54 protein-coding genes, 2 tRNA genes and 1 riboswitch (2 of these 57 only partly in view) are annotated in these 55,457 nt (G+C 70.0%); of the genes, 25 read left to right on the forward strand and 31 right to left on the reverse strand.

What is annotated here, in order from left to right; translation table 11 throughout:
• From GT755_RS25560 to GT755_RS25575, 4 genes are all read left to right on the forward strand, one after another.
• On the forward strand, positions 1–851 hold the 3' portion of the coding sequence (locus GT755_RS25560; protein WP_161482143.1) for a tetratricopeptide repeat protein. Its footprint begins 733 nt before the window's first position; only the last 851 of its 1,584 coding nucleotides appear in the window; its start codon lies off the left edge, out of view; its stop codon occupies positions 849–851.
• Positions 848–1,354, forward strand: a complete 507-nt coding sequence (locus tag GT755_RS25565; RefSeq protein ID WP_285588730.1) for a GNAT family N-acetyltransferase — start codon at positions 848–850, stop codon at positions 1,352–1,354. The genes GT755_RS25560 and GT755_RS25565 overlap by 4 nt, the downstream gene beginning before the upstream one ends.
• 217 nt (positions 1,355–1,571) lie before the next feature.
• Positions 1,572–3,443 carry a tetratricopeptide repeat protein gene (locus GT755_RS25570; protein WP_161482144.1) on the forward strand — a complete coding sequence of 624 codons (1,872 nt, stop codon included), beginning with the start codon at positions 1,572–1,574 and terminating at the stop codon, positions 3,441–3,443.
• A complete protein-coding gene (locus GT755_RS25575) occupies positions 3,440–4,606 on the forward strand; it encodes an MFS transporter (RefSeq protein ID WP_161482145.1) in 1,167 nt (388 codons plus the stop codon). Before GT755_RS25570 ends, GT755_RS25575 begins: the two co-directional genes overlap by 4 nt.
• Here the strand turns inward: GT755_RS25575 and GT755_RS25580 are convergent.
• Complete coding sequence (locus tag GT755_RS25580; RefSeq protein ID WP_161482146.1) at positions 4,587–5,024, reverse strand: NUDIX hydrolase; 438 nt, start codon at positions 5,022–5,024, stop codon at positions 4,587–4,589. The genes GT755_RS25575 and GT755_RS25580 overlap by 20 nt on opposite strands.
• A gap of 81 nt (positions 5,025–5,105) precedes the next feature.
• Here GT755_RS25580 and purU point away from each other — a divergent pair, with 81 nt between their 5' ends.
• Complete coding sequence (gene purU, locus GT755_RS25585; protein WP_161482147.1) at positions 5,106–5,954, forward strand: formyltetrahydrofolate deformylase; 849 nt, start codon at positions 5,106–5,108, stop codon at positions 5,952–5,954.
• Between the two features lie 201 nt (positions 5,955–6,155).
• Here purU and GT755_RS25590 read toward each other — a convergent pair whose 3' ends face one another.
• Positions 6,156–8,222: a prolyl oligopeptidase family serine peptidase gene (locus GT755_RS25590; RefSeq protein WP_161482148.1), complete on the reverse strand. Its 2,067-nt coding sequence runs from the start codon at positions 8,220–8,222 to the stop codon at positions 6,156–6,158.
• Between the two features lie 287 nt (positions 8,223–8,509).
• Here GT755_RS25590 and GT755_RS25595 point away from each other — a divergent pair, with 287 nt between their 5' ends.
• The 3 genes from GT755_RS25595 to GT755_RS25605 all read left to right on the forward strand — a co-directional run bounded on the left by GT755_RS25595 (position 8,510) and on the right by GT755_RS25605 (position 10,508).
• Positions 8,510–9,019: an HNH endonuclease gene (locus GT755_RS25595; protein ID WP_062342319.1), complete on the forward strand. Its 510-nt coding sequence runs from the start codon at positions 8,510–8,512 to the stop codon at positions 9,017–9,019.
• 10 nt (positions 9,020–9,029) lie between these two features.
• Positions 9,030–9,845, forward strand: coding sequence for a GNAT family N-acetyltransferase (locus GT755_RS25600; RefSeq protein WP_161482149.1), 816 nt, complete (start codon positions 9,030–9,032; stop codon positions 9,843–9,845).
• A gap of 447 nt (positions 9,846–10,292) precedes the next feature.
• Positions 10,293–10,508, forward strand: a complete 216-nt coding sequence (locus tag GT755_RS25605; RefSeq protein WP_161482150.1) for an FmdB family zinc ribbon protein — start codon at positions 10,293–10,295, stop codon at positions 10,506–10,508.
• Between the two features lie 211 nt (positions 10,509–10,719).
• Here GT755_RS25605 and GT755_RS25610 read toward each other — a convergent pair whose 3' ends face one another.
• The 4 genes from GT755_RS25610 to GT755_RS25625 form a co-directional block, all read right to left on the reverse strand.
• Entirely contained in the window at positions 10,720–11,466 is a 747-nt protein-coding gene (locus GT755_RS25610) for a serine hydrolase (protein ID WP_161482151.1), read from the reverse strand.
• A 95-nt stretch (positions 11,467–11,561) separates the two neighbouring features.
• Entirely contained in the window at positions 11,562–12,059 is a 498-nt protein-coding gene (locus tag GT755_RS25615) for a helix-turn-helix transcriptional regulator (RefSeq protein ID WP_161482152.1), read from the reverse strand.
• Between the two features lie 38 nt (positions 12,060–12,097).
• Complete coding sequence (gene ilvD / locus GT755_RS25620) at positions 12,098–13,933, reverse strand: dihydroxy-acid dehydratase (RefSeq protein WP_161482153.1); 1,836 nt, start codon at positions 13,931–13,933, stop codon at positions 12,098–12,100.
• A gap of 145 nt (positions 13,934–14,078) precedes the next feature.
• Positions 14,079–14,756, reverse strand: coding sequence for a nuclease-related domain-containing protein (locus tag GT755_RS25625; protein WP_235967246.1), 678 nt, complete (start codon positions 14,754–14,756; stop codon positions 14,079–14,081).
• A 264-nt stretch (positions 14,757–15,020) separates the two neighbouring features.
• On the opposite strand from GT755_RS25625, the gene GT755_RS25630 reads away from it, so the two are divergent.
• Positions 15,021–16,418: an amidase gene (locus GT755_RS25630; RefSeq protein ID WP_161482155.1), complete on the forward strand. Its 1,398-nt coding sequence runs from the start codon at positions 15,021–15,023 to the stop codon at positions 16,416–16,418.
• A 6-nt stretch (positions 16,419–16,424) separates the two neighbouring features.
• Here the strand turns inward: GT755_RS25630 and GT755_RS25635 are convergent, their stop codons facing one another.
• Together GT755_RS25635 and pepN are read right to left on the reverse strand one after the other, a co-directional pair.
• Positions 16,425–17,393: a hypothetical protein gene (locus GT755_RS25635; RefSeq protein ID WP_161482156.1), complete on the reverse strand. Its 969-nt coding sequence runs from the start codon at positions 17,391–17,393 to the stop codon at positions 16,425–16,427.
• A gap of 71 nt (positions 17,394–17,464) precedes the next feature.
• Positions 17,465–20,032 carry an aminopeptidase N gene (gene pepN / locus GT755_RS25640; protein ID WP_161482157.1) on the reverse strand — a complete coding sequence of 856 codons (2,568 nt, stop codon included), beginning with the start codon at positions 20,030–20,032 and terminating at the stop codon, positions 17,465–17,467.
• Between the two features lie 167 nt (positions 20,033–20,199).
• Here pepN and GT755_RS25645 point away from each other — a divergent pair, with 167 nt between their 5' ends.
• From GT755_RS25645 to GT755_RS25655, 3 genes are read left to right on the forward strand one after another with little or no spacing between them, the layout of a single operon-like run.
• Positions 20,200–20,820: a mycothiol-dependent nitroreductase Rv2466c family protein gene (locus tag GT755_RS25645; RefSeq protein WP_161482158.1), complete on the forward strand. Its 621-nt coding sequence runs from the start codon at positions 20,200–20,202 to the stop codon at positions 20,818–20,820.
• A gap of 37 nt (positions 20,821–20,857) precedes the next feature.
• Positions 20,858–22,261 (forward strand): aldehyde dehydrogenase family protein, encoded by a 1,404-nt coding sequence (locus GT755_RS25650; RefSeq protein WP_161482159.1) that lies wholly within the window; start codon positions 20,858–20,860, stop codon positions 22,259–22,261.
• 37 nt (positions 22,262–22,298) lie between these two features.
• Positions 22,299–23,504, forward strand: a complete 1,206-nt coding sequence (locus tag GT755_RS25655) for a nucleotide sugar dehydrogenase (RefSeq protein WP_161482160.1) — start codon at positions 22,299–22,301, stop codon at positions 23,502–23,504.
• Here GT755_RS25655 and def read toward each other — a convergent pair.
• Positions 23,501–23,989, reverse strand: a complete 489-nt coding sequence (gene def / locus GT755_RS25660) for a peptide deformylase (RefSeq protein ID WP_161482161.1) — start codon at positions 23,987–23,989, stop codon at positions 23,501–23,503. The genes GT755_RS25655 and def overlap by 4 nt on opposite strands.
• Before the next feature lie 70 nt (positions 23,990–24,059).
• Here def and GT755_RS25665 point away from each other — a divergent pair, with 70 nt between their 5' ends.
• Complete coding sequence (locus tag GT755_RS25665; RefSeq protein WP_161482162.1) at positions 24,060–24,527, forward strand: ribose-5-phosphate isomerase; 468 nt, start codon at positions 24,060–24,062, stop codon at positions 24,525–24,527.
• Here GT755_RS25665 and GT755_RS25670 read toward each other — a convergent pair.
• The gene (locus GT755_RS25670) at positions 24,524–24,670 is read right to left on the reverse strand and encodes a hypothetical protein (protein WP_161482163.1); all 147 of its coding nucleotides are present in this window, start codon (positions 24,668–24,670) and stop codon (positions 24,524–24,526) included. The genes GT755_RS25665 and GT755_RS25670 overlap by 4 nt on opposite strands.
• Positions 24,671–24,680: 10 nt before the next feature.
• Positions 24,681–25,904 carry a GNAT family N-acetyltransferase gene (locus GT755_RS25675; RefSeq protein WP_161482164.1) on the reverse strand — a complete coding sequence of 408 codons (1,224 nt, stop codon included), beginning with the start codon at positions 25,902–25,904 and terminating at the stop codon, positions 24,681–24,683.
• 116 nt (positions 25,905–26,020) lie between these two features.
• On the opposite strand from GT755_RS25675, the gene GT755_RS25680 reads away from it, so the two are divergent.
• Positions 26,021–27,133, forward strand: coding sequence for a PP2C family protein-serine/threonine phosphatase (locus GT755_RS25680; protein WP_161482165.1), 1,113 nt, complete (start codon positions 26,021–26,023; stop codon positions 27,131–27,133).
• A 151-nt stretch (positions 27,134–27,284) separates the two neighbouring features.
• Here GT755_RS25680 and GT755_RS25685 read toward each other — a convergent pair whose 3' ends face one another.
• Positions 27,285–27,890 carry a response regulator transcription factor gene (locus GT755_RS25685; RefSeq protein WP_161482166.1) on the reverse strand — a complete coding sequence of 202 codons (606 nt, stop codon included), beginning with the start codon at positions 27,888–27,890 and terminating at the stop codon, positions 27,285–27,287.
• Between the two features lie 226 nt (positions 27,891–28,116).
• On the opposite strand from GT755_RS25685, the gene GT755_RS25690 reads away from it, so the two are divergent.
• Entirely contained in the window at positions 28,117–29,391 is a 1,275-nt protein-coding gene (locus tag GT755_RS25690) for a M50 family metallopeptidase (RefSeq protein WP_328794494.1), read from the forward strand.
• On the opposite strand, the gene GT755_RS25695 is transcribed toward GT755_RS25690, so the two are convergent.
• Positions 29,392–29,892 (reverse strand): DinB family protein, encoded by a 501-nt coding sequence (locus GT755_RS25695; protein ID WP_235967248.1) that lies wholly within the window; start codon positions 29,890–29,892, stop codon positions 29,392–29,394.
• A gap of 58 nt (positions 29,893–29,950) precedes the next feature.
• On the opposite strand from GT755_RS25695, the gene GT755_RS25700 reads away from it, so the two are divergent.
• The gene (locus GT755_RS25700; protein ID WP_161482169.1) at positions 29,951–30,745 is read left to right on the forward strand and encodes an SDR family NAD(P)-dependent oxidoreductase; all 795 of its coding nucleotides are present in this window, start codon (positions 29,951–29,953) and stop codon (positions 30,743–30,745) included.
• Here the strand turns inward: GT755_RS25700 and GT755_RS25705 are convergent.
• The 10 genes from GT755_RS25705 to GT755_RS25750 form a co-directional block, all read right to left on the reverse strand.
• Complete coding sequence (locus GT755_RS25705; protein WP_161482170.1) at positions 30,720–31,139, reverse strand: MarR family winged helix-turn-helix transcriptional regulator; 420 nt, start codon at positions 31,137–31,139, stop codon at positions 30,720–30,722. The genes GT755_RS25700 and GT755_RS25705 overlap by 26 nt on opposite strands.
• Entirely contained in the window at positions 31,136–32,830 is a 1,695-nt protein-coding gene (locus GT755_RS25710) for an MFS transporter (RefSeq protein WP_161482171.1), read from the reverse strand. Before GT755_RS25710 ends, GT755_RS25705 begins: the two co-directional genes overlap by 4 nt.
• 169 nt (positions 32,831–32,999) lie before the next feature.
• Positions 33,000–34,331, reverse strand: coding sequence for a UDP-glucose dehydrogenase family protein (locus GT755_RS25715; protein ID WP_161482172.1), 1,332 nt, complete (start codon positions 34,329–34,331; stop codon positions 33,000–33,002).
• A gap of 21 nt (positions 34,332–34,352) precedes the next feature.
• The gene (locus tag GT755_RS25720; RefSeq protein ID WP_161482173.1) at positions 34,353–35,558 is read right to left on the reverse strand and encodes a right-handed parallel beta-helix repeat-containing protein; all 1,206 of its coding nucleotides are present in this window, start codon (positions 35,556–35,558) and stop codon (positions 34,353–34,355) included.
• Positions 35,559–35,560: 2 nt separating this feature from the next.
• Positions 35,561–37,426 carry a right-handed parallel beta-helix repeat-containing protein gene (locus GT755_RS25725; protein WP_161482174.1) on the reverse strand — a complete coding sequence of 622 codons (1,866 nt, stop codon included), beginning with the start codon at positions 37,424–37,426 and terminating at the stop codon, positions 35,561–35,563.
• Complete coding sequence (locus tag GT755_RS25730) at positions 37,423–39,561, reverse strand: right-handed parallel beta-helix repeat-containing protein (RefSeq protein ID WP_161482175.1); 2,139 nt, start codon at positions 39,559–39,561, stop codon at positions 37,423–37,425. The genes GT755_RS25725 and GT755_RS25730 overlap by 4 nt, the downstream gene beginning before the upstream one ends.
• Complete coding sequence (locus GT755_RS25735; protein ID WP_202610472.1) at positions 39,561–40,778, reverse strand: glycosyltransferase family 2 protein; 1,218 nt, start codon at positions 40,776–40,778, stop codon at positions 39,561–39,563. Before GT755_RS25735 ends, GT755_RS25730 begins: the two co-directional genes overlap by 1 nt.
• Before the next feature lie 1,005 nt (positions 40,779–41,783).
• Positions 41,784–42,707, reverse strand: coding sequence for a coiled-coil domain-containing protein (locus GT755_RS25740; protein ID WP_161482177.1), 924 nt, complete (start codon positions 42,705–42,707; stop codon positions 41,784–41,786).
• 52 nt (positions 42,708–42,759) lie between these two features.
• Positions 42,760–42,897, reverse strand: a riboswitch (cyclic di-AMP (ydaO/yuaA leader).
• A 74-nt stretch (positions 42,898–42,971) separates the two neighbouring features.
• On the reverse strand, positions 42,972–43,988 hold the full coding sequence (locus GT755_RS25745) for a galactose-1-phosphate uridylyltransferase (RefSeq protein WP_161482178.1): 1,017 nt from the start codon (positions 43,986–43,988) through the stop codon (positions 42,972–42,974).
• Positions 43,985–44,761 (reverse strand): DeoR/GlpR family DNA-binding transcription regulator, encoded by a 777-nt coding sequence (locus GT755_RS25750; protein WP_161482179.1) that lies wholly within the window; start codon positions 44,759–44,761, stop codon positions 43,985–43,987. Before GT755_RS25750 ends, GT755_RS25745 begins: the two co-directional genes overlap by 4 nt.
• A 98-nt stretch (positions 44,762–44,859) precedes the next feature.
• Between GT755_RS25750 and GT755_RS41620 the strand changes: the two genes are divergently transcribed.
• Positions 44,860–44,937 carry a 50S ribosomal protein bL37 gene (locus tag GT755_RS41620; RefSeq protein WP_407929421.1) on the forward strand — a complete coding sequence of 26 codons (78 nt, stop codon included), beginning with the start codon at positions 44,860–44,862 and terminating at the stop codon, positions 44,935–44,937.
• A 12-nt stretch (positions 44,938–44,949) separates the two neighbouring features.
• On the opposite strand, the gene GT755_RS25755 is transcribed toward GT755_RS41620, so the two are convergent.
• Genes GT755_RS25755 through GT755_RS25760 form a run of 3 tightly spaced genes read right to left on the reverse strand, consistent with a single transcriptional unit; the run spans position 44,950 to position 46,795 of the window.
• A complete protein-coding gene (locus GT755_RS25755) occupies positions 44,950–45,522 on the reverse strand; it encodes a TIGR03086 family metal-binding protein (RefSeq protein ID WP_161482180.1) in 573 nt (190 codons plus the stop codon).
• A 59-nt stretch (positions 45,523–45,581) separates the two neighbouring features.
• Entirely contained in the window at positions 45,582–46,046 is a 465-nt protein-coding gene (locus GT755_RS38710; RefSeq protein ID WP_328794498.1) for a chloride channel protein, read from the reverse strand.
• Complete coding sequence (locus GT755_RS25760) at positions 45,971–46,795, reverse strand: chloride channel protein (RefSeq protein WP_202610474.1); 825 nt, start codon at positions 46,793–46,795, stop codon at positions 45,971–45,973. Before GT755_RS25760 ends, GT755_RS38710 begins: the two co-directional genes overlap by 76 nt.
• Before the next feature lie 153 nt (positions 46,796–46,948).
• On the opposite strand from GT755_RS25760, the gene GT755_RS25765 reads away from it, so the two are divergent.
• Positions 46,949–47,365, forward strand: a complete 417-nt coding sequence (locus GT755_RS25765; RefSeq protein WP_137251404.1) for a DUF7144 family membrane protein — start codon at positions 46,949–46,951, stop codon at positions 47,363–47,365.
• On the opposite strand, the gene GT755_RS25770 is transcribed toward GT755_RS25765, so the two are convergent.
• Both GT755_RS25770 and GT755_RS25775 read right to left on the reverse strand, forming a co-directional pair.
• Positions 47,362–49,098 (reverse strand): ATP-binding SpoIIE family protein phosphatase, encoded by a 1,737-nt coding sequence (locus GT755_RS25770; RefSeq protein ID WP_161482181.1) that lies wholly within the window; start codon positions 49,096–49,098, stop codon positions 47,362–47,364. The genes GT755_RS25765 and GT755_RS25770 overlap by 4 nt on opposite strands.
• Before the next feature lie 227 nt (positions 49,099–49,325).
• Positions 49,326–49,399: transfer RNA gene (locus GT755_RS25775), tRNA-Pro, on the reverse strand.
• Positions 49,400–49,489: 90 nt separating this feature from the next.
• On the opposite strand from GT755_RS25775, the gene GT755_RS25780 reads away from it, so the two are divergent.
• Positions 49,490–49,560: transfer RNA gene (locus GT755_RS25780), tRNA-Gly, on the forward strand.
• A gap of 56 nt (positions 49,561–49,616) precedes the next feature.
• On the opposite strand, the gene GT755_RS25785 is transcribed toward GT755_RS25780, so the two are convergent.
• Positions 49,617–50,123, reverse strand: a complete 507-nt coding sequence (locus tag GT755_RS25785; protein WP_161482182.1) for a hypothetical protein — start codon at positions 50,121–50,123, stop codon at positions 49,617–49,619.
• 107 nt (positions 50,124–50,230) lie between these two features.
• On the opposite strand from GT755_RS25785, the gene GT755_RS25790 reads away from it, so the two are divergent.
• Positions 50,231–50,752, forward strand: a complete 522-nt coding sequence (locus GT755_RS25790; protein WP_161482183.1) for a hypothetical protein — start codon at positions 50,231–50,233, stop codon at positions 50,750–50,752.
• Positions 50,753–50,759: 7 nt separating this feature from the next.
• Here GT755_RS25790 and cutA read toward each other — a convergent pair whose 3' ends face one another.
• The gene (cutA, locus tag GT755_RS25795) at positions 50,760–51,080 is read right to left on the reverse strand and encodes a divalent-cation tolerance protein CutA (RefSeq protein WP_161482184.1); all 321 of its coding nucleotides are present in this window, start codon (positions 51,078–51,080) and stop codon (positions 50,760–50,762) included.
• A 25-nt stretch (positions 51,081–51,105) separates the two neighbouring features.
• Between cutA and GT755_RS25800 the strand changes: the two genes are divergently transcribed.
• From GT755_RS25800 to GT755_RS25810, 3 genes are read left to right on the forward strand one after another with little or no spacing between them, the layout of a single operon-like run.
• Complete coding sequence (locus GT755_RS25800) at positions 51,106–51,552, forward strand: flavoprotein (RefSeq protein WP_161482185.1); 447 nt, start codon at positions 51,106–51,108, stop codon at positions 51,550–51,552.
• A gap of 32 nt (positions 51,553–51,584) precedes the next feature.
• The gene (locus GT755_RS25805; RefSeq protein WP_161482186.1) at positions 51,585–52,481 is read left to right on the forward strand and encodes an SDR family oxidoreductase; all 897 of its coding nucleotides are present in this window, start codon (positions 51,585–51,587) and stop codon (positions 52,479–52,481) included.
• The gene (locus GT755_RS25810; RefSeq protein ID WP_202610475.1) at positions 52,478–53,389 is read left to right on the forward strand and encodes a GNAT family N-acetyltransferase; all 912 of its coding nucleotides are present in this window, start codon (positions 52,478–52,480) and stop codon (positions 53,387–53,389) included. The genes GT755_RS25805 and GT755_RS25810 overlap by 4 nt, the downstream gene beginning before the upstream one ends.
• Before the next feature lie 112 nt (positions 53,390–53,501).
• Here the strand turns inward: GT755_RS25810 and GT755_RS25815 are convergent, their stop codons facing one another.
• The gene (locus GT755_RS25815) at positions 53,502–53,921 is read right to left on the reverse strand and encodes an ATP-binding protein (RefSeq protein ID WP_328794495.1); all 420 of its coding nucleotides are present in this window, start codon (positions 53,919–53,921) and stop codon (positions 53,502–53,504) included.
• Between the two features lie 312 nt (positions 53,922–54,233).
• On the opposite strand from GT755_RS25815, the gene GT755_RS25820 reads away from it, so the two are divergent.
• Together GT755_RS25820 and tig are read left to right on the forward strand one after the other, a co-directional pair.
• Positions 54,234–55,103 (forward strand): helix-turn-helix domain-containing protein, encoded by an 870-nt coding sequence (locus GT755_RS25820; protein ID WP_161482187.1) that lies wholly within the window; start codon positions 54,234–54,236, stop codon positions 55,101–55,103.
• A 173-nt stretch (positions 55,104–55,276) separates the two neighbouring features.
• Positions 55,277–55,457: the start of a trigger factor gene (tig, locus tag GT755_RS25825; protein ID WP_161482188.1), read on the forward strand. It continues 1,199 nt past the right edge of the window; only the first 181 of its 1,380 coding nucleotides appear in the window; its start codon is at positions 55,277–55,279; its stop codon lies beyond the right edge, outside the window.

Raw genomic sequence — 55,457 nt, forward strand, 5'->3', positions numbered from 1 at the left:
TCTTAGAGCTGTCCGCGGTACGCAAGGCGCTGGAGCGACGCCAGCCAGTCGACCTCCAGGAGCGCCTGTGCCGTCAGGCGGCCCAGTTATCCGGCCTGACCGGCATGATCCTGATCGACCTGGGCGACCACCGTCTCGCCCGGACCTACTTCCGCACCGGCCGCACCGCCGCCGACGAGACCGGCGACCGCGCGCTGCGGGCGTGGGTGACCGCCCGCGAATCCCTGGTGCCGCTCTACTACGGCGACCCGCGTGAGGCCCTGACCCTCGCGAAGAAGAGCCGCGACCTGGCGGGGCAGACCCCGTGCGCGGCCAAGACGATGGCCCCCGTCGTGGAGGCCCGCGCGCTGGCGATGCTCGCCGGGGCGACCGGCCAGAAGAAGGACGTCGTCGAACAGGCCAAGCGGGCCTTGTCGCGGGCGCGGGCGGCCTTCGCCCAGATGGTGCCCTCGGAGCAGGAGGACGCCGCGTTCGGCTACACCGAGCGGCAGCTCTACTTCTACCAGGGCGACGTCCTGGTGAAGCTGGGCGAGACGCTGGAGGCCGACGTGGTCCTGGAACAGGCCCTCGGCCAATATGCCGGCGAGCCGCTCGACCAGACCCTCATCCGCATCGACCTGGCCATGTGCCGGCTGCTCGAAGGAGATCCCGAAGAGGCGGTCAAGCAGGGCCTCGACGCCCTTCACCGCATCGAGTACATTCACCGGACGGAATTGGTCATGGGCCGTGTCAACGACCTCATCAAGGCGATCGTCACCAAGAACGGCGAGGGCGTGCCCGGCCTTGATGCCCTGAAGGCGGAGGCGCTGCTCCGCGCGCCGATAGAGTTCACGCCGATGGGCAACGCGTGACGGCCCCTTTGCGGGTGCGCCGCTACCGCTGGTCGGATCTCGACGAGGTGTGGGCGATGCACCAGGCCGGTCTGGCACAGGTCGGGCTGACCCCCGGCGACGGCATCTACTACGACGACGACTTCCCCCGCATCCAGGAGGTCTACCTCGACGATAGAGGGGAGTTCCTGGTCGGCGAGGTGCCCGGTGGGCGGCTGGCCGCCATGGGCGCGCTGCGGCGAGTCGACGACGAGACGGCCGAGATGTGCCGCCTGCGCGTCCACCCCGATTTCCAGCGGCGCGGCTACGGCGCGCTGATTCTGGAGACCCTGGAGGAACGGGCCCGCGAGCTCGGCTACTCCGTGCTGTGCGCCGACACCACGCTGCAGCAGAGCGCCGCGGTCGCGCTCTACCGGAAGTACGGCTGGCGCGAACTGCGCAGGGAGGAAAGAGGAGTTTCGGTTGTTCTTTATGTCGAGAAAGTCCTGACTTCTGCCCGTTCTTCGCTATTTCCCCCGAAATAGTCGGTCTCCGCTATTGGCGAGACGCACATTCGTACTAATAATTGTGCGTTGTTGCCCAAAGTGGGGAACCCTTTAGCGGGGAAAGAGGCACGATGAAGAAGATCATTGTCCGTAAGCCCGGCACGGTGAAACTCACCGGCACCGCGAGCGTCATCCACAAGGGGTGAGGCCGGGGCCTCGGCGGATCTGGGTTCGGGGAGATCTCTCTCGTGACCGTATGGCGGCGCTCCGCACTCTCGGGGCGCCACCGCTCTTCATGGCCGCCGTCAATGCGCATCGGCGGCTGCGCGGGCCCTACACGTTCGGTGGAGCTCTGCTCCGCGTACTCGTGACCGAGGCCTTGGAGCGTTCCCCCGGCCTAGCCGACCGATTCGACATCGAGATCGACGCCGTCCTCCCGGGATCGCGGGAGCGTGCTCCCGGGAGGCGGCGGCCGATCGACGCCACCCTGCCCGAAGACGAGCGCATCCTGGTCCCGGCGCCGCGCCGCACGCTGCGCCTGGCCAACGGAATCGCCGAGCTGGCCCTCGCGGTCATGCCCGAGGGCGTCTCGCTGGTGGCCGACAACGTCCACGAAGCCGACCCGACCGACCTGGAGCTGCTCGAGGTGCTGTCCCGGCGGTTGCCCGGCGTCACCGTGATCACGTTCGACAGCTCGTCGGCGCCCGGCGACGTGATCGCCTCCGACGGGACCACCGACGACCCCGCCGCCTGGGCCGCCTACGAGGCCCTCGATCCGCAGGAGCGCACGAGCCGCCACGACCGCCGCGCCGCGGAGCTCGGACCGGCGGAGATGCTCGGCGCGCTGCCCTGGCACCTGGAGCGGGGGAGCGACCCGGCCGCTGCGGTGGAGGCGCTGTGGGCCGCCGTCGACCGCTGCGTCGGCGAGGGTTTCCTGCACGCCGTCGTGGAGCTCGGGCGCCGGGGCCTGGCGCTCTCCGAACCGGGTTCGCCCGGCTGGTGGCGCTTCGCCCAGCGCACCGCGACCGCCCTCGGCGGCCTCGGCCGCCGTTCAGAGGCCCTTGAGGTGTACGACCAGGCGCGCCGCACCAGCGTCGACCCCGCCGTGCACGCCGCCTCGGCCTACGGCACCGCCATGCTGGACGCCCGCCACCCCGACCCCGCCCAGCGCGACCTGGGCCGGGCCACCGCCTGGATCAACCAGGCCATCGCGATCTCCACGATCCTGCCCGACCCTCACGAACGCGCCTTCAAACTGGGCTTCGACCAGAACGGCAAGGCGCTCGTCGAACTGCGCCAGGGCCGCCTCGACGCCGCCCTCGACCTGGTCGAATCGGCCCTCACCCTGGCCGAGGAACTGCCCGTGGGGGCCCACCCTCTGCACCGGATGGTCCTGCACGCCAACCGCGCCCAGCTGCTGGCCACGATGGGGAACCCGAAGGAGGCCCTGCACGACCTCGACCGGGCCATCGCCTACGACCCCGCCGTGCCCGACCACTACCTCGACCGCGGCAATCTGAGGCTGCGCCTGGGCCAGACCGACGCCGCCCTGGCCGACTACGAGACGGCGATCGAGGTCAGCCCGCCCCTCCCGGAGGCCTTCTACAACCGGGGCGAAGTCCGCCTCGGCCAGGGCGACCTCACGGGCGCGAAGGCCGACTTCGACCACGTCCTGGAACTGGACCCCGGCTTCCTGAACGCCTACGTCAACCGCGCCGGCATCCTGGAGATGCTCGACGACCACGAGGCCGCCCGCGCCGACGTGAGGGCCGGCCTGGCCCTCGACCCGCGCAACCCCCACTTGCACGCCGTGCTCGGCCAGCTCGAAACCGCCCAGGGCGACCACCGGGCCGCGATGGCCGCCTTCGACGTGGCCCTCGAAGGCGCCCCCGGCCTGGCCTCGATCTGGGCCAACCGCGGCATCCTCCGGTACGAGACCGGCGACCCGGCCGGCGCGATGGCCGACCTCACGAGAGCCCTGGAACTCGACGAGGACGCCGCCGTCTACTTCAACCGCGCCGTCGCCCACCGCGCCCTGGGCCAGGAGGAGGCGGCCTTGGACGACCTCAGAAGGGCCCACGACCTCGACCCGGCCGACCCCGACATCCGGCACGCCCTTGACGCATGATCCGTGACTACGTCCTGTTCTGGACGGGTTCGACGATCTCGTTCCTCGGCACCAGGGCGACCGCGATCGCCTACCCGCTGCTGGCCCTGGCCGTGCTGCACTCCCCGGTCGCGGCCGGCCTGATCGCCTCGGTCGGCATGATCCCCTACCTGGTGCTCTACCTGCCGGGAGGGGTGTACGTCGACCGCCGCGACGCCCGCACGCTGATGATCGCCGCCGAGACGGCCCGGCTGGCGACCGCATCGGCCATGGTCGCGGTGGTGCTCACCGGGAACCCCGGCTTCGCGCTGTTCGCCCTGGTCGCGTTCGCCGACGGGACGGCCGCGGTGATCTACTCGCTGGCCGAGGTCAACCTGCTGCGCGGCATCGTCGACCAGCCCAGGATCGCCGGCGCCCTGGCCGGGAACGAGGCCAGAACCAGCGTCGCCGGCCTGCTGGGCCGCCCGGTCGGCGGCCTCCTGTTCGGCCTGGGCCACGCCGTGCCGTTCGCGGCGGGGGCGGTCACGTCACTGGTGTCGATCGGCACCCTGGCATCGCTACGGCCCGTGCCCCCCGGCCCGCGTACGGACAAGGCCCTGCTGACGGAGGTGGCCGAAGGCCTGCGGTGGCTCCGGCGCGACCGGTTCCTGCGCGCCACCACCACGTTGTCGGGCCTGGAGAACGTGGTCGCGCACGCCCTCTTCATCGTCTACCTGGCCGTCATGCAGGACCGCGGCGTCACGGCGGCGGCCACCACCGTGGCTTTCGCGGCGACCGGCGCGGGCAGCCTGGCGGGCGCCGCCTGCGCCCAGTGGTTCTTCCGCCGGTACGGCTACCGCCTGTTCTCCCTCAGCCTGTGGGTGTGGGCGCTGGCGATGATCCCGCTGGTCTTCTGGCTCACCCCGGCGACCTTCGCGATCAGCTCGTTCACGATGACCTTCGCCGGGATCGTCGGCAACGTCGCCTACGGCACCTACATGTTCACCGAGGTGCCCCCGGGCATGCTGGCCCGCGTGAAGTCGGTCGACATGCTCCTGGAGACCGCCGGTGTCGCCCTCGGCCCCCTGGCGGGCGGCCTGCTCATCGCCTCGCTGACCCCGAAGGCGGCCGTCGCGGTCCTCCTCGCCGGCACGCTGCTGATCGCCGCGGCCTCGCTTCCGACGCTCAGACCAGGCGGTCGATGACGTCTCTAAGGTTCGGCGGTTCCACCCGCTCGGGCAGCGTGTCGAGCGAGTCGGGCGTGTGCCAGGCGTGCCCCCGGTAGGTGCCGGTCTCCTCTGCGGTGAAATCGGCACTCCCGACCTGCGGCGTGCCCGTGAACCGGGCCAGGAAGAACGGCTCGGTCTTCACGTAGTGCACGCCCAGCCAGTGGAAGTCGCGTTCCACCTGCACCCAGACGTCCTCGACCGCCTCGCCGGGCAGGCCGGTCTCCTCGGTCAGCTCGCGCCGGGCCGCCGCCAGCGCCGACTCGCCCGGGTCGATGCCGCCACCGGGCGGTTCCCAGAAGACCTCGTCGCTGACGTGGTCGTGCCAGCGGAGCAGCAGCACCCGCCCGTCGCCGTCGAGGCAGATGACGCGTGCGGCCGGTCTGGTCTCAGCCACAGTGCCGTCCCCCATTCGCCAGTGCCGGTCCGGGTATCATTCTCCGTCCGAGTCACCCCGTCGACTGAAGGTTTGCGGAATATGACCGCCGAATACGTGCTGACGCTTTCGTGCCCCGACCGCCCCGGAGTGGTCGCCGCCGTCTCGGGGCTGCTGGCCCGCCACGGCTGCAACATCACCGAAAGCCAGCAGTTCGGGGACCCCGTCTCCGAACGGTTCTTCATGCGCGTGCAGTTCACCGCCGCGACCGCCGCCGACGTGCTGCGCGGGGACTTCGCCGCCCTCGCCCCCGACTTCGGCATGGAACTCCAGCTCTTCGACCGGGCGGTGCTGCCGAGGGTGCTGGTGCTGGTCTCCAAGTTCGACCACTGCCTCAACGACCTGCTCTACCGGGTCAGGTCGAAGTCGCTCGGCATCGAGATCGTCGCGGTCGCCTCCAACCACCCCGACCTGCGCCCCCTCACCCAGTCACACGGCATCGACTACCACCACCTGCCGGTCACCCCGGCCACCAAGGAGCGCCAGGAGCAGGAGATCCTGACCCTGGTCGACCACTACCGCGCCGACCTGGTGGTGCTGGCCCGCTACATGCAGGTGCTCTCGGCCGACCTGTGCGGCAAGTTGTCGGGCCGGGTGATCAACATCCACCACTCGTTCCTGCCGTCGTTCAAGGGCTCGCGCCCCTACCACCAGGCCCACGCCCGCGGCGTGAAACTGATCGGCGCCACCGCCCACTACGTGACCGCCGACCTCGACGAGGGCCCGATCATCGAGCAGGAGGTCGCCCGGGTGAACCACACCCACTCCCCGGAAGACCTGGTGGCGATCGGCAGGGACCTCGAATGCCAGGCCCTCGCCCGAGCCGTCAAGTGGCACGCCGACCACCGCATCCTCCTCGACGGCCACAAGACGGTCATCTTCCCCCGCTAGGGGGTCGGGATCGCTCTGCGGCCCCGGTCGTGGCGTCGGAGCCCTGCCGTTGCGGGGCGTGGCGGAAACGGGCGTCGGCGCCGGGTGCGGCCCTTGCCGGAGACGGCGGGCGGGGTGAGGGCAGGCGGAGCCGTAACGGAAAAGGATCTTGAGTCCGTGAGGGGAAGGGCCCGGATCCTTCCCCTCTGCGGGACCCGGCGATCAGGCCCTGAGCCCCAGGTGGGTCGCGAAGAAGGCGAGCTGGTCGGCGGCGAGTTCCACGCTCTTGCTGACCGCACGCGCCCCGTGCCCCGCCTCGGCCTCGTTCCGGAGCAGGATCGGCCGGTCGCCGCTCGTGGCGTGCTGGAGGGCCGCGGCGGTCTTCCAGGCGTGCAGCGGGTGGACGCGGGTGTCGCTGGCGAAGACCGTGAACAGGGTCGCCGGGTAGTCGACGCCCTCCTTCACGTGGTGGTAGGGCGAGTAGGCCCAGAGCCAGCCGAACTCCTCGGGGTCGTCGGCCGAACCGTATTCGACGTTCCAGGTCGCGCCCAGGCCGAACTTCTCATAGCGGATCATGTCGAGCAGGGGGGCCGAGCACACCACGGCGGCGAACAGGTCGGGACGGCGGGTCAGCGCCGCGCCCACCAGCAGGCCGCCGTTGGAGCCGCCGGAGATGCCGAGCATCTGGGGCGTGGTGACACCCTGGGCGATCAAAAACTCGGCGGCGGCCTCGAAGTCGCGGAAGGTGTTCTGCTTGTTGGCCAGCATGCCGTCGCGATGCCACTCCTCGCCCTGCTCGCCACCGCCCCTGAGCTGGGCGATCGCGTAGACGCCGCCCGCCTCGACCCAGCTCAGCACCGACGCCGAGTAGCCGGGCGTCATCGAGATGCCGAACCCGCCGTAGCCGTTGAGGATGGTCGGGCGCGGCCCGTCGCGGTCGACGGGGGAGATCACCAGCAGGTGCACCTCGGTGCCGTCGGCCGACGGGTAGACCAGGTGCTCGGTCTGCACCGGCGGCACGTCGACCGTGCCCGGGGAGGCCGCCCACAGGGTGGTCTCGCCGGTGCGGGCGTCGAACCGCTGGATCGTGGGCGGGGTGGTGTTGTCGGTGTAGCCGAACCAGGCCTCGTGGCCGCCCTCAGGACGTTCGGAGATGCCGCCGATCGTGCCGATGCCGGGCGTGGGCACCGAGCCGATGCGCTCGCCGGTCTCCAGGCGGTGGATGGTGATCTCGGAGATCGCGTGGCGGGTCCAGCCCGCCAGCATGACCGGCTCGTCGAGGTCGTCGAGGATGGCGTAGTCGCTCAGCACCGCCTCGGGGTCTTCGGGCAGCAGGTCGCGCCACGACTCGTAGCCGGGCTGGTCGGGCGTGGTCACGCACACCCGGGCCCGGGGCGCGTCGCGGTCGGTGAAGACGTAGAGCCGCCCGTCGCGCCCGAAGTGGAGCCCGGTCTGGGCGTCGACCCCTTCCTGGACGGTCACCAGCTCCGGCGCCGCGATGTCGCCCGCGCGCAGGTCGGCCAGCCACAGGTCGTTGCGCGGCGCGGTGCCCCGGGAGGCGGAGATGGTCAGCCACGACCCGTCGCGCGAGACGGAGACCCCGTAGTAGTTGGTCTTCTCGAGCCCCTCGCCGAAGATCAGGACGTCGTCGTCGGGCGAGGCGCCCACGGTGTGCAGGTAGACCCGCCGGTGGTACTGCTCCTCGTCTTGGGGCACCAGCTCGGGGGCGAGCCGGCGGACGTAGTAGAACCGCTCCCCGCCGGGCAACCAGGCCACGGGGGAGTAGCGGCAGCGGTCGATCGGGCCCTCGACGATCTCGCCGGAGTCGACGTCCATGACGTAGAGCTTCGACTCCTCGTCGCCACCCACCGAGATCTGGTAGGCGAGCAGGCGGCCCTCCTTGTCGGGCTGCCAGGTGTCGAGGGTGGTGAGGCCGCTCGGGTCGAGCGCCATCGGGTCGAGCAGGGCGCGCTCGGCGCCGTCGGCGCCGACGACGTAGAGGACCGCGTGTTCCTGCTCGGGGGTGCGCCGCATGAAGAAGCGCCGCGCGCCCCGCCAGGCCGGGACCCCGATCGAACCCGACTTCAGCAGCTCGGCCACCCGGCCGCGGAACCGGTCACGGCCGGTCAGCTCGGCCTCGCCGAACAGCTTGGCCTGCGCCGCGAGCCAGTCGGCGACCTCGGCGGAAGCCGGCTCCTCCAGCCACCGATAGGGGTCGGGCACGGTGGTGCCGTGGAGCACGTCGGCCACGTCGGCACGCCTTGCGGCGGGGTAGGAAGGTCGCGTCATGCCTGGCACTCTAAGGCAGCTCACCGACAGCCCGACACCGTGGGCCGACACGCTTGGCAGGGGGAGTAAAAAGATGATCGCCGGGGCATAAAGAGCATCAGGCGTACCAGTTGCCCAGGTTATGGGGTGGCGGACTTGTCTTCGCAAAGGACACACTTTGGTTGAGGACGGTGCCGTGGTGACCATCCGCTGGGCCGTCCGGCGGAGGTCCGTGTGAAAGAACGACCCGAGTCCCAACAGACGGGGCCACAACTTCGGCGCACAGCCATGGCCGGGGAGGTCGGCTGATGCGCCAGGTTCTACTCCTCAACGCAACCTACGAGCCACTGACCACTCTCTCGATGCACCGGGCGATCGTGCTCGTGCTCCGCGAGAAGGCCGACATCATCCATCGCGACGGCCGCGGCGGTGTGCTCCGCTCCGCGACCCGGACCCTCGACATCCCGTCGGTGATCCGGCTTCGCCGCTATGTCCGCATTCCCTACCGGTCGAGGATCCCGCTCACGCGGGCGGCGCTGATGCGCCGCGACGACTTCCGCTGCGCCTACTGCGGCCAGCGGGCCGAGACGATCGACCACGTCATCCCCCGCTCCAAGGGCGGCCCGCACACGTGGGAGAACTGCGTGGCGTCCTGCATGCCCTGCAACCATCGCAAGGCCGACAAACTCCTGGAGGAGATCGGCTGGCAGCTCCGGGTGCTCCCGGTGGTCCCGCGCGGACCCCACTGGAGGCTGATCGGCGCCCAGCTCGACGGGGACCCGCAATGGGCCCCCTACCTCGAGGAGTCGGCGGCCTAGGATCCGGTGCATGACCTGGGTTCTGAGCGACGATGTCACCGGTTTCCCCGGTGACGCCGAAGACTGGCTGCTCCGCGACCCCGTGCGCAACACGGTCCCGCTGACCGTGCTGCGGGGGTTGCGGAGCGGCGTCTTCTACGACGACAACCTCTGCGGCTGGTTCGTCGAAGACGATCAGGTCGCCGGGGCGATGCTGCACACCCCGCCCTACCCGCTCCTCCTGGGCGCGGTGCCGGTGCGCACCCTAGGGGTGCTGGCCCGCGAGTTGATCGCGATCGATCATGCGATCCCCGGCATCTCCGCCCCGCTGGAGGTGGCCGAGGCCTTCGCCCAAGTCTGGTGGCGCCCCGAGACCTCCCGCCGCAGCGAGCGCCTCTACCGTCTGACCACCCTGGCCCCACACACAACCCCCGGCTCCTCCCGTACGGCCACCGCCGCCGACCGCGACCATCTCGTCTCCTGGTTCCGCGCCTTCCAGAACGAGGCCCACGTCGACCGCGACGCCGACCCGACCCCGTTGGTCTCGGCCCGGACCAACCGGGAGGAACTCGTCTACTGGGACGACGGGGGATCCCCCGTCTCCCTGGCCGCCTTCTCCCAGCCGATCGCCGGCATGTCGCGCATCGGCCCGGTCTACACGCCGCCGGAGCTGCGGGGGAGGGGCTACGGCACGGCGGTCACCCACGCGGCCACTGCCGCCGCCCAGTCGGCCGGGGCGACCGAGGTGCTGCTCTTCACGGACCTGTCGAACCCGACCTCGAACTCGATCTACCAGAAACTCGGCTACGTCCCGGTAGGCGACTACGCCTCGGTGTTCTTCACCTGAGCCGCACATCCGGGCGACGTACCGGGGGCCGTACACCCGGGCCACACATTGGGCCGTGTGCTTGGGCCGCTGGCCTGGGCGCGTCACTTGGGCGACTCGCTTGGGTCGCTCGCTTGGGACACGAATCGGGCCCGCGAACCGGCCCCGGGAACTGGTAGCGCGAACGGGGGCCGCGCAGCCGCCCGCTACTGGGCCCGTTCACCTGGGTCGCGACTTGGGCCGTGCGCTTGGGCAGCTCCCCTGGGTCGCCCATCGAGCCGTGCGCTGGGGCCGCTTGGCTGGGCAGCTCGTTTGGGCAGCTTGTTTGGGCCGCGTACCGAACGGCTTGCCGGGGTGGCTCGCTTGGCTGTTCGCTGACGATCTGACTGACCATGGGCGCGATCGTCGAGATGACGCTGGAGGGCCTTCGGGCGTGAGTCGGCGGCGCGGGGACCGTACCCTGGTCGCATGCCGCGTTATGACTACCGCTGCCGCGCCTGCGGTTCGACCTTCGAGCTCAACCGCCCCATGGCCGAAGCCAACGCCCCCGCCTCCTGCCCCGGCGGCCACGACGACACGGTGAAACTCCTCTCCACGGTCGCGGTGACCGGCACCGCCTCAGGCTCCGCCCCTCGCCCGTCAGGTGGCGGTGGCGGCTGCTGCGGCGGGGGTTGCTGCGGCTGACCCGGGGCCCCGCCGCGAGGGGGGTCCACTCTCAGCGGCGGATCGCCGAAATCACGCGGGGGGACGGCTCGTGTCCTGAGGGTTCGCCGCGAGGACGTGCACCCCGCTGTGATCGCGGGCCAGTTCGTGACTTGGGCTGCGACCCCTGACCGGCGGATCGCCGTGATCACGAGGTGGGCCAGTTCGTGATCCGGGCCGCGAGAACCGTCCGTCACCGGCGGATGGCCGAGATCACGAGCCCGGCCAGTTCCTCCGTCGTCCTGACGCCCGTCTCCTTGTCGGGGTTGCGTTCGGTCAACACCGCGATGAGCAGGTCAGACGCCTCCGACGACAACCGGCCCACGCTGTTGACCACCCACCTGCCGCCGTGGTCGTCGACCGGCATCCAGCCGTTCTTGATCGCCACCTGCTCCCCGCCCCGGGCCGCCGCGCTGACCCCCCAGGCCTGGGAGGGTTCGACCGAGGTCATCAGTGTGTGGGCGTAGGCCCGGTGGCCGGCCGTCACCGGCCCGGTGGGTGAGGTCAGCAGGTCGAGGACTTTGAGCTGGTCAGCGGGGCAGCTCCGGGTGGTGCCCCACGCGGGTGCGGGCCAGGTCTGGTCGACGCCCAGGTCGCGCAGCAGGCGGGTGAGGCCCGTGCTGCCGCCCAGCTCCACCGCCAGCTCCTGGGCCGCCGCGTTGTCGCTGCGGCGCATCATCGCCTCGGCGCGCACCCGCTCGGCCGGGGTCAGCTCGCGCCGCCCCGACTGGGCGTTCAGGAGGGTGCCCAGCAGGATGCCCAGCTTGGCGACGCTGGCCAGCGGGAACGTGCCCGGGTCGGGCTCCACCGTGAACCGGGTTCCGGCCAGGCGGTCGTGGACGGCCACCGCCCCGCGCCCCGGGCGGGTGCGCAGGTAGGCGGCCACCTCACGCGTCAGCGTCAGCCGGTCGGCGGGGCAGAAGGCCCTCTCAGGCGTCATGGGCACCTCGCGGGCGCATGCCGCCGGTAGGGACCTCAGGTTCATGATCACAGAGTCGGCCGAGGGCCCTGACCGGCGGTTTCACGACACGCGGGTTATGCCGCAGTCTTACTCCGGCGCTGGAACGGCAGGAAACGTTCGGGTAAGTGGGGACGCGCCGGGATGTCGGTGGACTCGACCGAGATGATCCGGTCAAAGCGGAACGCGCGGATGCCGCGGCGCATGCGGCACCAGCCCGCCAGATACCAGTGTTCGCGGTGGACCAGGCAGGTCACCGGCTCCACGTCGCGGACGCTGAGGTTGCCGGCGGCGTCGAGGTAGTGGATGCGGACGACGAGCCGGGAGGTGATGGCCTGGGCGACCGCGCGGGCGCGGCGGGCGACGTCGGGGGACAGGGGAGTCGTCAGGGTGGACAGGGTCGTCGCGATCACATCGTCATCGAGTTCGCGGAGCTCGATGTGGTCGAGCGCGTGGCGCAGACCCCGGCGCGCGGTCACGGACTGCGGACCGGCGCCGAGGTGGGCGAGCGAGAGCGCGAGCGCGGCGAGCTCGGCGGTCGTCAGGGACCCGTTGTGCCGAATGACAGTGGCCATACCTTGATTTTAGATAAGCCCACTGACATTTTCTCGAACTAGTTCGCGAGCTGAGACAGGTCTCGTGAGGCTCCGGTGCTCGCCGAGGTGGTCAGCGCGGCGTAGGCCTGGAGGGCGGCGGTGACCGGGCGCTCGCGGTCGCGCGGGCGGTAGCGGCCGAGCTCGGCCAGCAGCTTCTCGCGGCGGGCGGCCAGGTCGGCGTCGGACACCTTGAGCTCGATCGAGCGGCCGGGGATGTCGATCTCGATCGTGTCGCCGTCTTCGACCAGGGCGATCGCGCCGCCCTCGGCCGCCTCGGGGGAGGCGTGGCCGATCGACAGGCCCGAGGTGCCGCCGGAGAAGCGGCCGTCGGTGACCAGCGCGCAGGCCTTGCCCAGACCGCGTCCCTTGAGGAAGGACGTGGGGTAGAGCATCTCCTGCATGCCGGGGCCGCCCTTGGGGCCCTCGTAGCGGATGACGACGACGTCGCCCTCCTTGACCTTGCCGCCGAGGATGCCGTCGACGGCGTCCTCCTGCGATTCGAACACCACGGCCGGGCCGGAGAACTTCCAGATCGACTCGTCGACGCCCGCCGTCTTCACGACGCAGCCGTCGACGGCGATGTTGCCGTAGAGGACGGCCAGGCCGCCGTCTTTGGTGTAGGCGTGCTCGACGTCGCGGATGCAGCCCTCGGCGCGGTCGAGGTCGAGGGTTTCCCAGCGGTTGTCCTGGGAGTAGGGCTTGACCGTGCGCACGTTGCCCGGCGCGGCGTGCCAGAGATCGACCGGGTTCGAGAGCACGTCCCACTTGTCGAGCAGGTCGCCGAGCGTGCCGCCGTTGACGGTGACGGTGTCGCGGTGGAGCAGGCCGCCGCGGTCGAGCTCGGCCAGGATCGCGGGGATGCCGCCGGCCCGGTGGACGTCTTCGATGTGGTACTTGTTCGTCGCCGGGGCGACCTTGCACAGGCACGGCACCCGCAGCGAGATCTCGTTGATCTCCTTCAGGCCGAAGTCGACCCCGGCCTCGCGGGCCGCCGCCAGGATGTGGAGGATCGTGTTGGTCGACCCGCCCATGGCGACGTCGAGGGCCATGGCGTTCTCGAAGGCGTCCTTGGTGGCGATGGCGCGGGGCAGGACCGAGAGGTCGTCGTCCTCGTAGTAGCGGCGGGCGATCTCGACGACCTGCTTGCCGGCGTCCTTGTAGAGCTGCTCGCGGGCCTTGTGGGTGGCCAGGATCGTGCCGTTGCCGGGCAGGCCCAGGCCGATCGCCTCGACGAGGCAGTTCATCGAGTTGGCGGTGAACATGCCGCTGCAGGAGCCGCAGGTCGGGCAGGCGTCCTCTTCCATCGCCAGCAGGTCTTCGTCGGAGACGCTGTCGTCGGCCGCCGCGATCATGGGGTCGATCAGGTCGAGCTTGCGGCCCTTGCCGGCGATCTGGGTCTTGCCGGCCTCCATCGGGCCGCCCGACACGAAGACGGTCGGGATGTTCAGCCGCATGGCCGCCAGCAGCATGCCCGGCGTGATCTTGTCGCAGTTGGAGACGCAGATCAGCGCGTCGGCGCAGTGGGCGTTGACCATGTATTCGACCGCGTCGGCGATCAGTTCGCGCGAGGGCAGCGAGTAGAGCATGCCGCCGTGGCCCATCGCGATGCCGTCGTCGACGGCGATGGTGTTGAACTCCCGGGGGATCGCGCCCGCCTCGCGGATCGCGCCCGCCACGACGTCGCCGACCTCGCGGAGGTGGACGTGGCCCGGCACGAACTGGGTGAAGCTGTTGGCCACCGCGACGATGGGCTTGCCGAAGTCGCTTCCGGCTACCCCGGTCGCCCGGAGCAGGGCCCGGGCACCGGCCATGTTCCTGCCGTGGGTGACCGTACGAGACCTGAGGGCGGGCATGGCCAGACTCCGATCAGAAGACGTTCGACGTCCATACATGGTAAGTCCGCCGCCCGAGCGCTGAGACACGGGTCCCAGAACGTGAAACGGCCCGTGCCGCACCCGGCACGGGCCTGATCGGACGATGGATTAGAACGTTCCTCTGTCAGACCTCGCTGTAGCGCGAGGGCAGGACGTTCTCGGCGGCCTTGAAGATCGAATCGACCTCCGAGGGCGTCAGCGACTTCTCCCGCTTGGTGATCCACTTGCGGACCATGCTGCCGGAGAACACGTCGACCTCGCGGATGTTGAGGATCCGCCAGGGGATCGCCGGCCCGTAGATGGCCAGCGACGGCACGACGGTGATCTCCCGGCCGAGCGCCTTGCTGATCAGGTCGCCGGCCTGGGTGGCCTCCCAGCGCGCCTCGTCGAGGCGCGGCTTCTGGTTGAACGGTCCGTGGAAGAGCTTGCGGTGTGACTGCACGCGCACGGGAAGACGCCGGTCCCACTTCTCGGAGTCGACCGCGTAGACCCCTGTCGGGCCCACCACCAGATGGTCGATCTGGGCGTCGCTGCCGGGGATCGACCGGGCGTGGAGCGTGCGGTAACCACCGCGTTCAAGCTTCTTCAACTGGGCCTCGGTCCGCCGCTCCGCGACCGACGGCCGCCGCCAGGCCGGGACGGACGAGGTCGTCCGAGCCCGGTAGACGGTCAGCCCGATGGCGGTCAGCACCAAGAACACGAGACCCGTCCGGACGCTGCCGAACAGCAGGCCCGTCACGATCCCCACCGCGACGGAGACGGCTGCTCGGCGTACCAGATCCTGGTATCTGGGTTGCTGCAAGGTGCTCCGCAGGGACGCGCGCTCTACTGGCGCGTAGGTCGACGCGGGCGTGTCGGGTCGCGTCGGGGGGCGCTCCTCACGATCGCTCACCCAGATAGGTGACGCATCGTGACCCTCTTCGGGCGCTAGACGGCTATCCACATAACAGACCGTAGTTGAGGCGCCAAGCTGTTGCCTAGTGGAGCCTGGTTCATACTTTTGTGGCCAACATTTGCTGATTCGCGCATGCTGGTATAGGGCATCATCTCTAGATATCTTCCGGCCGTGGCCGGCATTCATGATCTCACCGCTCTCGAACTCGCGTCCGCGGTTCGCGCCCGCGACCTGTCGCCCGTCGAGATCGCGGAACACTATCTCGCCCGTGCCGACGAGGTCGGCGCCTACGTCACCCTGACCGCTGACCTCGCCCTTGAGCAGGCACGACGCCTCGAGAACGAAGATCCGGGAGACCGCCCGCTGTTCGGCGTGCCGGTGCCGGTGAAGGACCTGAACTTCGTGAAGGGCGTGCCGATCAGGTTCGGCTCGGCCACCTACGAGGGCTTCACGGCGCCGGTGGACGACTCCATCGTCACCCGTCTCCGCGATGCGGGGACCGTTATGACCGGTAAGACCAATTCGCCAGAGTTTGGTTTGCCCTGTTACACGGAACCTACCGTCGCGCCACCGGCCCGCACCCCCTGGGACGTCACGCGGTCGGCCGGCGGGTCCAGCGGGGGCGCCGCGGCCGCCGTGGCGGCCGGGCTGGCGCCGATCGCCCACGGCAGTGACGGAGCGGGGTCGATCCGCATCCCGGCCGCGGCGTGCGGGTTGTTCGGCATCAAGCCCAGTCGTGGACGCGTCTCGCTGGCCCCGATGATCCCCGACCTGGCGGGATTGTCGGCCAACGGCCCGCTGGCCCGCAACGTGGCCGACGCGGCGGCGCTGCTCGACGTGCTGGCCCACCACCAGCCGGGCGACCTGTACTGGGCGCCGGACGCCCCGGCGTCGTTCCTGGCGTACACGAAACGGGATCCCGGCCGCCTGCGCATCGCCCGCCACCGCGACCCGGTGATCGAGGGAGCCGAGCTCCACCCCGAGGTCGTCGCGGCCTACGAGAAGGCGTCGGCCCTCCTCGAACGTCTCGGCCACGAGGTCGTCGACATCGGCAACCCCTACGGCGCCGACGTCGTGCCGCTGTTCGAGCGCATGTGGTTCGCCTTCGCGTGCATGCACCCCGTCGCGCCGGAGAAGGAGCACCTGCTGCGGCCCATCACGGCGTGGCTGCGCGAGCGCGGCTTCGCCACCCCCGCGCCCGACTTCCTCAAGGCCTGGTCGGCACTCCAGCTCACGACCCGGTTCGCACTGCTGGTCACCGACGCGTTCGACGCGGTGCTCACGCCGACCGTCACCGGCCTGACGCCGGAGATCGGCTGGTTCGAGGACGTCGACGACCCGTCGGTGACCTTCGAGCGCATGAAGCGGTTCGCGCCGTTCGCGGCCGCCTACAACCTCAGCGGCCAGCCCGCGGTCAACCTGCCGATCCACTGGACGCCCGACGGCCTGCCGGTCGGGGCCATGCTGGCCGCCCGGTGGGCCGACGAGGGCACCCTCATCATGGTGTCGGCCCAGATCGAGGCCGAGGTGGGCGGCTTCTGGGGGGAGCGCCGCCCACCGGGCTGGTGAACCCCGTCAGGTCAGCAGCGAGACGACGTGTTCGGACACGTCGGCCAGCAGGCCCGCCGGGCGTACGTCGGTGCCCGCGATGGCCGACACCAGACTCGGCAGCCCCTCCAGGGGGAAGCCGTCGTTCTTGGTGACCTGGTGGCCGACGCCGTTCTTGTCGAGCACGGCCCTGCTGCGCCGCCAGGCCTCCAGCACCTCTTCGGGTGAGGGCACACCGAAGCCGTGGCCGACGGGGGCGGCGTGGCGGAGCCGGACGAGCGGGGTGTCGGCGAAGGCCAGGGCCGTGCGGCAGCGGGTGGACAGGGTCTCCTTGTCGGGGACCCAGTCCATGGCCGTACAGGGAGTGCGGCATTTGGCGACGCAGACGGCCATCGCTCCCGCGACCTGGCTGTGCTGGCGGTCGAAGTAGGCCCGCCAGCCCTCGGCCGGCTCGGAGGCCACGCGCAAGGAGCGCTGGGTGGCCGACTGTTCGGAGCGGGTGTGGTCGCACTCCTTCTCGCCGATGACGCCGAAGCGGCTGCCCGGCGCCTGGAGGCCCTCGGGCCAGCGGGCCGGGTCGCCCGAGTGGCCCAGGGCCTCTTCGAAGGCGAGCAGCGGGAGGTATTCGGAGGTGATGTGCACCGCCGCCATCATCGCGCTCAGCTCGCGCTGGTCCCAGCGGACCTTGATCACCTCAAGGAGCAGGGAGTAGGCCGGCCGCAGCGAGTCGAGGGCGCCGCGGGGGCGTTCCTTGGGGGTCTGCGGCATGTGGCAGGCACGGGCCCGGCGGCGCAGGTCGGCCGGGATCACCGGCGCGTCGAGCTCGCTGGCGAAGTCTTCGGCGTCAAGGGTCAGCAGGCGCTGGCCGAACTCGCAGACGGCGGCGACCAGCACCGCGCGCGACTCGTCGGGCAGCACGGCGCCGGACAGGGCGCCGACGTCGCCGAAGGAATAACGGCGGGCCAGCGCGATGAGCAGGTCGTGGGCCGACTCCATCCATTCACTTTCTCACGGGGTACGGGGAAGGCCGGGCGCGGGCCCGGCCTCCCCTGAACCTACGTGACCTTTCAGGCCGATGCGGCGTCCTTCGCCCGAGCCCGCAGGGCGCGGTTGATGCCGTCGGCGCCTTCGAGCAGCAGCCGCTTCAGGCCGTGGGGCGGCTGGGCGGAGGCGATGAGCTCGTGGGTGGCCTCGGCCGTCTCGGGGCGGATCAGGTGGGTCGGGTAGCAGCCGACCGCGAAGTTCTGGGCCGAGTCGCTGGTCCAGTTCTTCCAGATTCCGGTGACCTCGGCGAAGAACGCCGGGCCGTAGGGCTCCAGCAGGTCGACCCGGCGCGGCTCGCCGAACCCGAGGATGGTCGAGCGCAGCACCGCCCCGCTCAGCTCGCCGCTGACGATGCGGGCCCAGGCGCTCGCCTTGGCCTCCTCGGTCGGGATCGAGGCGCGGGCCTGCGCGGCCGAGCGCTCGCCCGTCGCGGTCGCGTCGCGCACCAGCTCGGCGTCGATGTCGGCGGCGCCGAGCACACCCCCGACGACCAGGGCCCGGGTGAGGGTCCAGCGCAGGTCGGCGTCGACGGTCAGGCCGGCCGGGACGTTCAGGCCCAGCAGGATCGCGTGGAGAAGGTCGAGGTCGGCCTTGGAGGTGGCGACCTCGGCGAACGCGTTGAGGTAGGCCAGCTGGTGGTCGGACCCGGCCTCGGCGCCCTCGAAGAGGCGGCGCAGCGTGGCGGCCAGGGTGGCCAGGCCGGTGTCGCGCCACTCGGGGGCGGCGTACTGCTGGACGGCCATGCGGGCCTGGCGCAGCACCGTCTGGAGGACGGTCAGGTCGCGGACCGAGTGAATGCCCGACTCGACCAGGGTGACGTAGTCGCGGGTGGCCATCTCGCCGTCGCGGGTCATGTCCCAGGCGGCCGACCAGCACAGGGCGCGCGGCAGCGAGTCGGCGAACTTGACGATGCCGCCGTTGACCACGGTCGCGAGCGAGCGCTCGTCGAGGCGGACCTTGGCGTAGGTCAGGTCGTCGTCGTTGACCAGGACCAGGTCGGGCTGGAGCTCGCCGACCAGCTCTGCCACGGCGGTGCGGGCGCCGACGACGTCGAGCTCGACCCGCTTGACCCGGGTCAGCACGCCCAGGACGTCGGAGTAGAGGCCGATCGCGACCCGGTGGGAGCGCAGCGTCGGGTAGTCGGCCGGGGCCTCCTGGAGCACCTCGAACCGGGTGAACCGGCCCTCGGCGTCGACGTCGAAGGAGGGACGCAGGGTGTTGACCCAGGAGGTCTCCAGCCACTCCTTCGACCACGACGACAGGTCGCGGCCGGAGGTGCGCTCCAGGGCGCCGAGCAGGTCTTTCAGCTCGGTGTTGCCCCAGGCGTGCTCGTTGAAGTAGTCGCGGACGCCCGCGAGGAAGTTGTCGAGGCCGACGTAGGCCACGAGCTGCTTCAGGACGCTGGCGCCCTTGGCGTAGGTGATGCCGTCGAAGTTGACCTCGACGGCGTGCATGTCGGGGATGTCGGCGGCGATCGGGTGGGTCGAGGGGAGCTGGTCCTGGCGGTAGGCCCAGGCCTTCTCGACGTTGGCGAAGGTCGTCCAGGCGCCCTGGCCCCAGCGGGTGGCCTCGGCCTGGCAGAGCACCGACATGTAGGTGGCGAACGACTCGTTCAGCCACAGGTCGTCCCACCAGCGCATGGTCACGAGGTCGCCGAACCACATGTGGGCCATCTCGTGGAGGATCGTCTCGGCGCGGCGCTCGATCAGGGCGTCGGTCACGCGGGAGCGGAAGACGTAGTCCTCCAGGAAGGTCACGCAGCCGGCGTTCTCCATCGCGCCCGCGTTGAACTCGGGGACGAAGAGCTGGTCGTACTTCCCGAACGGGTAGCGCAGGCCGAAGACGCGGTGGAAGAAGTCGAACCCCTGCTTGGTCACCTCGAAGATGTTGTCGGCGTCGAGGTGCTCGGCCAGGCTCTGGCGGACGTAGATGCCCAGCGGGATGCCGTCGTGCTCGTCGTGGACGGAGGCGTAGGGGCCGGCCACCAGGGCGGTGATGTAGGTCGACATCACCGGCGTCGCCGGGAAGTGCCACCGCTTGGCGGCCTGGAGCGTGCCATGACGGCCTTCGTGCTGCTCCAGCTCCAGCGACTCGTCGGGGGCGGAGTTGGAGATGACCTGCCAGTCGGCGGGGGCCAGGACCGTCAGCTCGAAGGTGGCCTTGAGGTCGGGCTGGTCGAAGCAGGCGTACATGCGGTGGGCGTCGGCGGTCTCGAACTGGCTGTGCAGGTAGACACGCTTGTCGACCGGGTCGACGAACCGGTGGAGGCCCTCGCCGGTGCGCATGTAGGTGCAGTCGGCGTCGATGCGCAGTTCGTTGCGCTCGGCCAGGCCGCTGAGCGGGAAGCGGCCCGCCTCCTCGTCGTAGGCGCCGGCGTCGAGCCGGGCGCCGTTCAGGACGACCGACCGCACCCGGGCGTTGTGCAGGTCGATGAAGGTGTCGGCGCCGGGCTGCGCACACGTGAAGTGGACCGTCGTGACGCTCTCGAACCGCTCGTCGCCCTCGGTCAGGTCGAGCTCGACCGAATAGGACTGAACGGTCAGCAGCCGGGCGCGCTCCCGGGCTTCGTCACGGGTCAGATTGCCTGCCACATCCGCTCCTCACACACGGCCCGCCGCGCCGTCGCGACCGGGATGACCGCATCCTTCCACGACGACCGGACAAAGCCGCAATCAAATGTTTCCCTACCTGGAATAGGTAGATCCCTGACTCCGGTTGTCGATCGATGGAACCACATTCCTGTCGGGAGAGTGAACAAATGTCCGAACGCAAGATCGCCGATTTCTGGTTCGACCCATTCTGTCCGTGGGCCTGGCTGACCTCGCGCTGGATGCTCGAAGTGGAGAAAGTGCGTCCGATCGGGGTCCGCTGGCATCTGATGAGCCTCACCTTCCTGAACGAGGACCGCGACATCTCGCCGGATTATCGGGCACGTATCAGCAAAGCCATCGGCCCGGTGCGGGTCGTGGCCGCCGCGCGGCGGAAGTACGGCGAGGAGGTGCTCGGCGAGCTCTACACCCAGCTCGGCACCCGCTTCCACGACGGCGGGCGCATCAAGACCCTCGACGGCCTGGCCGACGTCGTCGCCGAGGCGCTGGAGGCCGCCGGGCTCGACCCCGCGCTGGCGGGGGAGATGGACTCCACCGAGTACGACGAGGAGATCCGCCGCTCCCACGACGCGGGAATGGACCAGGTCGGCACGGACGTGGGCACGCCTGTGATCGCCATCGACGGCAACGCCATCTTCGGGCCCGTCGTCACCCCTGCCCCGAAGGGCGAGGCGGCGGGGCTGCTCTGGGACGGCGTGGTGCTGGTCCTGTCCACCGACGGCTTCTTCGAGCTGAAGCGAACCCGGACGAGGGACCCCATCTTCGATTGAGTGGAACTATGACACCGATCACGCCAGGATGGGGCGCATGCGTCAGCTCTTCGTGAACGGTGCCTGGGTTTCCTCCGCGTCCGGCGAAGGGGTCGACGTGGTCAACCCGGCGACCGAGGAGGTCGTCGACCGGGTGCCGGCGGGGGCGGCCGACGACGTGGCCGAGGCGGTCACCGCCGCCCGGCGCGCCTTCCCCCGCTGGTCGGCCACCCCGCCCGAGGAACGCGGCGCGGTGCTGGCCCGCGCCGCCGAGCTGATCGAGGCGCGCGCCCGCACGATCGCGGAGATCATCGCGACCGACATGGGCGCGCCCCTGGGGTTCGCGCTGCGGACGCAGACCCTGATGCCCGCCGGGGTGCTCAAGACCTTCGCCGGCATGGCCGGGCGGCAGGCCGAGACCACCCGGGTGGGCAACTCCCTGATCCTGCGCGAGCCGGTGGGCGTGGTCGCCGCGATCACGCCCTGGAACTACCCGCTGCACCAGGCCGTCTGCAAGGTGGGCGCCGCCCTGGCGGCCGGGTGCACGGTGGTGCTGAAGCCCAGCGAGGTGGCCCCCCTGGCGGCCTACGCGCTGACCGAGGCGCTGGAGGAGGCCGGGCTGCCGCCGGGCGTCTTCAACCTGGTGAGCGGCCACGGCCGGACCGTCGGCGAGGCCATGGCCGCCCACGTCGACGTCGACATGGTCTCCTTCACCGGCTCCACCGCGGCCGGGCGCCGCGTCGCCGCGCTGGCGGGCGACACGGTGAAGCGGGTCGCGCTCGAACTCGGCGGCAAGTCGGCCAACGTGATCCTCCCGGGCGCCGACCTGGAGACGGCGGTCAAGGCGGGCGTCGGGCAGGCCTACAGCAACGCCGGGCAGACCTGCTCGGCCTGGTCGCGCATGCTCGTCCACTGGGACCAGTACGACGAGGCCGTCCAGATGGCCGTCGCGTTCTCCCGCAAGTACGTCGTGGGCGACCCCTTCGCCGACGACACCCGCATCGGCCCGCTCGTCTCCCGCGTCCAGCGCGACCGGGTGGTGCGCTACCTCAACGTCGGCCAGGAGGAGGGCGCCCGCCTGGTGGCCGGCGGCACCGAGCCGGTCCACGAGCGCGGCTACTACGTCGAGCCGGCCGTCTTCGCCGGGGTCGCGCCGGGCATGACGATCGAGCAGGAGGAGATCTTCGGCCCGGTGTTGTCGATCGTCCCCTTCGGCGCCGTCGACGAGGCCGTGGCGATCGCCAACGGCACCCCCTACGGCCTCGCCGGGGCCGTCTGGGCCCGCGACGAGGAGCAGGCCGTCGCCGTGGCCCGCCGGATGCGCACCGGCCAGGTCGCGATCAACGGCGGCCGGTTCAACCCGCTGGCGCCGTTCGGCGGCTACGGGCAGTCGGGGGTCGGGCGCGAGCTGGGCGAGGCCGGGTTCGACGAGTTCCTCGAGGTCAAGTCTTTGCAGATGTGAGCTTTCCGGCTTGACCCGGGCGTCGATACACAAAGTCATGCACGTGTTGATCGTGGGCCTGGGCTACGTCGGGCTGCCCACCGCGCTCGCCTTCCTGGAGGCGGGCTGCCGGGTCACCGGCTACGACGTCAGCGCCGCGCGGCTCGCCGCCATCCGCAAGGGACAGGTCGACCTGTCGCCCCTCGACCACGCGCGGCTGCGGTTCCACCGGCTGGAGACCACCACCGATCCGGCCGCCGTCGCCGCCGCCGACGTGGTGGTGATCTGCGTGCCGACGCCGGTCGACGAGCACCATGTGCCGGATCTGAGCGCGCTGCGGGCCGCCTGCGGCACGGTCGTCGCACACGCCGTCCCGGGCCAGCTCGTCGTGCTCACCTCGACGACCTACGTGGGTTCGACCCGCGACCTGCTGATCGACCACCTCAGCGGGGTCGACGTCGTGTTCAGCCCCGAACGGGTCGATCCGGGGCCGGGCGGGCGCCCGCTGGAACACTCGCCCAGAGTGCTCGGGCCCGCCTCCGCGAAGGCGGGCGACCGGGCCGAGGAGCTGCTCAGACGGGTGGCGCCCTCGGTGCACCGGGTCAGCTCCCCGGAGGCGGCCGAGTTGTGCAAGCTGCTGGAGAACTCGTTCCGGGCGGTCAACATCGCGCTGGCCAACGAGTTCGCCGACATCGCCCGGGAGGTCGGGGTCGACCCCGTCGAGGTGATCGAGGCGGCGGCCACCAAGCCGTTCGGGTTCATGCGGTTCGACCCGGGGCCGGGCGTGGGCGGGCAGTGCGTGCCGTCCGACCCCTACTACCTGCTGTGGCGGCTGCGGCGGGCGGCGCCGACCGTGCTGACCGCCGCCATGGGGGCCATCGCGGCCCGGCCGCAGGCGGTGGTCGGGCGGGCGCTGGAGATGCTCGCGGCGGCCGGGCGGGACGTGCGGGACGCGACGGTGCTGGTCGCCGGGGTGTCGTACAAGCCGGGGGTGGCCGACGCGCGCGAGACGCCGGCGGTGCCGATCATCGCCGCGCTGCGGCGGCTCGGGGCGCGGGCCGAGTTCACCGATCCGCTGGTGGAGGAGCTGGTGGTGGGGGAGGAGGTGCTGAAACGCGCGAGCGACCCGGGGAGCGAGCCGTGGGACCTCGTCGTCGTGCACACGCTCGGCGGCGACCTCGCGTGGTTGCGGCCGGAACAGCCGGTCCTGGACGCCACCTACCGGCTCGAACGGCCCGGCGACAGCCGCTGGGAGGTGCCCTAGGGCGCCTGGAGCATGATCCGGCGGGCGGCGTCCTTCGGCAGGCGGTCGAGGTAGAGGCCGCCGTTGAGGTGGTCGAACTCGTGCTGGAAGCAGCGGGCCAGCATGCCCCGCGCCTTGATCTCCAGCGGGCGGCCGAGGCGGTCGAAGCCCGTGACGGTGACCCCGGAGGCGCGCGGGGTGGGTGAGTAGAGGGGCTTGCCGGTCGCCTTGTTCGGCACGGACAGGCAGCCCTCCTCCTCGACGATCTCGTCGTCGTCGTCGACGGTGAGCTCGGGGTTGACCACAGCGCCCTTGCGGTTGCTGATGTCGTACACGAAAAGGCGTTTCCCGACGCCGATCTGGGGGCCCGCGAGACCCACGCCGTCGGCCAGGTACATCGTCGCGAACATCTCGTCGATCAGGCGGCGCAGGTCTTTGTCGAACACCGTGACAGGCTCGGCCGGGGTGCGCAGCACCGGATCTCCGACATACCGGATCTCGCGCATTCTGATCTCCGCGGTAAGGGGCGACGGGGGTAGCTGGCCGTTACTTTAGTCGACCTGAGAAGCTCTCCGTATGCGCGTCTACATCGGTTCCGACCACGCCGGCTACGACCTGAAGAACCACCTGGTCGGCTGGCTCAAAGACAACGGCCACGACGTGGTCGACTGCGGTCCCTTCGTCTTCGACGCCGAAGACGACTATCCGCCCTTCGTGCTCCGCGCCGCCGCCGGGGTGGTGGCCGAGCCCGGCTCGTTCGGCGTGGTGATCGGCGGCTCGGGCAACGGCGAGGCCATCGCCGCCAACAAGGTGAAGGGCGTGCGCGCCGCGCTGGCGTGGAGCGACGACACCGCCACGCTCGGGCGGCAGCACAACGACGCCAACGTGATCAGCATCGGCGCCCGGATGCACTCCGAGGCCGAGGCCACCCGTTTCGTCGAGTTGTTCCTCGCCACGCCCTACTCGGGCGCCGAGCGCCACACCCGGCGCATCGACATGCTGAGCGACTACGAGCGGACCGGCGAGCTGCCCCCGCTGCCCTAGGGCTTCTTGCGGGTCTCCTTGCGGGGGACCTCGTCGCGCAGGGGCCGCCGGTCGGCGGCCTCCTGCTGTTCCTTCGACGGACGCGACACGTCGCGGGCGCGCATGGCGGTGATCGCCGTGATGGTCAGACTCTGCAGGGCCATGGTTCCGACCCTAGAAGACGAGCCCGCCCCACGGGAGTGGGCTCCACGACATGGCCGCCGACAACTCCCGCACCGCGCCCTCGCGGTGCTCGGTGATCTGCCCGGCCATCCGGTACGACTCCAGCGACCGCCCCCCGAGATAGCCGGCGCCCAGGATGCGCACCGGCAGGCTCAGGTCGGGCGCGTCCTCGGTCCGCTCACACGTGTGCTTGGCGGTCGACAGCCGCCAGCGCCCGGCGTTCCACGGGCACACGTCGTCGTCGACCTCGACGACCAGTTCCACCGGCGCGCTGTAGGCCCGTTGCGTGAGCGCGCCCGGCACGTCCACCAGGCGGATCCACAACTCGTCGAGGGTGCCCGCGTTCAGGTGCCGCGGTTCGGCCAGCAGATGCATGACCGGGTCGTCCACGGGCCGGTTGGCGGCGAACACGCGGGCGCACAGGTCGCGGTCGAGCAGGCTACGCCACAGGGCGGCGTAGGCGGCCGGGTCGACGGCGAACAGCTCCTGCAGCAGCACCTCGCCGTCGGGCACGTCGTGGTCGGTGACCTTGCGCTTCACCCGGAACAGCGCGTAGCCGCGCACGCCGTCGTCGTCCTCGGCCAGCACACAGCGCAGCCGCCCGGCCGAGCCGCGGGCGTTGTCGTCGTCGGCCAGGGTCGCGTTCCAGCGGGCGGCGGTACGCATGTAGAGGCCCGGCCGTGTCGGCCGGACCTGGTCGAAGACCCGCACGAAGTCCTCGCGGGCCCGCTCCGGCGGTTCGACCCGCAGGCGCAGCGTGGGATCGACCGGCGCGTCGGCGCGGAAGGCGCTGGAGTGCTTGGGGATCGAGTAGAAGACGTTGTCGACCGCGCGGCCGTAGCCGTAGCGGCCGTAGATGGCGGCCTCGGAGGCGTAGAGCGCGGCGAACACCTCGCCCTTGGCGTGGACGTCGGCCAATTGCCGCCGCATCAGCGCACTGAGCACCCCCCGCCGCCGGTGGGAGGCCAGCACGCCGACGGAGCTCACCCCCGCCACCGGGAGCACGCCGCCCGGCACGGTCATGTCGAAGCTCATGACCTGGGTGAAGCCGACCATCCGGTCGCCGTCGAAGGCGGCCAGGGACCGGTCGAACTCCGTGACACCCTTGAACCGCTCGATCTGACCGGGGGCCCAGGAGGAGACGAACGCCTCGTCGAGCAGGTCGCAGACGGCGGGGAACTCGGATTCGGCGATGGGGCGAATGGGGTGATTCACGGCACCACCGTAGGGCCGGGCAAAGAGGGACGGCCACCCAATATACGTGCTAAGTGATCAAGGTGTTGGTCAAGACAGCGCCTCACCACGAAGCCGACCGATACAGTCGGGACATCATGAGTTCCCGTCCGGTGCCGCTCATTCCCCCTCGGCTCCGCGCGATTTTGGTGCGGGTCCCGTTTCTGGTGCCGATCGTCCGGTTCGTAAGGAAGAGTGCGTCGAAAGATAGCCATCTGCTGATCGCTCTGGTCGTCGTGAGCCTGCTCATCGGAGTGCTCGGCGTCCAGATCTCGACGCGTTGGTTCTCGCCCTCGCTGCTCATCCTGGTGACCCTCGTCGCCGGGCTCCAGCTCCGGCTGCGCAGCCTGATGACGCTGCTGGTCGCGGTGGCCGCGTCGGTCACCTACCTGGGGATCACCTACGGCGCCCGGCAGGTCGGCCCCGGCTTCCTGCTCACCATGGCGTTCACGGTCGTGCTGGCCGGGCTGATGTCGCGCACCCGGGGCACGCTCGGCGTGCAGGGGCTGCGCGGCGACGCGATGCTGCTGGAGCTGCGCGACCGGCTCAAGAGGCAGAGCGAACTGCCGTCGCTCCCCAAGGCATGGGGCGGCAAGGTCGTGCTCAAACAGGCCGGCGGGTCGTCGTTCGGCGGCGACTTCGTCGTCTCCATGCGCGAGGGGACCAGGGTCGAGCTGGCCGTGGTCGACGTCTCCGGCAAGGGCGTCGACGCCGGGACCAGGGCTCTGCTGCTGTCGGGCACGTTCGGCGGGCTGCTCGGGTCGGTGAGCGACTTCCTCGGCGCGTGCAACGCCTACCTGCGCCGTCAGCGCGAGGGCGAGGGCTTCGTCACGGCCGTCCACCTGAGCCTCGACCTGGCCACCGGCGCCTACGAGATCACCTCGGCGGGCCACCCGCCGGTCGTGAAGTTCGACTCGGGCACCGGCACCTGGCGGGTCTCCACGGCCAAGGGCGTCGTGCTGGGGGTGGTGCCCGACCTGGCCTGCGAGCCCGACCGGGGCACCCTGCGCAAGGGCGACGCGCTCATGCTCTACACCGACGGGCTGATCGAGCAGCCGGGCCGCGACATCGACGCCGGCCTCGACCGGCTCCTCGGCGAGGCCGAGCGGCTGCTGCCCGGCGGGTTCTCCAAGAGCGCCCGCCAGCTCGTGAACTCGATGTCGTCGGGCCACAACGACGACTGCGCGCTGGTGCTGATCTGGAGACCGTGACACTAGTCACTGGTCGTGCGCTGATCCCGGTTGAGACCCTTTATCCGGTCACCGGCGGTACGGGGGTGTCGCCGGAGAGCGGCCCCATTCAGGGTCCCCGGGCCTTCTCAGGCAGGCGGCGCGGCTCACCTGCGGAGGCCCGGCCCTCTGTCTATAACCAGCCCGAATCGGCGGCGATCCTGACCGCGTCGACCCGGTTCCTGGCGCCCGTCTTGCACATGATGCGCGACAGGTGGTTGCGGACCGTTCCCACCGACAGGAAGAGCTCGTCGGCGATCTCCTTCGACCGCGCGCCCTGCGCGGCGATGCGCAGCACGTCGAGCTCCCGCCGGGTCAGCGGGTTGTCGGCCGTCTGGAGCGCGGCCACGGCCAGATCGGAGTCGACCGCCCGGCGCCCGGCCGCGATCAGGCGGATGCCCTCGGCCAGCTTCTCGGGCCCGGCGTCGGTGCCCAGGAAGCCCAGCGCGTTGGCCGCGAACGCGCGGCGCACCTGACCGGGGTTGGCCTGGGAGGAAAGGATCATCACCCGGCACGCGGGCACCTTCTCGAGGAGCCGCGCCGCGGCGGCCAGGCCGCCCATGGCGGGCAGGTCGATGTCGATCACGGCGGTGTCGGGACGGTGTTCGACGGCGGCCGGGATGGCGTCCTCGCTCGACGCCACCCCGGCCACGACTTCGAGGTCGCTCTCCCCGTTGAGGGAGGCGACCAGGCCATGCCGGACGAAGGGTAGGTGCTCGGCCACCAGAATCTTGATCATGAGGCGCCCCCATCTCATACCTCAGGGTGATCGGCCAGACGCACAGTGTCATCGAAGTCTCCCGATTCGGCAAACCCGCCGCAAGCTCCCCAGAGGATCGCAGTGAAATGCCCACGAACGCGGACACGGCCGGACGCCGGGCGGCGTGGGCTACTCTCGATGCGACGACCGATTTTCCGCCTGCCGGGGGTATGCGCCGATGAGCTGGCAGTTCATTGCCGGATTCGTGATTCTCTTCGTCGGCCTCCTGGTGTCGATCGCCCTTCACGAGCTCGGTCACCTCGTCCCGGCCAAGATCTTCGGCGTGCGCGTCACGCAGTACATGGTCGGATTCGGCTCCACCATGTGGTCGCGGCGGCGCGGCGAGACCGAATACGGCGTCAAGTGGATCCCCATGGGCGGCTACATCCGCATGATCGGCATGCTGCCGCCGCGCGCGAGCGACGACCCCAACAAGCTGCGCTCGATCTCGACCGGGCCGTGGCAGGGCCTCATCGAGAACGCCCGCCAGGTGGCGTCCGAGGAGATCAGGCCCGGCGACGAGAGCCGGGTCTTCTACCGCAAGCCGTGGTGGCAGAAGGTCATCATCATGTTCGGCGGCCCGTTCATGAACTTCGTGCTGGCCTTCGGGCTGTTCGCGGTCGTCATGATGGGCTTCGGCGTGACCGTGCTCAAGCCGACGGTCAACGACGTCAGCAAGTGCGTCATCCCGGCCTCCCAGGCCGACCGCGAGTGCACGCCCGCCGACCCGAAGACCCCGGCCCTCGCGGCCGGGCTGCGGAAGGGTGACACCTTCGTCTCCATCGACGGCAAGCCGGTGACCTCGTGGGAGTCGGCCACCTCGACCATCCGCGCCCACGGCGCCGGTCCGGTGCCCATCGTCATCGAGCGGGCCGGACAGCGGCAGACCCTCACGGTGAACCTCATCGCGACCGAGCGGCCCGACCTCGACGACCCCACCAAGGTCGTCCAGAACGTCGGCTTCCTCGGCGTCGAGCCGACCCAGGTGACCGAGCGCCAGGGCCCCGGCTACGTCGTCTCCGAGATGTGGGACATGACCTCGCGCACGGCCGTCTCGATGCTCGACATCCCGGGCAAGATGGTCGGCGTCTGGCACGCCGCCTTCTCGGGCGAGGAGCGCGACCCCAACGGCCCGATCGGCATCGTCGGGGCGGGCCGCATCGGCGGCGAGATCGCCGCCTCCGCCGCCCCGATCGAGAACAAGATCGTCATCTTCATCAACCTGCTGGCCGGGCTGAACCTGGCGATCGGCATCTTCAACCTGATCCCGCTGCTGCCGCTCGACGGCGGCCACATCGCGGGGGGCCTGTGGGAGGGCGTCAAGCGCGGCTTCGCCCGCGTCGCCCGGCGGCCCGCGCCCGGCTACGTCGACGTCGCCAAGGCGCTGCCGCTGACCTACGCGATGGCGGCCGTGCTGCTCTTCATGGGCGGCCTGCTAATCTTCGCCGACATCGTCAACCCGGTCAGGCTGAGCGGCTAGCTACTCCCCGGTCACGCCGTCGAGGCGCTCGCGCAGGAAGTCGGCGTGACCGTTGTGCCGGGCGTACTCCTCCAGCATGTGCGCCAGGATCCACCGGTGTGACATGAGCTCGCCGGCCCGGTTGGGCCTCTTCATCAGCGTGTCGAGCGGGGTCTCCGCGCTGATCTTCCGGGCGGCCTCGATCTCGGACCTCCAGGTGGCGAAGACCTCCTCGACGGGCGCCGAGTCGAGGGCGTCGAAGTCGTCGTCGGGGGCGGCGTCGGTGAAGAAGATGGGTGGCAGGTCCTCGCCGTTGAGCCGGATGCGGAACCAGGCCCGCTCGACGTCGGCCAGGTGCCTGACCAGCCCGAGCAGCGACAACGACGAGGGTTCCACGGCCCGGCTGCGCAACTGCTCGTCGGTGAGGCCCGCGCACTTCATGGCCAGGGTGTCGCGGTGGTAGTCGAGGAAGGCGGCAAGGGTGTCGCGCTCGTCGCCGGCGAGGGGCGGGTCGATTCTCATGGGGTTATGGTGCCAAACCATTGCCAGATGCCCGACATCCTGCGGGAACAAGTCATTCATGACACTTGACGGGAAAGTCGCGATTGTCGCCGGAGCGAGCCGGGGGATCGGCGAGGTCACCGCACGGGCGCTGGCCCGTTCAGGAGCCTCCGTGGTCCTGGCCGCTCGTGATTCCACCGCCATCGAGACCGTCGCCGCCGACATCCGGGCCTCCGGGGGACGCGCGCTCGCCGTGCCCACCGACGTGGGCGATTCGGACTCGGCCGAGCGGCTCGTCGCCGTCACCCTGGAGAAGTTCGGGCGGCTCGACGCGGCGTTCAACAACGCCACCGACGGGCCCGTGCCCGCGCCTCTGGCCGAGATCGATCCGCTGGACTTCGACCTCGGTATCCGGACCAACGTCCGCGGGACCTTCCTCGGCATGAAGTTCCAGATCCCCGCCATGCTGGCCTCGGGCGGCGGGTCGATCGTCAACATGGCCTCGGTGGCCGGGGTCCGGGGGACCGCCAACCTGGCCGGGTACGTCGCGGCCAAGGCGGGGATCATCGGGCTGACCAAGGTCGCCGCGCTCGACTACGCCGACCAGGGGATCAGGGTGAACGTGCTGGCCCCCGGGCCCATCCTGACCTATCACCTGGAGGCGGCGGGAGACGACGTCCAGCGCAGGGCGGGTCAGGCCGCGCCGATGCGGCGGGTGGGGCTGCCCGAGGAGGTCGCGGCGACGGTGATCTGGCTGTTCTCCGACCAGTCGTCCTACATCACCGGGGTGACACTGCCGGTCGACGGCGGGATGGCGGCCGGGGAGAAGCCCCCGCTGGCCAAGAACCTCACGAGGCGGCCAGCGCCTCTATAGCGGGCAGGGCCGCCGCCAGGGCCTCCCGCTGCTCGGGCGGCAGGGCCGAGATCCGGGCCACGAAGAAGGCGATGCTGTCGCCCCGCAACCGGCCCAGTTCCGCCTCGCCCTCCGGCGTGAGGCTGATCAGGGAGGCCCGCCCGTCGGCGGGGTCGGGCGTGCGGGCGACCAGGCCGAGGCTCTCCAGCCCGCCCACCACCCGGCTCAGCGTCGGCGCGCTGACGCCCTCGTGGGCGGCCAGGTCGCCGAGCCGTACCGGGCCGAGCTGGGCGGCGGCCGCCAGGGTCGAGATCTGGCCGGCGGTCAGGTCGCCGCGGGTCTGCTGGCGGCCGCGCCGGCCCAGGCGGGCCAGTGCCGCCTTCAGCCGTTCGGCCAGCAGGTCCACGTCGGTCATGATCGGTTCACCGTGGCCGCCGCGACGGCCAGTTCGTCGTGGACGTACCGGCGGCCCCTCAGCAGCGACGCCACGGCGGCGATCAGCGACATCGCGACGGCCAGCAGGAACACCACCACCAGACCCTGGTGGAAGGGGCCGGAGACGAGGTCGGGGAAGTACTCGCGGCCGGTCAGGGTCGCGGCGTTCCCCGGGCTCAGATGGGCCAGGGCGCCGGTCGGGGCGAGCAGGTTCTCGATCGGGTTGTAGCCCAGGAAGGCGGCGAAGAGCGTGCCGACCGGAGGCAGTGCGCCGATCGTCGCGGCGAGTGCGGGCGGGACGCCGTGCTGGGCCAGCCCCCCGGTCAGGGTCTGGGGCAGGGTGGCGGCCAGGCCGGCGATCATCAGGGAGAAGAACACGCCGATCGACAGGACCATCCCGGCGTTGGTGAACGTCGCCCGCATGCCCGAGGCCACGCCGCGCTGCCCGGCCGGGACCGAGTTCATGATCGCGGTGGTGTTGGGCGCGGTGAACAGGCCCGAGCCGACGCCGTTCAGGAAGATCAGCGTGGCGAACACCCAGTACGGGAAGTCGATCGGCACCAGCAGCAGCCCGAGGAAGGCCAGCGCGGACAGCACGAGCCCTCCGGAGGCGAAGGCGCGGGCGCCGTACCGGTCGGACAGGTGGCCCGACAGCGGGCCCGCCAGCAGGAAGCCGGCCGTCAGCGGCAGCAGGTAGACGCCGGCCCACAGCGGGGTGTCCTCGAAGGGGTAGCCGTGCAGGGGCAACCAGATGCCCTGGAGCCAGATGATCAGCATGAACTGCAGGCCGCCCCGGGCGATGGAGGCCAGCAGCCCGGCCACGTTCCCGGCCGCGAAGGCCCTGATCCGGAACAGCGACAGGTGGAACATCGGCTGCGCCGCCTTCGTCTCGATCAGGCAGAAGGCCGCCAGGATCAGCACGCCGCCCGTGATGCCGCCGATCACCAGCGGGTTGGTCCAGCCCATCGCGTGGCCGCCGTAGGGCTGGATGCCGTAGGTCACCGCCGCCAGCAGCATCGTGAGGCCGGCCGCGAAGGCCAGGTTGCCCCACCAGTCGATCCTGGCGCCCTCGACCCGGGTGACCGTCTCGCGCAGGCTCCGGTACGCCCACACCGTCCCCAGGACGCCGATGGGCACCGAGGCCCAGAACACCAGCCGCCAGTCGAGCTGCGACAGCAGCCCGCCCGCGACCAGCCCCAGGAAGGTCCCGGCGATGCCGGCCACCTGGTTGACGCCCATCGCCATGCCGCGCCGCCCGGCGGGGAACGCGTCGGTGAGGATCGCCGCCGAGTTGGCCATCAGCAGCGCGCCCCCGACGCCCTGGAACAACCGCCAGCCGATCAGCCAGAGCGCGCCGCCCGACTGCTGGAAGGGGTCGAGGGCCAGCACCACCGTGCCGACGGTGAAGACGGCGAAGCCCGCGTTGTACATGCGGACCCGGCCGAACATGTCGCCGAGGCGGCCCAGCGTGACCACCAGGACGGCCGAGACGAGCATGTAGCCCATCAGGATCCACAGCAGGTAAGAGACGTTGCCGGGTTCCAGCGGGTTCAGGTGGATGCCGCGGAAGACGGCCGGCAGCGAGATGATCACGATCGAGGAGTTGACGGTGGCGAGCAGCATGCCCAGGGTCGTGTTGCTCAGCACGATCCACGGATAACGGTCCGACATGAGACCCCCAACAACTTGCTTAACCTAACTAACGAGTTGGGGGAGGCGAAAATGCCCCAAACAACACGAAAAGGGACGCGCTTCCGCGCGTCCCCTTCCGGTCGTGACGTGTCTATCGGGCAGATTCAGGGCGCGAGCCACGACCGGCCTTCGGCCGGCCGCATCTCGCTTACGGCATGCCGAGCGCCCGGTACTCCCAGCCCTCGGCGCGCCAGAACTCGGCGTCCAGGGCGTGGCGGCCGTCGACGATGCGGCGGTGCTTGACCACCGACGCCAGGGCGGACGGCTCGATCTCGCGGAACTCGGTCCACTCGGTCAGCAGCACCACGACGTCGGCGTCGGCCGCCACGTCCATGGCGCTGGTGCCGTAGCGCAGCTCGGGGTAGGCGCGGCGGGCGTTGTCGAGGGCGGCCGGGTCGTAGACGCGGACGTTGGCGCCCAGGCCGTGCATGGTGCGGGCCACGTCGAGTGCCGGGGCGTCGCGGATGTCGTCGGAGTTGGGCTTGAAGGCCGCGCCGAGGCAGGCCACCTTCTTGCCGTTGAGCTGCCCGCCGACCATCTCGCGGACCAGGTCGATCGTGCGCGAGCGGCGGCGGCGGTTGATCGCGTCCACCTCGCGCAGGAACGACACGGCCTGGCCGACGCCGATCTCCTCGGCGCGGTAGGCGAAGGCGCGGATGTCCTTGGGCAGGCAGCCGCCGCCGAAGCCGAGACCGGGCTGGAGGAACCGGCCGCCGATGCGGTCGTCGAAGGCCAGCGCCTTGGCCAGGTGGCGCACGTCGGCCCCGGTCGCCTCGCAGATCTCGGCCATCGCGTTGATGTAGGAGATCTTGGTGGCCAGGAACGAGTTCGCGGCCACCTTCACGAGCTCGGCGGTGGCCAGGTCGGTCACCACGACCGGGGTCTCGTTGTCGATGATCGGCCGGAAGGCCGCCTCGAGCTGCTGACGTGCCCAGTCGGAGGCCACGCCGAACACGAGCCGGTCGGGACGCAGGGTGTCCTCGACGGCGAAGCCCTCACGCAGGAACTCGGGGTTCCAGGCGAGCTCGACCTCGTCGCCGGCCGGGGCCAGCTCCTTGATCAGGGCGGTCAGGCGGGCGGCGGTGCCGACGGGGACGGTCGACTTGCCGACCACCAGGACCTTGCGGTCGAGCAGCGGCGCCAGGGCGGCCACGGAGGCGTCGACGTAGGTCAGGTCGGCGGCGTCCATGCCGGGTTTCTGCGGGGTGCCCACACAGATGAAGTGCACGTCGCCGTGGGCGGCGGCCTCCTCGACCGACGTGGTGAACCGGAGGCGGCCGGTCGCCATGGTCTTGTCGAGGAGTTCGGGCAGACCTGGCTCGAAGAACGGCACCTCGCCGGATTGCAGCCGCTCGATCTTGCGGGGGTCGGTGTCGAGTCCGACCACCTCATAGCCGAGGGAGGCCATGCAGATCGCGTGAGTGGCTCCGAGATACCCGGTCCCGATGACGGTGATCCGGGGGAGTGCGGTGTCAGTCATTGTCAGTTCTCTCGCAGAAACTCAGGAGCATTCGCTCTTCTTGGTGAGCGGGCCGCCGGTCACCTCGTTGTCGCAGGTGATCGTGTTGCCGCCTGCGGTGTCGTTGATGCCGTAGCCCCCTGAACCGCCCAGATCGATGACGTTGGCCCGGAAGGTGTTCCCGGTTCCCCAGCCATTGATGATCTTGTGGGTCTGGAAGCCGTCCGCGGGGGAGCCGCGGCCGGTGTTGCGCTCGATCAGGTAGCCGTTCCCCTTGACGTCCACCCAGCTGTCGTTGTGACCATCGCCGGTGATCATCGAGCCGTCGAAGATGTTGCCGATGATCTTTCCGTCGGAGGTGCCCTCCTTGATGTCGATGGCCTCGGCGGTGGCGCGGATGACGTTCCCGCGCGCGATGTTGCGGTCGCTCTTGTCCATCTGGCCGCCGGAGAAGGTGGCCCAGTTGCTCTCGGCGGTGCCGAAGTAGACGCCCTCGCCGTACTTGTCCTTGCGGAGCCCGGTGCCCCAGATGAGGTTGTACTGGGCGATGTTGTCGGAGCTGAAGTTCCTGAAGTGGATGGCCTCGTCGCCGATGTGGTTGACGTCGAGGTCCTGGACGACGTTGAAGTTCGACTTGTCGGCCATGACGCCCTTCTGGGCGTGCCGGACGGTGAAGCCGATGAGCCGCCAGTACTCGGCCTCGTTCAGGTGGAAGGCGTAGCCCTCCTTGAGGCCGCCGCCGTCGATGATCGCGTCGCGGGAGCCGCAGACGAAGATCGGCTGGGCCTCGGTGCCCTTCGCGGCGGCCACGAACCGGCCCTGGTACTCGCCCGGCTCCATGAAGATCACCGTGCCGGGCTCGGCCGAGGCGAGGGCCTCGGTGAGCTCCTCCGCGGTGGTCACGGTCACGGTCGGGTCGGGGCAGGCGATCTTGCCCGCGCCGTCGGGGACCGCGATGTCCGGAGGCTGCTGGACGGCGGTGAACGGCTCGAAGTCCTCTTCCTCGTCCTTCCGCACCGGCTCCTCCTCTTCCGTGAAGTCCTCACCCGAGTCTTCGGCCCCCAGGGTCGGCAGGGGCCGGGGACCGGTGTCCGGCTGGATGTTCTCGACCACCATGCCGGGTTGTTGCTCCTGACCGCCGCCGCCGCCGAAGATCCCGTACAGGACGACCACGATCAGGATCGTGAAGGCCGCACCGGCCCCCGCGGCGATCATGGTCTTCTTGTCGATGTCGATCTCGATGCGCATGGTCAGGTCCTTTCGGCGGACGCCCCGGTGAGCGACCACACGGGACGCTCCTCCAGGACGGACTGCCTCTCGTACGGGTCGACGATGCGACGTCCGACGCGGGGCCCGTTGTTTCCGAGGGCCCGGATGGCGGAGATCACGATGAGCAGGATGACGCCGAACCAGATCAGGTTCATCGGCTTGGCGATGCGCTTGACCGTGGTCCAGAAGTCCGCCGTGTCCTGCCAGCCGGCGACGTTGTTGGAGGTCACCGCGGCCATCCCGGTCGCGCGGTCGGTGTCGAGGGCGCTGCGCCCGGCGCCGCCCAGCGTGTTGCCGACGACCTCGGTGCCGGTGGACACGCCGAGCACGGAGACGCCGTGCAGGGTCGCCTGGTTGACGGTGTTGCCGGTCACCTCGGCCTCGGCGTTGCGCAGGTAGATCGCGGTCGGGACGTTGTTCACGATGTTCCCGACGATCTTGGCGCCGGTGACGCCGTCGCGCACCGCGATGCCCTGGCTCCACTGGCCGCTGATCCGGTTGCCGGAGACCCGGACCCCGGTCGCGTCCTTGTTCACCACGATGCCCGTCTGCCCGCCGGTCACCTCGGTAGTCTGGACCGCCAGGTCGACGCCGCCCTGGATCTCGACGCCGTAGCGCTTGTTCTCCCTCGACCAGGAGCTGGTCACCGAGCTGCCGCCGAAGCTCTGCAGCGACTCGCCCGAGGCCGACGGGCCGCGGGCCAGCGGCAGGCCGCTGAGGGTGAAGCCGTTGCCGCCGTTGCCGACCGCGCCCGAACCGGTGATGGTCACGTTCTGGGTGCCGCGCGAGAGCACGAACCCGTCGCCCCGCGAGCCGGTCACCGTGGTGTTCTCGATGGTGGCGTTGCGGGCGAACCGGTGCAGCAGCACCCCGTCGACCAGGCTCCCGGTCACCGTCACGTTGGCCATCCGGGTCTGGTTGGAGGCCGTGATGAAGATGCCGTAGGCGTTGCCCTTGATCGAGGTCTCGGTGATCTCCCCGGTGACGAGGTTGGCCTCCGGCAGCTGGTAGGCCACCTTCTTCAGGCCCTTGCCGTCGTGGATCACCACCTGGTCGTCGTCGCCCATGCGCGGCACCAGGGCGCCGCCCGGGAGCAGCACCTTCTCGTCGGTGGGCGGCGCGGGCGTGGTGAGGTCGGCGTCGAGGGTGGTGCGGTCGCTGCCGGTCAGCGCCAGGCCGCCGGTCGAGCCGCTCCAGAACCCGAGGTACTCGACCTGCGCGTGGCTCATCCGCAGCTCGCCGCCGATCACCCGCACGTAGGCCCGGCCGTCGTTGACCCGGCTGTCGGCCGTGTTGATGTTCGGGTCCCAGCTCGTGAGGCGCACCGGGTTCTGCGGGGAGCCGTTGATGCGGATGCTGGCGCCGAAGCCGACGATCGTGGTGAACGACCCCGGCTCGCTGCGCATCCTGATCACCAGCGGGCCGGTCGCGTTCTGCAGCACCAGCTTGGCGTTGGGGCCGACGAACAGGTTGATGCCGAGGATGTACGACCCGTCGTTCTGCTTCTGGAAGTACTCCCCGCCCAGCTTCTCCAGGTCGGCGACCCGGTAGGGCTCCCGCCGCGAGGGCAGCACCAGCGTCTGGCCGTTGGCCGAGCTGGAGATGTGCGGCTGCCGGGCCCGCTGGGCGTTGGGGCCGCCGCGGGCGATCGCCGACATGAGCGTCGCCCGCGTCTGCATGATCCGCAGGTCCTCCTGGTCGACCAGGTTCGACTGCTGCTTGGCGTCGGCGGCGGTCACGTCGTCGACGGCGGGCGTCGGCGGCGGCTGGTCCACATAGGAGAGGTAGGCCCAGGTGCCGGCGCCCAGCAGGAGCAGCACGAAGAACGTGATCCAGGCCTTCTTCATCGCCCGCCTCCCACGGTGACCGTCGGGACGGCCGGCTGCGTCGGCCTGCTGCGCCCGTTGAACCCGCTGCCCGTTGCCGCGGTGGCCGCGTTGGGCAGGGTCCAGGTCGGGCGCTCCTCCATCGCCTGCTGCTGCTCGTACGGGTCGACGATGCCGCGGCGGCGCCGGTCCATGATGCCGCGCGACCGGAACGCCGAGACCAGGATGAGCAGGATGACGCCGGCCCAGATGACGTTCATGGGCTTGACGTAGCGCTTGGCCTTGCTCCAGAAGGTCGAGGTGTCGACCCAGCCGTTCTCGTCGTTGTTGTGGTCGTTCACGTCGCCGCTCGACCGGGCGGTGCTGACCGCGCTGGTGCCGGAGCCGACGATCGTGTTGCGGGCCACCTCCGAGCCGCCGGCCGCGCCGACGACCGTGACGCCGTGGGCGTTCACGTCCTTCACCGTGGTGATCTTGTTGCCGACCACCTGGCCGTTGGAGTCGCGCATGTAGACGCCGGTCGGGCCGCCGGTGATCGTGTTGCCCGAGACGTAGGCGTTGCGCACGCCGTCGCGCAGCGCGATGCCCTGGCGCTTCTGGCCGGTCAGCTTGTTGCCCGACAACTGCACGGCCTCGGCTCCGGCGCGGACCACGATGCCCATGTCGCCGCCGACGACCTCGCTGGTCTGCACGGCCTGGCGGATGCCGCCCATGACCTCGATGCCGTAGCGGCCGTTGCCCCGGGCCACGCTGTTGTTGACCGAGCTGTCGCCGTAGACCGCCAGCGACTCGCCCGACGCCGAGGGGCCGTGGGCCAGCGCCCGGCCGTCGAGGGTGAAGCCGTTGCGCCCGTTGTTCTCCGCCAGGCAGTCGTTGACCTGGACCTTCTCGGTGGCCCGGGAGAGCACGAAGCCGTCGCCGCCGCTGCCGGTCACCTCGGTGTGCGAGATCGTCGCGTTCTTGGCGAACCGGTGCATGAACACGCCGTGCACGATGCTGTCGCGGATCTTGTTGTTGATGATCTGCGTCTGGTTCGAGCCCGAGACGAACAGCCCGTAGGCGTCGCGGGTGATCACGCTGTTCTCGATCTTGCCGGTGACCAGCTCGTCGGCCGGCACGTGGGAAGCGGTGCCGGGCCCGATCGGGTAGGTCTCGACGTCGCCGTAGGTGCCGCCGCCCTGTTCCTTGGTGTTGTTCTCCAGGCGGTCGGCCTTGTCCTGGTGGCGCTGCGCCTTGGTGCGGTGCCGGTAGGTCGACGACGGGCGCTCGGTGCCGGTCAGCGCGATGCCGCCGGTGCGGCCGCTCCAGAAGCCCAGGTCGGAGACCTGGCCGTACACCATGTTGAACTGGCCGCCGACCGCCCGGATGTAGGCCCGGCCGTCGCTGGTGTCGAGGTCGGGCTTGCTCGCCTTGACGTCCCAGCTCGTGATCCGGACCGGCTTGGTCGCCGTGCCCTTGATGTCGATGTTGCCGCCGAAGGTGATGATCGAGCTGAACGACCCCGGGATGCTGCCCATCCGCAGCGTCATCGGGCCGCGCAGCTGGAGCGTCGCGCCGTCGGCCACGAAGACGTGGATGCCCAGCAGGTAGGACCCGTCGGTCATCAGCCGGACGTACTTGCCCCGCTCGACCGCCAGCAGATCCTTCAGCGTGTACGGCCGCTCGTCGTTGCGCGCCGGCAGCACCATCGTGCGGCCGAACGACGAGGAGAAGATCTGCGGCTGCTTGCGCTGGGCCGCGAAGAAACCGCCCTGCTGGAGCAGCGCCGTGAGCGCCGCCCGGGTCTGCAGGATCCGCTGGTCCTCCATGTCGACGAGCGCCGCCTGAGATTCGGCGTCCTCGGGGGAGATCTTGATCAGCGGCTCGGGCTCGGAGCTCGGGATGCTCGGCGCGTCACTCGGCACGGCGCCGGGCGCCGCGCTGGGCACCGCACCGGGGGCCGCGCTGGGTGCCGTACTGGGCACCGCGCTGGGGGTGATGCTCGGGGCCGCGCTGGGCTTGCTCCTCGGGATGGTGCTGGTGATCCCGGTGTCGGCGGACGGCCGCGCACTCGCCGGGGGAGTCGGCGAGGGCGCGGCGGCGACGGGGGGTACGCCGATCGTGAGCGCGCCGAGCAGCAGGGCTCCGGCGGTCACGATGGTCCGGTTCACGGCCATCAGGCCAGTCCCTGCAGCGTGGCGGCCGTCTGGCCCTCCGAACCCGCCTGGTCGGCCTTGCGGGTCAGCCAGCCCTGCTTGTTCATGGTGAGGAACGCGTAGAGCTTGATCGGCAGGGCGATCCCGATGATGACCAGGGTGGTCAGCGGCAGCAGCAGGATCTCCTGCGGGTGGCGCTTGAGGTGCGACCAGCCCCGGATGCCGCGGCCGATCAGCAACCAGCCGACACAGGTGCCGATGCCCCAGGGGGTCAGCTCCAGGCGGCTGAAGAACAGGTAGCCGAGCGTGACGCCCATGGTGACCGGGGTGAGCAGGATCTGCAGCACGGTGACCTTGGTGACCAGCGGCGTCTTCCACAACCAGCCCTTCCACAGGGCGGTCAGGTAGCAGCGGTAGGAGTTGCGGCTCCAGCGGATGCGCTGCTTGAAGAAGGCCCGGAACGAGCTCGGGAACATCGAGATCGCCCGCGCCGACGACTGGTGCACCGTCTTGTACCCGGAGGCCAGCACCAGCCAGGTGAGCCGCCCGTCGTCGCCGGCGATGCAGCGGCGGCCGAGGAAGAACTCGTTCTCCAGGTGGTGGACGACCGGCAGGATCGCCGACCGGCGGTAGGCGGCGGTGCGGCCGGACAGGCAGGCCACGCCACCACGGCTGCCCATGGCCGGCACGTAGTCGTAGTAACGCAGGTTGACCAGCCAGTCGGCGATGCGCCGCCAGACGCTGGTGGTGCGCTGGAACACGTTCTGCTGGGTGCCGACGCCACCGACCTGCGGGTCTTCGAAGGGCATCTGCACGGCGTCGAGCAGGCCGGGCTCCCACCAGGTGTCGGAGTCGGCGAACACCACGATGTCGCCGCGGGCGGCCCGGATGCCGACCCCCAGCGCCGACCGCTTGCCCGAGTGTTCGTAGACGAGCACGCGCAGCCGGGGGTCGTTGACCTCCCGCAGCTTCGCGTGGCATTCGGTGTCCGCGACGTCGACCACGATGATCACTTCGCCCGGGTTCTGGGCGAGCCAGCTTCCCAGGCACCGGACCAGGATCTCCGCGTCCTCGCGGAACGACGGCACCACGACCGAGACGGACGCGCGGTAACCGTTGACGACGGGCTTGGCCAGCCGGGACAACACGACCCGGTAGATCCACAGACCCCAGACGAGCAGACCCGCCAACCCGAGCGGGACGATGTCTCGCCAACTCCCGTTGGCGCTCGACCTCACCAGCCATTCATAGGCGGTGTCGAGCCAATTCGCTGAATCAGACCCCACGACCTTGTTCTCCTGAGCTTTTCCGCACGCGAGAGAATGCCCCGAGTCGTTCCGGATCTCAAAGAATGAGATGACCGGCGGAGCACACTATTTGTTCGGCTTTAACGTCAACTTCCGCATCGAAGTCGATTCGAGTTCGGGCCCCTATTGGGGGGTGAGCCCGACTGCCGAGCCGAGACGGCGGGCCCGGTGGCCGCGGGCCGGGGAAAAATCAGCGGATCTCACGCTGGTCCTCTCGCGTGGCATGGGAGGGAGAGTGTCGGGATCCGCGCCCGGCCGGCTGCGAAGAGTCACAGCTGACACAGGTGCCACAACAGTCCCGAGGTGTACCGTTCCATAAGCTAATTTCGGGATAAGTCGGGTGTCAACGGGCCTGTCGTTGAAACTTTTATCTGTGGGGATGGCGGGGCCGGAGGTAAACACGGTGCGGCGGGTGACTTTCCTGGTGGGAGGCGGTTGGGGCTCCAGTTGTGGGGCTCGTGCACCCGTCCGGGCGACGGTTCTTTGCAGCAGAATTCACGTGCGTGTAACCAGCGCCCGGATAAATGCCGAAACATGATCGTTATCGAATCCGGGTAAACCTTCGGGCGCTTCTGTAGGTGATCACTTACTTCGGGTTCCGAAGGATGATCACGCGGGCGTGCGCACCGCGGGGGCAGGGCGCGCACACCCGCGTGATCGTGGGGTGGGGCAGTTGGTCTTTGAGAGCTTACGGGGGGTTCGATGAGCTTTGTGGGGGTTTTGGGGTCAGGGTAGTGCTTCTGCCTGAGAACTCCCTGGGTGGGGCGGCCGTTTCGCGGGGGTCTGACGCGGTTCCAGCCATCCGGGGGGTCGGTTCATGGCGGGTGCGGGCCGGGTTCGCGATGGGTCGGATCGCGGGTCGGCGCCGGGGCGGGCGGGGGAGTCGTGCGCGGTCGGCTCGCGGGGTCAGGGAGAGCCGGCCGGGGGGGTCGGGGCTCAGAACATCGAGATGTGAACGTGGTCGTAGTGGTTGGCGGTGTTGCCGCCGCGATTGCTCATGAAGCGCCAGCCGGTGCCGCTGTTGATGCGCTGCCGCCAGATGACGTACTTCACGCCGAGCTTGGTGCGGTTCTTCAGGGCCCACTCGGCGAGCTGGTCGCCGAGGATCTTGGCCGACCCCGTGGCCATCGCGCCGCCGGTCGTCATCATGAAGTCGCAGGCGCGGCCGAGCGGGTGCTCGCCCATCGTGTCGACGCGGAAGCAGCCGATGGAGTTGTTCAGCTTGAAGGCCGCCTTGGCCTCCTCGCGCATGAGGCGGGTGCGGGCGGTGATGTTGTCGGCGCCGGTCGGCAGCTGAGGGGCCCAGCCACCGTTGGCCAGCTTGCCGGGGGCGATCGGGATCAGGTCGTCGAGCCGGTCCTTGATGTCGTCGATGAGGTCCTCCGCCTCCACGCGGCGCCTCTCGATGTCCTTGGACTTCTTGTCGATCTCGGCGATCAGGCCCTTGGCCTCGGCCGCCGCCTGCGCCCGCGCCTGCTCCTTCTGCTTGTAGTTGCGCACGATCGCGGCCTGCTCGTTGCCGAGCTGCATCGCGAGCGGCGACATGCCCATGCCGGGCGGCAGCACGATTCCGCCGTTGCCGGGGATCGACTGGTAGCTGAGCCCGGCCAGCCGGGCCATCTCGCGCTGGGCCGCCGCGAAGTCGGCGTGCGCCTTCTCCAGCTTCTCCTGGGCGGCCTTGGACGCCGTCTTGGCCTTGGCGAGGTCGTCGCGCGCCGCGTGGTACTGCGCGATCAGCGAGTTGACCTTCTTCTCCAGGCTCGACAGCTGCTTGCGCAGTTTGTCGGCGTCGGGCTTGGGGGCCGCGACGGCGGGGCCGGGCACCAGCGCGGCGCAGAAAGCGGCCACCAGGGCCGCCACCGGAAGGAGGAACAACCGGCGGTTGCGTCGGTGCGTCGTGGCGGGCAGCGCCCACTCCTCTCCTTGCGCCGGCCGGGTTAGCTGACGGATTCGGGCGGAGAAGCCCGGGCGCTCGCTCGCGCCTGCACCCCAGGTTCTGGTGGGTCCCCGGCTCCCGGGCGACACGCCCGGGATTAGGCGGTCCGCCGAGGTCTCGGCGGGTTGGTGTGGATAGTAATGGTAAAGATGAGGCAAGTGCTACTTAAAGTTGCGACCATACGGAGATCAATCCGTGATCTGGCGCCCCATCTTTCCCGATGCAGCCCTGAGCATAGAGGCCGCCTCCTCGGGCCGCACGTCGTTGACGAACGCTCCCATACCGGATTCGCTACCTGCCAGGTACTTCAGCTTCTCCGGCGCCCTCCTGATGCTGAAGAGCTCCATGTGCACGTACGCCACCTCCCTTCGCCAGCGAACCGGCGCCTGGTGCCAGGCGGCCACATACGGCATACGGACCCCGAACAACCCGTCGAGAGCCCGCAGCACCCCGGTGTAGAGCGGCCCGAACGCCGCCCGCTCCTCGGGAGTGAGCGAGGGCAGGTCGGGCGCCTGCCGGTGGGGATAGAGGTGCACCTCGAACGGATAGCGGGCGGCCCTCGGCACGAAGGCCGTCCAGTGATCGTTCGCGGCGACCACCCGCTCCCCGGCACGCTCCTCCGCCACCACGGCCGCGAGCGAGCCGGGCCGGGCGACGGTGAGCATCCGCTGGGTGCGGGGTGTCACATAGGGATACGCATAGATCTGCCCGTGCGGATGGGGGAGAGTGATGCCGATTTCGGCGCCCCGGTTCTCGAAGCAGAAGACCTGCTCCACCCCGTCGAGCGCGGACAGCTCGCGGGTGCGGTCGACCCAGGCGTCCATCACCAGCCCGGCCCGCTCGGCGCTCAGGCCGGCGAACGAGGCGTCGTGGTCGTCGGTGAAGCAGGCCACCTCGCAGCGCCCGATGGGCCCGCTGAACGAGGGGAACCGGTTCTCGAACACGGCCACGTCGTAGGCCGAGGGGATCTCCGACCAGGGGCGGCCGGGGCAGAGGGGGCACTCCTCGGGCGGGGGGAGATGGGTGCGGGTCTGCCGGTGGCCGGCGACGGCCACCCATTCGTCGAGCACCGGGTCGTGCCGCAGCTCCGAGGGGTCGGGCCGGGGCGGCAGGTCGCGCAGGTCCTTGGCGGAGTGGTCGCGTTCGTGGAGGTCGAAGTAGATGAGCTCCCGGCCGTCGGCCAGGTGGGTCAGATGGCGGTTCATGCGGGTTCGGCGACGATCAGCTCGCCGACGTGGCCGGCCAGTTCGTCGCGCGCCTCCTTGTCCAGGCCGGAATCGGTGACGAGAACATCGGCCCGGTCGAGCCGGGCGATGGTGGAGATGCCGACGGTGCCCCACTTGGTGTGGTCGGCCAGCACCACGAGCTGCTGCGCGGCGGCCACCAGCTCGCGGTCGGTCTCGGCCTCCAGCAGGTTGGGGGTGGTGAACCCGGCCCGCGCGTTCATGCCGTGCACCCCGAGGACGAGTGTGTCGACGTTGAGCGACCTGATCGCCTGCACCGCGATCGGCCCGACGAGGGCGTCGGACGGCGTGCGCACTCCTCCCACCAGCACGACCGTCTGGCCGGGCCGCCCGGACCGGTGGAACACCTCGGCCACCCGGACCGAGTTGGTGATGAGGGTCAGGTCGGGCACGTCGACGAGGTGGTGGGCGAAGGTCCAGGTCGTGGTGCCGGCCGACAGGGCGACCGCGCTGCCCGGCCGGACCAGGGGGGCGGCGGCGCGGGCGATGGCCTCCTTCTCGGGCTGCTGCCGCACCGACTTGGCGGCGAACCCGGGCTCCTCGGTCGACCCCGGCCCGGCGACGGTGGCGCCGCCGTGCACCTTCTCGATCAGGCCCCGATCGGCCAGCGCCTCGAGGTCGCGGCGGATCGTCATGTCGGAGACGCCCAGGTCGCGGACGAGGTCGGCGACCCGCACCCCGCCCGTGCGCCGGACCCGTTCGAGGATCGCCTGTTGCCTCTGCTGGGCCAGCATCAGCTCCCCCTCTCAAACATGTTCCAACAAATCATCGCATAGAAAATGTTGGAACATGGGAGGTGGACAGGTGCCCCCACGAGGCGCACAGTGGGCCAATGGGTAAACGACAGCGCAAGTCCAAGGCCCGCCGCAAGAAGAAGGCCAACCACGGCAAGCGGCCCACGGGCCGTTAGCCAGGGGCCCGGTCAGGAGGCCCGGCGTCCCCAGGCGGCCAGCAGCCGCGTCTGCGCGTCGGCGTTCGCCGGCACCGGCACGTGCCCGCCGATGATGCCCGAGCTGCGGTAACCCTCCTCGCAGCCGGCGAACCAGTCGGCGCAGAGCGAGACGAGCTCCGGGTCGAGCCGGTCGGCCACGCCGATGGCGTTCGACAGGTCCCACGTGTGGATCAGGGCGTCGGCGAATAGCTCGGTGACGTACTCGCGTCCCGGCACGTCTCCGAACGACAGATGCACGGTGCGGTCGAGCACGCCCTCCGCCGAGGCGGCGGTCACGGCGGCGTGCGCGGCGAAGTCGAACGCCTTGACGGCGTCGTCGCCGATGAGGTCGCCGTCGAAGACGTCGCCGATCTCGGCCGGGCTGCGGCCGGCGAGCAGTTCGGGCGCCCAGAGAGACTCGTACACCAGGTGGTTCACCAGGGCGTGCACGTCCCAGTCGACACACGGCGTCGGGAGGTCCCACTGGCCGGGCTTGATGAGGTGGACGCGCATACCGAAGGCGTCCAGGGCCCGGCGGTAGGCGTCCTCGATTCCGATTGTCACAATTCGACGGTAACCCGAACGCGAGCCCACGTCATGGGGCTCCGGACCAAAGTGACAATTTAGGGCATTCCTGGCATGTGCGCTGGGACGACCATCTGTTTCTTGCCCGTCACCAGCAACCACGCGGGCAGAATCGTCACGCACGCCACGGGAATCAGCGCCGTGTCCCCGACGACGGCCACGGAGATGAACAGGCTCAGCCAGCCGTGCTGAGTGATCGCCAGCACGAACCCCAGCACCCCCGCGGTCAGCGCCAGGGCCGGCGGCACCGCCGGAACCAGCGCGTTGGCCGCCACGCCCAGGGCGATCCCCATGAACACGGCCGGGAAGATGCGTCCGCCCCGGAACCCACAGGCCGCCGCCACGGTCAGCGCGACCAGCTTGACCAGGAGCACCAGGATCACCGTCCCGGTGGCGGCGTGGCCGCGCAGCAGCTCACCGGCCTGCGTCAGCCCCTTGAACATGGACACCTCGCCCCCGATGATCCCCAGGCCGCCGAGGACGGCCCCGCCCGCCGTGACCATGAGCACCGGATGGGGGATGCGGTGGAAGGCCGCATGGGCGTACGGAAACGCATAGACCACCAGCAGCCCAGGCCCGCGCCGACGAGCGCGACGACCGGCCCCGAGACCAGGTCGGCGAGCCGGAACCCGGGGTAGCCGGGCACCTTCATATACAGCGTCCGGCCGGAGAGGGCCACCGTGGTCAGCGCCCCCGCGGAGGCCGCCAGCAGCGGCGCGAAGAGTCTGTCCCACAGCGGCGTCTCCGGTCTGCCCAGCGGCAGCTCCGACATGAGCAGCGCGGCGGCGAGCGGCGTGCCGAACAGGGCGCCGACGGTCCCGGCCGCGCCGATCCCCACCCAGACCACGCCGTCGACGTGCGGGAACAGTCTCCGGCCCGCGGCGAAGGCGAGGGCCACGTTGACGGCGGTGATGGGGTTCTCCGGCCCCAGGCTCACCCCGCAGGAAAGGGTGACGATCACCGCCAGCAGCACCCCCGGCAGCACCCGGGGCGGCATCGGCGGCGCCACCAGCCCCTCGGTGGCCGGGTCGGGCCCGGCGTGCCCCGGAAACCGCCAGATCAGCAGCCCCGTGACGGTTCCCGCCAGGGTGAGGACGAGCAGAATGCGCCACCACTCGAACGACGGCCAGATCAGGCGCTCCAACCATTCGGCAAGTGCGGTGACGCCGAACAGGATGAGACTCGAACCGACTCCCACCACCAATGCGGGCAAAACCAATGCCAGCAGCCTGATCCACGTCGCCCTCGGCATTGGCGTGTCCCCCCGGCCTCAATGCACTTGGAATACCCGTGGAGTTCTCAAAAGAAAGCCTCGCATCACCAATAGTGCGCCATGTGAGGCATTTGTGGCGGTTTATGTGGTTATGGTGGCAATTGCTAGTCGACGAGGAAGGAGCTGGTCGCGTTGACCACCGCATCCACGACACCCACTTCGGGCGGACGACTGCCGCACCCCTCCAACTGGCTGCGCTTCGCCGGGATCCTCGGCATCGTGGTGGGGCTGCTCAACATCGTCGGCGGGTTCGCCGCGATCTTGAAGAGCCACTACCTCGTGGTCGGTTCATCCGGCGTGCTGATCTTCAACCTCACCGCGTGGGGCATCATCTGGCTGGTCGCCGGGGTCCTCATGGTGATCGCGGGCGTGGGCATCCTCCAAGGAGCGATGTGGGCCCGCATGCTGGGCATCGTCCTGGCGGCACTGGTCATCCTGGGCCAGTTCGCCTACGCCGGGGCGTTCCCGATCTGGTCCCTCATCGTCGTCGCGCTGGCCGTGGTCGTGATCTACGGCCTGGTGGTGCCGCCGCGCGGCAGTATCGCCTAGGGGAGCCGCTGTTCCACCCAGACGATCTTCCCGAGAGGGGTCGGGCGAGTGCCCCACCGGTAGGTGAGCCGCTTGATGAGCTGCAGCCCGCGCCCGGTGTCGTCCTCCGAAGTCGGAGTGCGCAGCGCCGGGACGGTGGGCGAGCCGTCGGCGACCTCGCAGACGAGGGTTCTGCCCCGGCCCCTCAGCAACCTCAGCTCGATCGGCGGCCAGCCGTGCTTGAGCGCGTTGGTCACCAGCTCACTGACGACCAGCTCGGTGGTGTCACGGACGGCGCCGAGCCCCCATTCCGCCAGCGTCGCCCGGACGAACCGCCGGGCGTGACTGACGAAGCGGGGATCGGCCGGCAGCGAGCAGGAGGCGATCTCGTCGGGCGCGAGTTCATGGACCCGGGCAAGCAGCAGCGCGATGTCGTCGCGCTCGTGCCCGGGTCGCTGACTGTTGATGGTCACGTCGCACATCTCCTCCAGATCCTGGTCGGGCGCCGACAGCAGCCGGCGCAGCGCCATGATCCCCAGGTCGATGTCTCTGGCCCGGCTCTCCACCAGGCCGTCGGTGTAGAAGGCGAGGATCCCCCCGGACGGCAGCACCATCTCCACCGTCTCCAGCGGGTCGTTCCCGATCCCCAGCGGCAGCCCCGAGGGCAGCTCGATGATCTCGGTACGACCGTCGGGATGGATCAGAACCGGCGGAACATGCCCCGCCCGCGCCAGCGCGCAGGTCCGGGTCACCGGGTCGTAGGTCGCGTAGACCGCCGTGGCGATCTGGGTCGGATCGAGGTCCTGGCTCATCCGGTTGAGCCGGAACAGCACCTCGTCGGGCGGCAGGTCGAGGGACGCCAGCGTGCGCGCGGCGGTCCGGAGCTGCCCCATCGTGGCCGCGGCCCGGGTCCCGTGCCCCATGACATCGCCCACCACGAGCGCCGCCCGGCACCCGGGAAGGGGGATGACGTCGAACCAGTCGCCGCCGACCCCCATGAGATCGCTGGCCGGCAGGTAGCGGGAGGCGATCTCCATGCCCAGCGGCTGGTGCAGGTCGGCCGGGAGCAGGCTGCTCTGCAGCGTGAGGGCGGTGCGCCGCTCGCGGGCGTACAGGCGCGCGTTGTCTATGCAGACGGCGGTCCGCGCGGCCAGCTCCTCGGCGACCGCGACGTCCTCCTCCTCGAACGGCGACCCGCCGGGGTTCCGGCTGAAGATCGCGCACCCGAGCACCCGCCCCCGCGCCTTCAGCGGCACGGCGATGAACGACCCGCCCACCAGGAGCTTGGCCACCACCTCACGGTCGAGGCTGGCCCCGATCAGCTCCGCGGTGTGCTCGTCCAGCTCCGGATACATGATCGGATTCCCGGTCGACATGCACTGCGCCTGCGGCAGCTGCGCCGAGTAGACCGTGACCTCGTTGATCGGAAAGGCCTCGACCCACTCGGTCGGATCGGCCTCCGCCACCCCGATGGCCACCCGCCGCACGAGCGCGGTGCCGTCGACCGGCCGCGACGGGAACTCCCCGTCGATGACGAGCCGATCCTGCACCATGATCGCCGAGGTGTCGGCGAACCGCGGGACCGCGATGTCCATCAGCTCCCGGCTGGTCTCGCCCAGATCGAGGGTCGTCCCGATGCGACGGCTGGCCTCGTTGAGATAGGCCAGTCGCTCCTGAGCGGAGGCCGCCGAGGCCTGCCGCCATTCGAGCCGGTCACCCGGCGCCGGCGTCTTGATCACGCTGTTCCGGTTCATCTCTTCCGCATCGTAGGGAGGACAACCACGGCATTTCATGCCTTTTCCCAGACTGTACGGCGCTTTACGCGGTGGATTGCAGGGTCAAGGCCGCATTGATCCTCAAGAAGCCGGGTCATCGGCACGGAAAGGCAGTGTTCGTCGGTGTTTACGACGCGATGCCCGACACCGGGCGAGGGGGTTGCGGACGGGAATTATTACCTTTCGACCGCAACCGACAGACTGTGTCGGGGTGACAGGATTTGAACCTGCGGCCCCCTGCTCCCAAAGCAGGTGCGCTACCAAGCTGCGCCACACCCCGTGAGCCGCCTGGCGCCGACGCCCCGAGATCTCCGGTACGCTTACGCTTTGACGGCCGGATGAAGTCTAGACCAGATGCCGACCGGCGCGCGCGGACGTAGCTCAATGGTAGAGCCCCAGTCTTCCAAACTGGCTACGCGGGTTCGATTCCCGTCGTCCGCTCTCAACGTGAAAGGCCAGGTCACCCCGGTGGGGTGCCTGGCCTTCGTCATACCGGATCACGCCGGGAAGTCCTTCGGGTTGACGCCGCTCGTGCGGGCGTTGCCGCCCTTGACGGGGTTGAGGGTGAGCGTCCAGATGGTCGACTGGGTCGCGGTGGTGGTGAACCTCAGCCGGTCGTTGAAGCGCTGGTAGGAGGCGCTCTTGGTGAACTTGCGCTTGGAGCTGCTGAACCGGTAACCGGTGGTGAAGTAGACGGTGTAGGAGCCGTCGTCGACCTTTTTGAAGCTCGCGGTCGACTTCGCGCGGACGTAGAGGCTGAACGCCTTCTTCTTGCCCCGGACCAGCGTGACGACCCCGTCCTTGGCGGTGCCGTTCTTGATCTTCAGGACGCCCTCCCCGCCGCTGATGCGGTCGTAGAGGACCTTGCCGTTGCCCGGCCGCGCCGCCGACGGCGCCAGGGAGACCGCGGCCGACTCCTGGACGGAGGCGCCGGCCGGGGCGGCATAACCGGTCAGCAGAACAGCGGTGAGGACCGCTCCTGCGAGAGGACGTAATGAGTGCATTGCGACAATATGTCGAATTGCCGTCGGCCGGGTCAACGCGATTCACGGTCGCGGAAGCGTCTGGCACAAATGGGAAATGTCAGTCCTTGATCGTAGGCTCCGCTGCCATGACCACCACCACGACCGTCTCGTTCGATCTCGGCGTCCACTACGGGCAGGCCTACCTCGTCGACGCCACCGACGACGCCATGGGCCCCGAAGATTTGCTCGATGACCACCCTGCGCATCCTGTGGGGATCATCAGAGTGGAAGACGGGAACGCCTTCCTGATCACCGGTCTCCACACCGGCACCGTCGGTTTCTCGGTGATGGTGGCCGACCACGACCCGGGAGCGGACACCGACGCGTACGAGGACATCGTGGAGATCAGCTTCGAGTCCGAGGCCGGACAGGTCACCCTCGACGAGTGGGGCGGCAGTGAGGTGCACGAGATCCCCGAGCTCCCGGCCGGACCGGGCTGGTATCGGCTGCGCTACCACGCTCAGAACATGGACGCGGCCGCCGAAGCCGACACCTCCCAGGAGATCATCGACCGCTATCTGCTGCAGATCTGGCCCCAGGAGGAGTCGGAGCCCCGCGTGGTCCAGAGCGCGAGCGGCCAGCTCGCCTACTGGTGCAGCCCCAGGTGAGCTCTGATCAGAGGTTCGTCTCCCGGTCGATCCAGCTCAGGTAGTCGCCCGTCCCCATGGCGACCGGCACCGCGATGATCTCCGGCACGTCGTAGGAGTGCACCTCCCGCACACACCCCGACAGGTCACCGAACCGCTCCGCCGTCGTCTTGAACAGCACGAGCCACTCCTGCGACCGGTTGACCTCACCGTCCCACCAGTAGACGGAGGCGATCGGCCCGACGATCTGGGCGCAGGCGGCGAGGCGACGACCGACCACCGTGCCGGCCAACCGGTCGGCCTCCTCGGGTGATCCGGCCGTCACGCGCACCTCAATATGGTCAGACATGCCTGCACGCTAACCCGGGAGACCCATGGACCTCTACGTGATCGTCTGCGCCGCCGGGCCGGTGCGGGACCTGCCCGAGCTGATCGCCGAGGCGCGGTCGCGATCGTGGACGGTCCAGATCGTCGCCACCCCCAAGGCGGTCGACTTCATCGACGAGGCCGATCTGGAGCGGCGTACCGGGAGAAGGGTGCGGGTGAACTACCGGCACCCCAGCGAACCCAAGCCGCCGCGGGCCGACGCGATCCTCGTCTATCCGGCCACCTTCAACACCGTCAACAAGTTCGCGCTCGGCATCACCGACACCTATGCCCTGGGGCTGCTGGCCGAGGCCCCTGGCCTGGGCATCCCGGTGACGCTGGTGCCGTTCGTCAACGACGCCCTGGCCGGCCGCGCCCCCTACCGGGCGGCCGTGGCCGCGCTGGAGGAAGAAGGTGTCACCTTCGCGGCGTCCTGGCGGGAGGCGCTGGCGTAATTCTGTCGGTGGCGACCGGCAGACTGGCGGCCATGACCATCGCACTCGTCGCGGGCGCGACCCGCGGAGCCGGAAGAGGGATCGCCGCCGAGCTGGGGGCGATCGGGGCGACCGTCTACGTCACCGGCCGCACCACCCGTGACCGGCAGTCGGAATACCGGCGGCCCGAGACCATCGAGGAGACCGCCGAGCTGGTCACCCGGGCGGGCGGCCATGGCATCGCCGTCCCGGCCGACCACCTCGACCGAGACCAGGTCAGGGCACTGGTCGAGCGCATCGACCGGGAGCAGGGGCGGCTCGACGTCCTGGTCAACAACATCTGGGGCGGCGAGAACCTGTTCAGCTGGGACAAGCCGCTCTGGGAGCACGACCTCGACGACGGCATGCACATGCTCCGCCTGGCCATCGACACCCACATCATCACCAGCCACTACGCCCTGCCGCTGCTGCTCAGGCACGAAGGCGGGCTGGTCGTCGAGATGACCGACGGCACCGCCGACTACAACGCCGCCAACTACCGCGTCACCTTCTTCTACGACCTGGTGAAGAGCTCGGTAGTGCGCATGGCGTTCGGCCTGTCCAAGGAGCTCGGGCCGCGCGGGGCCACCGCCGTGGCGCTGACGCCCGGATGGCTGCGGTCGGAGCTGATGCTCGACCACTTCGGCGTCACCGAGGAGAACTGGCGCGACGCGGTCGAGAACGAACCCCACTTCGCGATCTCCGAGTCGCCCGCCTTCGTCGGCCGGGCCGTCGCGGCGCTGGCCGGCGACCCCGACCGGGCGCGCTGGAACGGCCAGTCGTTGTCGAGCGGCGGGCTCGCCCAGGTCTACGGCTTCACCGACGTCGACGGCAGCCGTCCCGACGCCTGGCGTTACATCGTGGAGGTCCAGGACGCCGGGAAGCCGGCCGACACCACGGGCTACCGGTGAGAGATCGCCAGTTGACGGCGATCGCCGAGATCGCCGGAATGGGTCTCGACGTCTGGCTGCGCGGCGGCTGGGCGATGGATTTCACCCTGGGCGAGGTGACCCGCGACCACGTCGACATCGACTGGTTCGCCTGGTCCGACGACGCCGACCGGCTCGAAGAAGCTCTGCTCGCGCGGGGGTTCGTCCCGCAACCGGGGCCGCCGCGCGACCAGCAGCGCGACTTCACGCGTGAGGGGGTCGAGGTCAGCTTCGCCCTGCTGGCCCCCGACCTGACCGTCGCGGGCGGCCCATATAAAGGAGAGCGCTGGCCCGACGGCCTGCTCGACGCCCCCATGGGCCGTCTCGACGGCCTGAGCTGCCCGGTCGTCAACGTGGCCGCGCAGATCGAGATCAAGGAAATGATGCCGGTCTGGGTGCCCGGCCTGCCCCGGAGGGATAAAGACGTGTCCGACCTCGCGCGCCTGCGGATGCACGTTCACCTGAGAGATGTCAGAGACTCCGACCTGGAGGTCTTCCACACCCAGGAGCAGGACCCCGAGGCCACCCGCCGCTCCCGCTTCCCGGCCCGCGAGCGGGAGAGGTTCCTGAACCACTGGCGCCAGAACATCCTGCCCGACGAGACCTGCCACGTGCAGACCGTTGAGGTGGGCGGGCAGATCGCCGGCAACGTCGTGGCCTGGTGGCAGGGCGACCACCGCTACCTGGGTTACTGGCTGGGCCGGGAGTTCTGGGGAGGCGGCATCGGCACCCGCGCGCTGACCCTGTTCCTGGAGAAGGAGAAGGTGCGCCCTCTCTACGCCGACCCCCACGGGGGCAACACGGCGTCGGTGCGTCTGCTGGAGAAGCTGGGCTTCACCCGGACGACCGTCAACGACGACGGCTTCGTCCTCTACGTGCTGGAGAACTGAAACTTTCGGCCAGACCGGCCGTCACGGAGCGCCCGAGCGGCCGGTCGGCGCCGGATGCTCTGTGAGCGGGGGAGCCGTAACCGAAAAGAAGGAGCCGTAACCAAAGAAAAGGTCAGGCCTCGGTGCGGAACATCGCCCAGACAGCCTTGCCGCCCTCGTCGAGCGGGTCCCAGCCCCACGCCTGACTGTAGGTCTCCACGATGTAGAGCCCGCGCCCGTTCTCCGAGACGAAGTCAGGCTCCTTGCGGGTGGGCACCTCGTCGCTCGGGTCGGCCACGGCGAGTATCACGTGGGGAGCCAGCCGAACCAGCATGAGGGTGATCGGGTGGTCGGTCGACGCCGCTTTCGGATACAGAGCGTAACGAACGGCGTTGGTCACCAGCTCCGAAACGACCAGGGTCGCGTCGTCGGTGAGTTCCGAAAGTCCCCAACCCTGCAGCGTGGATCGCGTAACATCGCGTGCGGTCTTGACCGAATCCGCCAGGGGGCGTAACGGGCAGGTCGTGGCGTCGGACTCGGGGGCGGTGCGCACCAGGCGCTCCACCCCGACATCGCGGGCGGATATGGGATTATCCAACATCCTGCCCGCACCTCCCGATCGCCAGATTTGAGAACTAGTGCACCTTTGGCCCAATATGCACTAGGCCATCATGGGACAAGGGCCCGCCCCCTGCAAGACCCAAATGCACGTGCAAGCGCCTTGTGCACTTGCCCAAACCGTTGAGCGATTGTGAAATGGACGGGGGGTTCAAGCCTTGTCTTCCTGGCCGGAAGTGGTGACACTGTGTGGGCTGGGGGTGTCGGCTCGACCTTCTCCGGCGAGTCGAGCAGAGAGGGAGGCGCCGTGACACGTACCCAGCCGGGACAAGGTCCCACGGCGCTGCGCATCCTCCTCGGCACCCAGCTGCGCAAACTCCGGGAAGAACGCGGCATCTCGCGCTTCGAGGCCGGACACCTGATCCGCGGCTCCGAGTCGAAGATCAGCCGCATGGAGCTCGGCCGCGTCAGCTTCCGCGAACGCGACGTCGAAGACCTCCTCACCATGTACGGCGTGGCCGACGCGGCCGCCCGCAAGCCCATCCTCGAACTGGTCAAGCAGGCCAACGAGCCCGGCTGGTGGCACCGTTTCAGCGACGTGCTGCCCGGCTGGTTCCAGGCCTACGTCGGCCTCGAAGAGGCGGCCGCCCGCATCCGGACCTACGAGGTCCAGTTCGTCCCGGGCCTCCTGCAGACCAAGGAGTACGCCCGCGCGGTCATCACGGCCGGCGCGGTCGGCTCGGCGCCCGAGGAGATCGCCCGGCGGGTCGACCTGCGGCTCGAACGCCAGCGCCAGGTCCTCGAACGCACCACCCCGCCCACCTTCTGGGCGGTGATCGACGAGGCGGCGCTGCGCCGCCCGATCGGCGGCGTCGACGTGATGCGGGGGCAGATCCAGCACCTGGTCGAGCTCATGGACCAGGGGAATGTCACGATCCAAGTGATGCCCTTCCACTTCGGCGGACACGCCGCGGAGGGCGGTGCGTTCAGCATCCTGCGCTTCCCCGAGGCGGAGCTCCCCGACATCGTCTACGTCGAGCAGCTCGGCAGCGCCCTCTATCTCGACAAACGCGATGAGGTCGACAGGTACAGCGAGGTGATGGAGCGGCTGTGCGCGGTCTCCACCACCCCGTCCGAGACCGTCGACATCCTGAGAAAGATCTCGCGCGAGCTCTGACGCGTCACTCGCGGGGGCTGCTCTGCTCTAGACTGAAGTTTGGCGCTGGACACCCCGCCGCAGTGGAGCATGCCCATGTGCCCTCTTCGTGGGCGCGGTGCGCGTAACGTGCCGCGGTAGCTGTGCATGACGCGCCCGCGATCACCAGATGCTGTTATTTAGGAGACCACCCCGTGAAGACCGCTGTCGAGGAGCTCAGCCCCACTCGGGTGAAGCTCACCGTCGAGGTGCCGTTCGAGGAGCTCGAGCCGAGCCTGAAGGCCGCCTACAAGAAGGTCGCGCAGCAGGTGCGCGTCCCCGGCTTCCGCCCCGGCAAGGTTCCGGCCCGGATCATCGAGCAGCGCTTCGGCCGCG

The organism is Herbidospora solisilvae (genome assembly GCF_009901565.1).
Lineage (GTDB): Bacteria > Actinomycetota > Actinomycetes > Streptosporangiales > Streptosporangiaceae > Herbidospora > Herbidospora solisilvae.

Bases quoted from the DNA above. Each gene is read 5' to 3' on its own strand.
- GT755_RS25570 (WP_161482144.1), top strand. From the start codon at position 1,572: ATGGCGGCGCTCCGCACTCTCGGGGCGCCACCGCTCTTCATGGCCGCC.
- GT755_RS25575 (WP_161482145.1), top strand. From the start codon at position 3,440: ATGATCCGTGACTACGTCCTGTTCTGGACGGGTTCGACGATCTCGTTC.
- purU (WP_161482147.1), top strand. From the start codon at position 5,106: ATGACCGCCGAATACGTGCTGACGCTTTCGTGCCCCGACCGCCCCGGA.
- GT755_RS25590 (WP_161482148.1), bottom strand. From the start codon at position 8,222: ATGACGCGACCTTCCTACCCCGCCGCAAGGCGTGCCGACGTGGCCGAC.
- GT755_RS25595 (WP_062342319.1), top strand. From the start codon at position 8,510: ATGCGCCAGGTTCTACTCCTCAACGCAACCTACGAGCCACTGACCACT.
- GT755_RS25600 (WP_161482149.1), top strand. From the start codon at position 9,030: ATGACCTGGGTTCTGAGCGACGATGTCACCGGTTTCCCCGGTGACGCC.
- GT755_RS25605 (WP_161482150.1), top strand. From the start codon at position 10,293: ATGCCGCGTTATGACTACCGCTGCCGCGCCTGCGGTTCGACCTTCGAG.
- GT755_RS25610 (WP_161482151.1), bottom strand. From the start codon at position 11,466: ATGACGCCTGAGAGGGCCTTCTGCCCCGCCGACCGGCTGACGCTGACG.
- GT755_RS25615 (WP_161482152.1), bottom strand. From the start codon at position 12,059: ATGGCCACTGTCATTCGGCACAACGGGTCCCTGACGACCGCCGAGCTC.
- ilvD (WP_161482153.1), bottom strand. From the start codon at position 13,933: ATGCCCGCCCTCAGGTCTCGTACGGTCACCCACGGCAGGAACATGGCC.
- GT755_RS25635 (WP_161482156.1), bottom strand. From the start codon at position 17,393: ATGGAGTCGGCCCACGACCTGCTCATCGCGCTGGCCCGCCGTTATTCC.
- GT755_RS25645 (WP_161482158.1), top strand. From the start codon at position 20,200: ATGTCCGAACGCAAGATCGCCGATTTCTGGTTCGACCCATTCTGTCCG.
- GT755_RS25650 (WP_161482159.1), top strand. From the start codon at position 20,858: ATGCGTCAGCTCTTCGTGAACGGTGCCTGGGTTTCCTCCGCGTCCGGC.
- GT755_RS25655 (WP_161482160.1), top strand. From the start codon at position 22,299: ATGCACGTGTTGATCGTGGGCCTGGGCTACGTCGGGCTGCCCACCGCG.
- def (WP_161482161.1), bottom strand. From the start codon at position 23,989: ATGCGCGAGATCCGGTATGTCGGAGATCCGGTGCTGCGCACCCCGGCC.
- GT755_RS25665 (WP_161482162.1), top strand. From the start codon at position 24,060: ATGCGCGTCTACATCGGTTCCGACCACGCCGGCTACGACCTGAAGAAC.
- GT755_RS25670 (WP_161482163.1), bottom strand. From the start codon at position 24,670: ATGGCCCTGCAGAGTCTGACCATCACGGCGATCACCGCCATGCGCGCC.
- GT755_RS25680 (WP_161482165.1), top strand. From the start codon at position 26,021: ATGAGTTCCCGTCCGGTGCCGCTCATTCCCCCTCGGCTCCGCGCGATT.
- GT755_RS25685 (WP_161482166.1), bottom strand. From the start codon at position 27,890: ATGATCAAGATTCTGGTGGCCGAGCACCTACCCTTCGTCCGGCATGGC.
- GT755_RS25695 (WP_235967248.1), bottom strand. From the start codon at position 29,892: ATGAGAATCGACCCGCCCCTCGCCGGCGACGAGCGCGACACCCTTGCC.
- GT755_RS25700 (WP_161482169.1), top strand. From the start codon at position 29,951: ATGACACTTGACGGGAAAGTCGCGATTGTCGCCGGAGCGAGCCGGGGG.
- GT755_RS25705 (WP_161482170.1), bottom strand. From the start codon at position 31,139: ATGACCGACGTGGACCTGCTGGCCGAACGGCTGAAGGCGGCACTGGCC.
- GT755_RS25710 (WP_161482171.1), bottom strand. From the start codon at position 32,830: ATGTCGGACCGTTATCCGTGGATCGTGCTGAGCAACACGACCCTGGGC.
- GT755_RS25715 (WP_161482172.1), bottom strand. From the start codon at position 34,331: ATGACTGACACCGCACTCCCCCGGATCACCGTCATCGGGACCGGGTAT.
- GT755_RS25720 (WP_161482173.1), bottom strand. From the start codon at position 35,558: ATGCGCATCGAGATCGACATCGACAAGAAGACCATGATCGCCGCGGGG.
- GT755_RS25725 (WP_161482174.1), bottom strand. From the start codon at position 37,426: ATGAAGAAGGCCTGGATCACGTTCTTCGTGCTGCTCCTGCTGGGCGCC.
- GT755_RS25730 (WP_161482175.1), bottom strand. From the start codon at position 39,561: ATGGCCGTGAACCGGACCATCGTGACCGCCGGAGCCCTGCTGCTCGGC.
- GT755_RS25745 (WP_161482178.1), bottom strand. From the start codon at position 43,988: ATGAACCGCCATCTGACCCACCTGGCCGACGGCCGGGAGCTCATCTAC.
- GT755_RS25750 (WP_161482179.1), bottom strand. From the start codon at position 44,761: ATGCTGGCCCAGCAGAGGCAACAGGCGATCCTCGAACGGGTCCGGCGC.
- GT755_RS41620 (WP_407929421.1), top strand. From the start codon at position 44,860: ATGGGTAAACGACAGCGCAAGTCCAAGGCCCGCCGCAAGAAGAAGGCC.
- GT755_RS38710 (WP_328794498.1), bottom strand. From the start codon at position 46,046: ATGGTCACGGCGGGCGGGGCCGTCCTCGGCGGCCTGGGGATCATCGGG.
- GT755_RS25760 (WP_202610474.1), bottom strand. From the start codon at position 46,795: ATGCCGAGGGCGACGTGGATCAGGCTGCTGGCATTGGTTTTGCCCGCA.
- GT755_RS25770 (WP_161482181.1), bottom strand. From the start codon at position 49,098: ATGAACCGGAACAGCGTGATCAAGACGCCGGCGCCGGGTGACCGGCTC.
- GT755_RS25785 (WP_161482182.1), bottom strand. From the start codon at position 50,123: ATGCACTCATTACGTCCTCTCGCAGGAGCGGTCCTCACCGCTGTTCTG.
- GT755_RS25790 (WP_161482183.1), top strand. From the start codon at position 50,231: ATGACCACCACCACGACCGTCTCGTTCGATCTCGGCGTCCACTACGGG.
- cutA (WP_161482184.1), bottom strand. From the start codon at position 51,080: ATGTCTGACCATATTGAGGTGCGCGTGACGGCCGGATCACCCGAGGAG.
- GT755_RS25800 (WP_161482185.1), top strand. From the start codon at position 51,106: ATGGACCTCTACGTGATCGTCTGCGCCGCCGGGCCGGTGCGGGACCTG.
- GT755_RS25805 (WP_161482186.1), top strand. From the start codon at position 51,585: ATGACCATCGCACTCGTCGCGGGCGCGACCCGCGGAGCCGGAAGAGGG.